Genomic DNA, 43,967 nt, shown 5'->3' on the forward strand with positions numbered 1-43,967 from the left:
CTGGGTGTTGGAGCGTGGGGGGGGGGGCCGGGGGCGGCCCCCCCCCGGGCGGGGGCGGGGGGCCCCCCCCCCCCCCGGCGGGGGCCCCCCCCGGGGGGGGGGGCCCCCCCGCGGCCGGGACCGGCTGGTTGTATGTCCTGCCCGCCCTGGTGATGTACGCGGTGTTCGTCCTGCGCCCGCTCGTCCTGACGCTCCAGTACTCGCTCTACGACTGGAACGGCATCGGGGTGGCCCGCTGGGTGGGCCTGGACAACTACCTCACCGTGTTCACCGACAGCGACCTGCTGAAAATCATCGGCAACGCGATCGTCCTGATCGTCTTCTTCAGCTTCATCCCCGTCGCGCTGGGGCTGTTGGTGGCGAGCATGGTCCGCCGGATCACCACCGGCGTGTTCGGCACCGTCGTCCGGACCATCCTGTTCCTGCCGCAGGTCATCCCCCTGGTGGCGGCGGGCATCGCGTGGAGCTGGCTGCTCTCGTCGAACGGTCTGGTCAACCAGGCGCTGCGTGCGGTCGGACTGGGTGGCGTCGCCCGCGCCTGGCTCGGCGACTTCGACACGGCGCTGCCAGCCGTCGGCGTCATCGGGGCCTGGGTCCTGCTCGGCCTCTGCACGATCCTGCTGGTCACCGGCATGAGCAAGATCGACCCGGCGCTGTACGAGGCGGCCCGCCTCGACGGTGCCGGTCCGGTCCGTGAGTTCCTCGCCGTGACCCTGCCCAGCCTGCGTCAGGAGATCGGCGTCTGCCTCACCGTGACGATCATCGCGGCGCTGGCGAGCTTCGACATCGTCTACATCTCCACCAGCGGCGGCCCCGGTCTCCAGACCACGGTGCCGGGCCTGGAGATCTACCGGCTGGCCTTCTCGCAGCGGCAGGTGGGGCTCGCCTCGGCGCTCGCTGTCGTACTCATGCTGCTCGTGCTGGTGTGTGTGCTGCCGATCCAGCGCCTGAGCCGAGGGGACAAGCAGTGAACTTGAGCCGTCGCGAACAGTTGACCGGCCGTGTCTTCCTGATCGCCCTGATCGTCGTCACCCTGCTGCCGTTCGTGAGCATGCTCTCGGCGGCGTTGCAGCCCCGGGGCACAGTGCCCAGCGGGCTCGAGTGGCCGTCCGACCCGCAGTGGGGCAACTTCGCCGACGCCTTCACCGCCGCGAACATGGGCGCCCTGCTCCGCTCCAGCCTGCTCATCGTGGCCGGTGTCGTACCGGTGTCGGTGCTCATCGCGACCATGGCCGGCTTCGGGCTCGGTCAGCTGCGCGTCCCCGGTGGCCGGCTCGTCTTCGGTCTCTTCCTGCTGGGTCTGACCCTGCCGTTCGAGGCCGTGGTCACGCCGCTCTACTACCAGATGCAGGACCTCGGCCTGCTCAACACCCGCTGGGCCATCATCCTGCCGCTGATCGGGCTCTACATGCCGTTCGCGGTGTTCTGGATGCGGGCACACTTCACCAACGTGCCGGTCGAGTTGTCCGAGGCGGCCCGGGTGGACGGCAGCAGCACGTGGCAGTTGTTCTGGCGGGTCCAGGTGCCGCTCGCCCGGCCGGCGATCGCCTCGCTGACCATCCTGATGTTCCTCTGGACGTGGAACCAGTTCCTGCTCGCCATCGTCCTCGTGGACGACGCGACCAAACGCACCATGGCCGGGGCGCTCGGAGCGTTCCAGGGCCAGTGGGGCACCGATCTGGTGCTGCTGTGCGCCGGGTCGCTGCTGATCCTCACCCCGACCCTCATCGTGTTCCTGATCTTCCAGCGACAGTTCATCAAGGCCCTGATCCAAGGGTCAGTGAAGGGGTAGGCAGTGGTCACAGAGCCGCAGATCCACGGCGACGTCGACGATCGCTTCGGACGCGTCGCCGACGTCTTCCGCGACAACTTCACCTCCCGGGGAGAGGTCGGCGCCGCGGTCACCGTCTACGTGCGGGGCCGCAAGGTCGTCGACCTGTACGGCGGGGTGGCCGACACCCGTACCGGGCGGCCCTGGGACGCGCACACGCCGGTCGTCGTCTTCTCCTGCACCAAGGGGATCCTGGCGATCTGCGCCTACCTGCTGGCCCAGCAGGGCCGGCTCGACCTCGACGCTCCCGTGACGCGCTACTGGCCGGAGTTCGGACAGCACGGCAAGGCGGACATCCCGGTGCGCTGGCTGCTCACGCACCAGGCAGGTCTGCCCGCGGTGGACCGACCGCTGACCCTCGACGAGGTGCTGGCGTGGGATCCGGTCATCAAGGCGATCGAGGCGCAGGCCCCGCTGTGGGAGCCGGGCACGGCGCACGGGTACCACTCGATGACCTACGGCTGGCTGGTCGGAGAGGTGATCCACCGCATCACCGGCCAACTACCCGGCGCGTTCTTCGCCGACACCGTCGCGGGCCCGCTCGGCCTGCGTACCTGGCTGGGGCTCCCGGCCGCCGAGAGTGACACCGTCGCCTGGGGCGTGGCACCGCCTCCGGACCCGGACCCGTTCGTGGACCCGGTCGCCGAACGGGGCATCACCATGGGTGGCGCTTTCGCCTTTCCCGCCGACGCGGACGGCCTGGTCAGCTTCAACGACGACGCCATCCGGGCCGCCGGTGTTCCCGGCGCGGGCGCGGTGAGCACCGCCGAGGGCCTCGCGCGCCTCTACGCCGCCTGTGTGTCGGAACTCCAGGGTGGGCCGCTGCTCACGGCGGCGTCGGTGGACGACGCGGTGGTGGTTCGCTCGCGTGGTCAGCAGCGGCACGGCCCGCCGGACACCGGGCAGCGCTGGGGCACCGGCTTCCTGCTGCACTCGCCACCGGCCCGGCCCCTGCTGGGTGAGCTCAGCTTCGGCCACGACGGCGCGGGCGGCAACCTGGCCTTCGCCGACGCCGAGCATCAGGTGGGCTTCGGCTACGTGGTCAACCAGATGCGCGGGATGGGCGACGAGCGCGCCAATCTGCTCACCGCCGCCCTCCGAACCTGTCTCCAGGACTGACCCTCCCCGGGTTCCGCCCCCTGGGCGTCGCCTCGGTCGATCATGAAGTTGTTGCCACCGTCCACGGCGTGGACGGTGGCAACAACTTCATGATCACCGGGGTGGGGCAGCCGGATCGCGGCGAGGGCATCGCCCGGCCCCGGCCCCGGCCTCAGGGCTTGGACTGGCCTAGCAGCCAGCGCAGGATGCTGGCGTCCTCGTAGGTCGGCCCGAACGCCGCGTGGTAGTCCGGTACCGAGAACGCGGCGTCGGCGTACTCGGTGTAGCGCACCAGATCGGCGGTCTGCTCGGGCGTCTTGCCCCGGGCGGCGTACGCCTGCCGCAGCAGGGCCGTGGAGTTGCGCGCGCCCGAGACGTTGAGTAGGTGGTCGTGCTCGCCGTGCGTGACCCACACCGGCACCTCGGCCGCCGCGATGGCGGTCGCCTGGGTGGCGTTGACCGGGAAACCGCCGGTCACCAACCCGCCGGCGAACAGGTCGGGACGCTTGGCGAACGCCTCCCAGAGCAACTGCGAGCCGTACGACACAGTGGTCGCGTACACCCGACGGGTGTCCACCGCGAACTGGCCGACGAACTGGTCGAGCAGCTTGACCAGCAGGTCCGCCTCGGCGACTCCACCGACCCGCTGGTGCTGGGGCGCCAGGACGATGACGTCCTCGGCGGTGCCGGTCCACTGCGGTTGGAGCCACGCGGTCGCCGGGATGTCGGCGGCGAGTTGGACGCCGAGGTTGTCGCCGTCCCAGCCCATGCCGTGGCCGGGCAGGACGACCATCAGTGGGTACTTGCGGCCCGGCTGGTAGTTCTTCGGCAGGTGGTAGTGGTACGGCAACACCATTCCGCCGCTCAGGAACGAGCCGTAGGTGAACTCGTCGACCAGTTGGTTGACCGGCTTCTCGGTGACGGGACGGGATGCGCGCGGGGTGGCCCGGGCGAGCACCGGCCCCTTGCCGGCCCCGCGGCCGGGCTGGCCGTGCACGTCCTTGCGTTGCACGACCCGGGTCGGCAGCTCGGGATTGACCTTCACGGTGCAGAGGAAGGTCGGGCACTTGGAGACGATGACCGTCGAGCCGCCGGTGTCGACGGGGTTCAGTTCGACGATCACGTACCGGCCCGGCGCCGATCGGTGGTCGGCGCGGGTGCCGGGTGTTCCGTTGGTGTAGGTGTGGGTGACGGTCCGGTCGGCGAGCTTCGGCAGGTCCTCGATCGGGTTGAAGCGGAAGTTGTAGATGGTGTCGGTGACCGAGAACGTGCCGGTGTCGAGGGTGCGCGGGTTGACAGTGGCGGCGTACTCGATCGCCACCGCCGAGACCTTCTGGCCGTAGGTGTAGACGGTGGTGATCGGGGTGATGCTGCGGATTCCGTCAGTGCTGCCCGTGCCGCCGCCCGCGCTGCCGTATGCCGTGCCGGAGGCGCCGGCCAGGACGAGGGTGGCGGCGAGCGGGATCAGTCCTTTTCGCAGTCTCATGGGGGTCCTTTCTCGGGGGTGGTGCGCTCAGTCAGCGATCCCGCCGGGGGACCGGGAGTGGGACGGGTCGGAGCGAGTCGGTCGCTAAACTGATTTAGCAGAGCATCGATTGCGGACCCGGCGGTGTCAATACCGAACGCGCAACGAGCCGGGAACCCGCGCCGCCGGCGGCCCGGACCGCTCTGACCGCGCGGTCGACCCCTCCCGCGAGCACTGCAACAAACCTGCAAGCGTCAGCTATTGCCTTTCCGGAAACCGCTTTCCTACGATTGCGTTACATCGATGTTCCATTTGACGGTCGTGTGAGCGATGGCACCGGGCGCACTCCGCTCGCACGGCACAACCCTGCTTCTACCAGGGCGCGAGCGATCTCGATGAAATCTGTGCGATTGACTGCCATCAATCTGGAATGTTGTCCGTCGGCAGGTGTGGTCGCGATGTCCGTCGAGTCGAAACCTGGAACGAGACGAATGCGAAGGTGAGGCGACATGAGACGACCAGTCGTGTTGCGACGTCAGGCGGTGCTGGCCGCGGTGGCCGTGGTGATCGCGGTCGGGGTGGCCCTACCGACCCCGCAGGCTTCGGCGGCGGTCGGCAGCGCCACCGGCTACGCCACCCAGAACGGCGGGACCACCGGCGGCGCGGGCGGGCAGACGGTGCGGGCCACCACGGGCACGGCGATCCACGCTGCTCTGTGCGGTCGGCCCAGCAGCAGCACCCCGATCACCATCGAGGTGAGCGGGACCATCAATCACGGCAACACCAGCAAGGTGTCGGGGTCGAGCTGCAACACCGCGGCGGGCGTGATCGAGCTCAAGCAGATCAGCAACGTCACCATCATCGGGGTCGGCAGCGCCGTCTTCGACCAGCTCGGCATCCACATCCGCGACTCCAGCAACATCATCATCCAGAACGTGACGGTGCGGAACGTCAAGAAGTCGGGCTCGCCCACCTCCAACGGTGGGGACGCCATCGGCATGGAGAGCACGGTCCGCAACGTCTGGGTCGATCACGTCACCCTGGAGGCCTCGGGCGGGGAGTCCGAGGGGTACGACGGCCTCTTCGACATGAAGGACAACACCCAGTACGTGACGCTGTCGTACAGCGTCCTGCGCAACTCCGGTCGGGGCGGCCTCGTAGGGTCCAGCGAGAGCGACCTCTCGAACGGCTTCATCACGTACCACCACAACCTCTACGAGAACATCGACTCCCGCACGCCGCTGCTGCGTGGCGGGGTCGCCCACATCTACAACAACCACTACGTGAGCCTGCACGAGTCGGGGATCAACTCCCGGGCGGGGGCCAGGGCCAAGGTGGAGAACAACTACTTCCGCGACTCCAAGGACGTCCTGGGCACCTTCTACACCAACGAGCGCGGCTACTGGCAGGTCGCCGGCAACGTCTTCAACAACGTGACCTGGTCCAGCCCGGGCAGCGAGAACTACCCCGCCGGACCGAACCCGACCTCCAACACCACTGTCAGCATCCCGTATTCGTACCGTCTCGACGGGGCGAGCTGTGTGCCGGACGTCGTTCGTCAGACGGTCGGTGCCAACACGGGCCTGAAGGTGTCCGACGGCAGTTGCACGCCGCAGACCCCGCCGCCGACCACCCCGCCGCCGACCACGCCCCCGCCCACGACGCCGCCGCCCACCACGCCACCGCCCACCGGCGGGACCAACCTCAGCCTGGGCGCCGGCGCCGACGGCTCCAGCAAGGCCAGCGGAACCAGCTACGGCAATGTGCGTGACGGCAACCTGAGCACCTGGTGGTCGCCGGCCGGCTCGACCGGCACGATCTCGATCAAGTGGGGCTCCGCGACCCAGGTGTCCCGGGTGGTGATCCGCGAGCCGTCCGGTACCCAGGGCTCCATCGGGTCCTGGCAGCTGATCAACAACGACAACGGAGCCGTCCTGGCCTCCGGCAGTGGGGCGGGGTCGATCACCTTCCCGGCCACCGCGATGAGCAAGGTCAACTTCAAGATCAACAGTTCCAGCGGTACGCCACGGGTCGGTGAGTTCGAGACGTACGCCAGCTAGAACCTGTTTCAACACGGCGGTCGCCGTCGGTCACCTTCGCCGGGGGCGGATGCGGTGCTGAGCGGTATACCTCAGGGGTGTGAATCTGCCTCTGAGGTATACCGCTCCTCGGCGGATCGCCGTGGGCGAGGCGGCCGAGCGCGCCGTCACGAATCCGTGGACGGCAGAGTGTCCATGAAGGAGCTGACCGAGAAGACCGCTCGCCCGGGCCCGGCGGGGCCGTACCCGGGCGGACTGGACAGGCCGTGGGCGTCCATCGTCGCCCGGTAGGCCTCCAGCAGGCGGACGTGGTATTCGAGCGGGGCGCCCTGCGGGTTCGTCCGGCCCAGCGGTGTGGTGGGCTCCGGGCACCAGGTGGTGAAACGGGGCGTGATCCCCCGGGACATGAAGTAGTCGAGCCCCTCGGTGGTGGAGGCGATCGCCTCGTCGACGCTGGTGAAGCCGTGCGGGGCGGCCATCTCGACGCCCGCCACGAAGTTCGGGATCACGTTGCGCGGGCCGAACACCTCGGCCGAGTCGAGAATGCGCCGGTGCCACTCCTCCCGACCGACGTACCGCTCCTTGCCCGGGCAGTACAACTCGAACAGCCGCTTGTCCCACACCTCGTAGTTGGGGTGGTAGATGCGGATCCCGTAGTCGTGGAACCGCTGCACATCGGCTCGGGGGAGCGCCTGGGCCACCACCTTGCCGATCCACCGTCCCGGAAACCGCTCCTCGATCGCCTGCGCGTACTGGCCGTAGAAGTCGGCCTCGGCCAGCCCGTTGACCTGCGAGGTGATGCTGCCACCGGTCAGCGTGTACGCCTGCGACGCGCGATCGACGTCGTGTCGGTTGATGATCTCCAGGGCTTCAAGGACCTCGTCGACGGGCTTGACCCCGGTGTAGGGCCGGCCGGCCTGCTTGTGCTGCCGCCAGTTGTGGTTGATGTCGCAGTACTGGCACTCCTCCTTGGCGCCGAAGTACTGGCAGACCCGGAACGCGGTCAGGTAGATGAGATAGCCCCACTGGATCGTCGGGGCGACCTCCATCACCGACTTGCCGTTGGCGAGCGTGTGACGGTAGTACGCCGGCATGGGGGGCAGCCCGACATCGGCGATCGGCCGCCCGTCCAGGAACAGGCGCAGTCGACCGTCGCTGTCGGTGCCGACGCGGTACGGCGAGCTGGGGTTGGTGCGGACCGAGACGACGGTGCGACGCAGCTCGTACGGACCCCCGGTGAGCACGATCTCCTCCGGTGGCCGGCGCAGCGCCGCCGTCCCCAACTCGGGCAACGTCCGGTGATCGAAGGAGAAGATGAAGTACGACTTCGGCTTCACGTCGCCGTGCTCGTTGTCGGTCAGTGCCGCGTCGTCGAAGGCGAGCCCGCCCCGCAGCAGGTCCTCCTTGAGGACCGCCTCCCGCGGCACGTGTGGAAAACGGCTCATCAGATCTTCGACGAGGTCGGTGCGCGACGTCATGCGGTTCCTCCCGAACGCGGTACGCCGCACCGGGTGGCCGGTGCCACCCGGTGCCGGCTGATCAGCTCTGCTTGGTCTCCCAGAAGATCTTTGCGATCTCCTCGATCCTGCCGAGGAGCTGCTCGGCGACCGCCGGGTCCGCGGCGCCCTTCGCGCCGCCGGCACCTGCCAGCTTCGTCGCCTCGTTGAAGAGGCCATGCAGCTGGGGGTACCTCTCGAAGTGCGGCTGCTTGAAGTAGTCGGTCCACAACACCCAGAGGTGGTGCTTCACCAGCTCGGCGCGCTGCTCCTTGATGAGCAGCGCGCGGGTGCGAAACTCCGGGTCGTCGCTGGCCTGGTACTTCTCGGAGATCGCCTTGATGGACTCGGCCTCGATGCGGGCCTGCGCCGGGTCGTAGACGCCGCAGGGGAGGTCGCAGTGCGCGCTCGCGACGGTGCGTGGGCGGAGAAGGCGGGACAGGAACATCGGTTTCCCTTCGACGGTGGCGTTCGGCCGACGCACGTGCGGGCGCGGCGGCCCGGACGTGATCATCCAGGGACGCTAGAACCTCAACCGCACTTCATGTCAAGACCGGGTCGATGGCGGGCCCTGTTTCCGGATGAGCGTCAGCAGGGCGGCGTGCGTCCGCTCGTCCGCGGCCACCACGAGACCGTTCCCACCGGCGTGCAGGGGCTGGCCGTCGAGCCCGGTGACCACGCAGCCAGCCGCCTCGCAGAGCGCGATCCCGGCCGCGAAGTGGACGCTGTTGCGCAGGTCGTGGCGGTCCGTCACATACGCGGCGCGGCGGCCGGCGGCGACCCAGGCCACGGCCAGGCTGGTGGAGACCACCCGGGGCCGGAACTGTTCGACGAAGCCCTCGTCGGCGAGCAGGCGGGCGGCCAGGAAGACGTCCCGACTGGGAAAGGGCGGGTCGAGGTTCAGGTCGACAAGCGTCGACTCGGCCGACGGGACGAGTCGCTCGTCCGTCCCCGCGCCCCGGACGTACGCGGCGGTGCCGTCGGTCCAGAACACCTCATCAGCGAACGGGTCCACCGACGCCGCCACTGTGACGTCCGGCCCGACCCGCAGGGCGATGTTGACCGAGGCCAGCATGGTCCGCGCGGCGAAGTTCAACGTCCCGCACAGCGGGTCGACCAGCCAGGTGCGCCCGTTGTCGCCGGCACCCGTGCGCCCGCTCTCCTCGGCCACCACGGCGTCGTCCGGACGCGCCGCGCGCAGGACGTCGATGATGGCGTGCTCGGCCTCGACGTCGGCGGCGGTGGCGAAGTCGCCGGCGGTCTTCATGACGCGCGTCAGTTCTGAGCCGTACCGGGAGCCCACGACTGCGGCTCCAGCTTCGGCCGCCTCGATGGCCAGCGCCTGGTCTGTGATCGACATGCCCGAACCATAGGAGCCGAGTGCAATGTCACATGACAGCCCCGCGCTCGGGCCGTGGGTCACCGGGCAGGTCAGTCCGACAGTTCGATGATTGGTAGTTGACTGACGACCGCTGTCATGATCATGGGAGCGTCGCCGTCACACTGGTTGACCGAGACCGCGACCCACCGCCCCTCGGTCACCGTCGGCCCCCACACGGTCAGGTCGCCGTAGCAGTCCAGGTCACAGAGCGACTGGAACAGCACCGGCATGGGTTCACCGGCCTGGTCCCGAAACAGCGGCACCCGCATGGAGACAGTGCGGTGCGCGCCCCACCTCTGGGTCAACTCCGCTACGACGAGGGCCAGGTTCGCCTCGGCGGCCTCCTCTGCCTGGTTCCATTCGGCGCCGTACACACCCGTCAGGGCGTCGCTCTCCCAGAGCGGGGCGATCCGAAAACCCTCGCCCCGGGTGCCGGTCCACTCGCCGGTGACCGGCTCCCCCTCGCTGACCGGCACGCCGCCCGTGGGCAGGTCCGCGGCGAGCAGCGAGTCGATGTCGGACACCGTCCGACCCGTGTCGAACACCTCGCCGGCCCGGCCGGTCATCGGGCAACCCCTCTCACCGCTGTCGGCTTGAACCTCATCATGCCTACCACCTGTCTCAGTCGGAGTGCGGCCCTCGATCATCGCCCAGACCGCGATCGTCGGGGTGGGGCTGCCACTCGTTGCAGGCGGTGGGCCGCCGCCCGCCAGGCTGACCTGGTGGGCGGCGGTCACTGCCGCATCAGCAGGCGCAGTCCGGCGGCACGACGTAGAAGAAGACGCTCGTGCTGCTCGCCTGGTAGGTGGCGTTGCCGCTCCAGGAGAACTCGTACTGGAACTGCGGGTAGGTGCTGGCGTCCACTGTCGGTGGCGAGTCGCGGTAGGAGAAGGTCCCGTCCACGGCGGTGGTCACACTCGGCAGGTCGACGGAGGAGCCGTCCGAGCCGAACCGCCGCACTGTCAACCGCAGCTTGCCGCCGACCGACTCGGCGTTGCCATCGATGACCTTGCCCTCGACGACGGCCTGCTGGCCGTTGAGCAGGGTGCGGTCGGGCGAAGTGGCCTCGATGCCGGACAGCTGCTTCCGCACTGTGCCGGTGATCGTGCCGGTGGACCTGCGATGTGTGTCGTTGCCGTCCCACGTGACGGTGTAGGCCACCTGACCGGTCCTGCTCACCGTGTCGCCGAAGCCGAAACCGCAGGAGGCGTCGGTGGTGACGTCCGGCAGTCGCTTCGCCGCACCATCATTGATCCGTCGGCTCACGTGAACCACGGTCGGGCCCTGGCAGGCTCCGACGTCGTAGGTCACGGCACCGGTGACCCGGAACGGCAACCCGAGGTACGCCGGGTCCAGCACCTGCCCCGTGACGTGCGAATCCGGGGAGGACACGGTCACCTCATGGCTGGCGGACGGTGCCGCGTACACCGGGTCGCCGTCCCAGCTGACGGTGTAGACGTACCGGCCGCCCTGGGTGGGCGTGTCGAGGACGGTGAAGGCGCCCAGGCTGTCGGTGGTGACGCTGGGCAGTTGCTGGAGAGCACCGTCGAGGCGGTTGTTCCAGATCGTCCGGCTAACCACCAGCGTCTGTGGTTGCGCGGGGGCCTTGCCGTCGAGGCCAAGGGTGCCGGCGAGCGACAACTGTCTGCCGTCCCTGCCGTTCGCCGGCCCGTCGAAGGTGAGAGTTGCGGCCCGACCGGCGACCTGGACGGACACCGAGGCAGTGCTGCTCTGGTATTTCTCGGCCGGGAACCAGTAGGCGTCGTAGCGGAGGTGGCCGCTCACCGGAGGAGCGTCGGTGAGCGTGAAGGTGCCGTCGACCGCGGTGGTGGTGTGGAGCGTCGTCCAGGGCTCGTCCTGCACGACGCGGTTGACGAACAACTCCTGCGCCCCCGGCTCGGCGCCGTCCTCCAGGGTGAGCCGGCCGGTGATGGTGATCGGGTCGAGAGCGGTCGCTGAGGCGGGTGCGCTCAGCGAGATGGCCGACGTGGGAAGCGTCGGATCGTCGGCCATGGTGGCGGCGGCTGGCAGGGCCGAGTTGGCGGCGGCCGGCCCGCTCACGCCGAGTACGCCGGCGGCGACCAGGGTCACCGTGGCGGTCGCAACGGCAATCCGGCGCGGCAGTGCGGCACGGACCCGTGCGGAAACTGATCGGTACGGCATGATCCCCCCGTCTGGGCGACACCTCGTCGCCTCCGGGATCATGGCTGGCCCCTCCGACAGGAAACCACCCGACTCCGCCGACGGATCCGACATCCTCACATGTCGATAAACGCGACACCGCCACGGGCTTTTCCCGGACCTCCCTGCGACGGCCGGGGAAGGTCAAGAGACCGCTGTCCGCACCAGCTCGGTGAGCTTCTTCTCCACGGTCGAGCTCCACTGCTGCAACGCGTACGCCACCGGCCAGAAATCCCCGTCGTCGAGGTTGGCCGGGTCCTGGAAGCCCACTGTCGAGTACCGGTAGTTGAACTTGCCGGAGTCCTGGAAGAAGACGACGATCTTGCCGTCCTCGTTCGCGTAGGCGGGCATCCCGTACCAGGTCTTCGGCGTCAGACCCGGGGCGGCGGCGGTCACCGTCACGTGCACCCGCTCGGCGAGCGCGCGGTCCTCCGGCTCCATCTGCGCGATCCGGTCGAGGACCGCCTGCAGCCCGTCCGCCTTCTTGGCACCCTTCTTGCCCTCGGCGCGCAGCTCGTCGGCGCGCTCCTTCATCGCGGCCCGCTCCTCGGCGCTGAAGCCGGCGGACCCGGTCGTGGTGGTCTTCGCGGACATTCTCGGGCTTCCTCTCGTCGTCTGGCCCGGCGCGCTGCCGACTGCCTGGGGAAAGGCTAGGCCGGGTGGCGCTCGCGAGCTTCTCGATTCCTGATCGTTCGACGACGCCCTCCTGCCGATGCGGTGCCGCTGCGGGGTGACCTGGGCCTCTCGAAGGTGCTCACCAACCCGACCGGTGGCTAGGTTGCTCGGCGAGGGCGAGCGAGCGTTCCGGGGGGAATCAGACATGAGCACCACCGCCGACCAGATGGCGACGGCGTACTTCGACGCGATCGAACTCCTCTGCCGGGTGACGCCGAAGGGCTGGTACGCCGAGCGGGGCACCGCTCGCGCGGGGCTCACCCACGCCAGCGTTCCGGCGCTCAACGGGGTCCTCGAGACGGCCACCGAGCCGGATCTCGCGGCCATCGACGGGTTGGCGACCGAGGTCAGCCGGCAGACTCCGCACTGGTCGATCATCATTCGCGGTGCGGCGAGCGACGAGGTCGCCGAACTGGCGGCCCGGCACGGGCTGCGCGGACGCAGCGACCTCCCCCTGATGGCCTGCGCCACCGACGACATCGTGTTCCGGGCCGGCTCGACCCAGCAGGCGCTGGTCCGCCGGGTCGGATCCGCCGAGAGCGACAGGTACACCGACGCCCTCACCCGGAGCTTCGAGGCGCCCGACGGTGTCTTCGGCCCGCTGATGGGCGGCGCGGTGCTCGATAGCGACGCCATCACCGGGTATCTGGCCGAGGAGTCTGGCAGCCCTGTCGGCACCGGGCTCGGCATGCGCACATCCGGCGTGATCGGGGTGTTCAACGTCGCCGTCGTGCCGTCCGCCCGGGGCCGCGGCCTGGGCCGGGCGCTCACCGAGGCGGCGCTGCGCGACGGTGTCGCCGCCGGCGCGGACGCCGCGTACCTGCACGCCAGCCCGATGGGTCGACCGCTCTACGAGGCGATGGGCTTCGCGCTCGTCGAGACCTGGACCGTGTTCCAGGCAGCCTGACCGACGCGATCGGCCAGAAGCCAGAAGGAGGAAGACCGGTGACCTTCAGCGAGAACGTCCGCTCGGCTTTCCGGCGCGGCGAGACCGACGCCGTGGTGCGGATGAGCGAGGCCGAGATCGAGCGGGCCCAGGCGGCCGGCGACCTGGCGGGCGAGGTGGAGGCCCGGTACAGCCTCGCCCGGGTCGCCATTCGCGGCGGTGACCTGCCCGGTGGCGAGGCACGGGCCCGGGAGGCCCTCACGGTGGCGCTGCGCTCCGGCGACCGGGCGCTGGAGGAACGACCGAGGCACGTGCTGGCCGCCGTCGCGAGGATGTCCGGTGACCTGCTCCGCGCTCGGGACCTGTACCGGGAGAGCATCGCGCTCAACGAGGCGCTCGGCCGACCCAGGACTGTCAACTCCGAATTCCACAACCTCGCGTTCTGCGAGCTGGGGTTGGGCAACCTGGACGTGGCCCGGACGCTGTTCGCCGAGAACCGCGAGCGGGTGTTCCACAACGGCTGGGCCGACTTCGTGCCGTACGTCTGCGTCGCGGGCGCCGCGCTCGCGACCGCCGAGGGGGACCACTCCCGCACGGCCAGGATGATCGGTGTCGCCGATGCCGCGTTCGCGGCACTCGGCCAGGTGCCGGACCCGGACGACGCCGCGGACCTCGCCAGGATGCGCGCCGCCGCCACCGAGGCGCTGGGCACGGCCAACTTCGACCGGGAGTACGCCGTGGGCCGCCACCAGGAGCCGAGGGCGGCCTTCGGCGCCTAGGCGGCCTCGGGTGCGGTCGAGGTTCGGGCAGCGGTGATGATCCGTCCCCGCTCCGACTCGCCGAAGCGGTCGAGCATGGCGCGTACCTCGTCAACGCTCACGTTGGCGCCGAACAGCTCGCTGCCCGGTTCGAGTCGTACCCCCTCGGCCAGCGGGCCGGCGACGACCGGGTCGAAGCCGAGCGCGTCCACCAGGGCCGCGACGTCGGTGAGGTCGGCGTCCTCGTCGCCGGCGATCGCGATGGCCTTGCGGCCGGTCGCCCCCGCCGGCCGGGCCTCGTCCTCCAGGTCGTGATAGCCCATGTGGTTGAACGCCTTGACGACGCGTGAGCCGGACAGGAACGCCTGGACGGTCTCGCTCGACGAGGTCCGCGGGTTGGTGAGGTCGTCTCGGATGCCGTCGATCTCCCACCAGTAGTTCATGGCATCGACGACGAGCTTGCCGCGTAACGCCTCGGCGGGGACGCTGCGGTACTTGCCCAGGGGCAGGGCGAGGATGACGACGTCGGCGTCGGCCGCCGCGTCGACCGCCGTGGTGGCCTCAGCCCCCGGGGCGAGGACCTCGACGGTGAGGGCGATCTTCGCCGGGTCGCCGGAGCCGGCCACCCGTACCCGGTAGCCGGCGGCGACGGCGAGCCGGGCGAGCACAGTGCCCACCTTGCCGGCCCCGAGGATGCCGAGGGTCGTGGGCCGGCTCCGGTCGTTGTCGAACATGGTCGTCCTCTCGCTTGGGAAGTGCTGATCAGGCCAGCAGTTCGCGGACCATGGGGATCACCTTCGAGCCGTAGAGTTCCACCGCGCGCATCCGGGCGCTGGCCGGTTGCGCGCCGGCCGAGTAGATGAGGTCGAACCGCCCGACGCCGAGGCTCCGGATGGCACGGGCCATCCGGCGGGCCACCGTCTCCGGTGAGCCGATGTAGAGGGAGCCGTTCTCCACCTCGGAGTCGAACTCCTGACGGCGGATCGGGGGCCAGCCCCGCAGTTTGCCGATCCGGTCCCGCATGATCCGGTAGTGCGGCCAGTAGATCTCCTTGGCCTGCTCGTCGGTGTCGGCGATGAAGCCCGGCGAGTGCATGCCGACCGGGTGCGCTGTGGTGCCGAGCTGATCGGCGGCCCGGCGGTACAGGTCGATGTAGGGCGCGAAGCGCTCGGGGGCGCCGCCGATGATGGCGAGCATCAGCGGCAGCCCGTACTGGGCGGTGCGGACGACCGACTGCGGCGAGCCACCCACACCGACCCAGGTGTCCAGGTGACCCGACTCGGTCTTCGGGAACACGTCGGCGTTCTCAAGCGGGGCACGCAGGGTGCCGCTCCAGGTGACCGGCTTCTCGTCGAGCAACTTGACGAACAGTTCGATCTTCTCCTCGAACAGCGTGTCGTAGTCGCGGAGGTCGTAGCCGAAGAGCGGGAACGACTCGGTGAACGAGCCGCGACCGAGGATGACCTCGGCTCGGCCGTTCGACAGCGCGTCCACTGTGGCGAAGCGCTGGAACACCCGTACCGGGTCGTCGGAACTCAGCACTGTCACGCCGGAGGCCAACCGGATCCGCGAGGTGCGGGTGGCGATTCCGGCCAGCACCGTCTCCGGTGTGGAGACCGAGTACTCGGGCCGGTGGTGCTCGCCCAGGGCGATGACGTCGACCCCGAGCTGGTCGGCGAGCACGGCCTCGTCGACGACCTGCCGGATCGCCGCCGCGTGGGAGACGAGTTTGCCGTTGTCGTCCTCCGGTACGTCGCCGAACGTGTCCAGGCCGAACAGCAGATCAGACATGGTTGGGCTCCTTAGCCAGCAGCTCCCGGACCCGCGGCGCGACCTCACTGCCCAGCAGTTGGATGGTGCGCGCCCGTGCCTCGCGGGGCAGGTGCATGATGTCGTACTTCAGGTCGAAGCGGCTCAGTCGCAGGTCGCGAGCGACAGTGGCGATCTTCTGCGCCACCGTCTCTGGCGAACCGACGAAGAGCGCCCCGTGGTCGATTTCCGCCTCGTAGCGCGCGCGGTCCGGTTTGTAGAAGCCGCGTTCGGCGGCCAGGGCCGCCACCACCGGCTGCCAGTACCGCCACCACGTCTCCACCGCCTCCTCGTCGGTGTCTGCGACAAGGCCGAGTGAGTGCTGCCCGATTGGCTGCAGGGTATGCCCGAATTGTTCGAGCGCTCTGGTGTAGAGGTCGACGTGACCGGCGAAGCGTTGGGGCCGCCCGCCGATGATTGCGAGCATGAGCGGTAGTCCGTGCCGGGCGGCGCGGATCACCGAGTTCGGGCTTCCCCCGACACCGATCCAGGTCGGGATGCCGCCCGGCTGCATCCGTGGGTGCAGCCGCTGTGCGGCCAGTGGGCTTCGTACCGTGCCGGACCAGGTGACCGGTTCGTCCTGTTGAAGCCGCAGGAAGAGGTCCAGCTTCTCCTCGAACAACCGCTCGTAGTCAGCCAGGTCGTACCCGAACAGCGGAAACGACTCGGTTGCGGATGCCCGCCCAAGGACGATCTGGGCGCGGCCGTCGGAGACGGCGTCCAGCGTGGAGAACTCGTGGTAGAGCCGTACCGGGTCGTTGGTGCTGAGCACGGTGACCGAGGTGCCGAGGCGAATTCGCTCGGTCGCCGTCGCGACCGCGGCCAGCAGCACCGGTGTCGCCGAGTCGTTGTGGCCCGCGCGGTAGTGCTCACCGACGCTGAACACGTCGAGTCCGGCTGACTCGGCGAGCCGTGCCTCGTCCACGAGTAGCCGTACGGTCTCGGCGTCGCTCAGGACCCGGTCGCCGTCGGTGGCCACCTCCCCGAACGAGTTGAGCCCCAGCTCGAAGTCTGCAGCTGCCATCGTCTCCTCCTCGGTGCATTCCGCCGGCGACCCACGGGAGCGGGCCTACCGGTTGACGTGTCAATGATGCTAACTTGGCGATTGACACGTCAATTCCCGGGAGAGTGAGATGACGGAGGCCACACCCGGCGGGCGGGGCGGACGCCAACTTCCGACCGCCGACGAGCTACGAATCTGGCGGGACTTCATCGAGACGACGGCGGCGCTCGGCTCCCGGCTCGAGTCCCGCCTACAGGGCGACTCCTCGCTCTCGACCGGGGACTACGCAGTGCTGCTCGCTCTCAGTGAGGCTGAGGGTGAGGCGATGCGGTCGTCCGAACTCGCCTCGCACATCGGGTGGGAGCGGAGCCGACTCTCCCACCACCTCGGGCGGATGGAGCGGCGCGGCCTCATCCGCCGCCAGGAGTGCGCCACGGTTCCCCGTGGGGCGGAGGTGCTGCTCACGAAGGCCGGCGGCGAGGCGTTCAGGGGAGCCACCTTTCCCCACCTGCGCGCCATCCGGGAGTTCTTCGTCGACGCCCTCACGCCGGAGCAGATCGTCGCGGCCGGCGAGATCGCCACGGCGCTGCGAGCGCGGCTCGACGCCCTGGGCAGGGGCTGATCACCGCACATCGATAACCGCGAGTGCCCAAACGATTGCCGAGAGCTACGCCCGGGTGGTCCAATCCTCCAGAAAGCCTGCTCCGCCGCCTGGGAGGTATGTCCATGAGCGAGGCCGCCACCGCAGAGGCCCGCCGCGTTCGACCGGGCCAACCCGGCCCCGGGCGTACGGAGTCGGTGCTGCCGGAGCTGCGGGAGATGTGGTGGGAGACGGGGGTCCGGGCGCGCGCGGAGGCCGGCGTCCTCGCCGTGTTCGCGGAGCTGCCCAGGCTCGTCTGGACAGCCATCTGTATCAGTTGGCGCGCGGACCGGCTCCGTACCGGTGTGGTGGCCGCGGCCACGGTCGGAGCGGGGGTGATGGCCGCGTTCGGCCTGCTGGCGACGCAGCGGGTCCTGGTGGAACTGTTCGCCGGCGGACCGACCGCGGACAAGGTGCGGGCCGCGCTGCCCGCGCTGGCCGTGCTGGCGGCGACGGTCGCGCTCCGCGCCGCGATGGGCATCGCCACCGGGTACGCGCAGAACGGCTTGACGCCTCGGGTGAGCCGTGAGGTGGAGCGGGGCCTGTTCGAGGTGTCCACGGCGGTCCGGTTGGAGGCGTTCGACGCCGACGCCTTCGCCGATGACATGGAACGCGCCTCACGAGGCACCGAGTCGACGATCGGGCTGGTGCAGGCGTCGATGAACCTGCTCGCCGGGCTGGCCGGGCTGCTCGCCGTGACGGCCGCCGTGATCGTCATCCACCCGCTGCTGGTGCTGGCGCTGCTGGTCGCCACGGTGCCCAACGCCTGGGCGTCGTTGCGGGCCGGGCATCTGCGCTACCAGACGTACAACGCCGGATCGGTACGCCGGCGTCGACTGTGGCTGCTGCACAAGTTGATGGCCGAACGGGCCTCGGCCCCGGAGCTGCGCTCCTACGGGCTGCGCCGGTTCCTGCTGGACCAGTACGACCGGGTGATGCAGGTGGAGACCGACATCCAACTCGCCCTCGCCCGGCGGGTCACCACGACCACCACTGTCGGAGCCGTCGTCGGCGGCCTCGCTACCGCGACCGTCTACGCTCTGCTCGGGTTGCTGCTCCTCGACGGGCAGATCCCATTCGCCGCCGCGGCGACCTGCGTCATCGCGGTGCAGTCCGCGCAGCGGTCCCTGGCCATCGCCACCTTCCAGGTCGACCACGTCTACACCCAGGGGCAGCACTTCGGCGACTACACAGGGTTCATGACCCGCGCCGACGTCTACCTGCCGACCAGCACCGGACCCGTTGCCGCAGCCGAGCCTGATCGGCTGCGGGAGTTGACAGTCAACGACGTGAGCCTGCGCTACCCCGATCGGGACGACCCCGCCGTCGACGGCGTCACGTTGACGATCACCGCGGGCCAGACTGTCGCGTTCGTCGGGGAGAACGGCTCGGGCAAGACGACCCTCGCCGCGATGATCGCCGGCCTCCGCGCCCCCACCGAGGGCAGTATCGAGTGGAACGGCCGCCCACTGTCGGACTGGGACGTCGCCGGGCTGCGCGCCCAGATCGCGGTGGTGACGCAGGAATACCACAAGTGGCCGTTCACAGCGGCCACGAACATCGCCCTCGGTGACGTCGACAGCGACGCCCGGCAGGATCGCATCGAGGCCGCCGCCAGCCGCGCCGTCGCCCACGACATGATCAACGAACTTCCGCACGGGTACGAGACACTGCTCGACCGGACCTTCGCGCGAGGCCAGGACCTCTCCGGCGGGCAGTGGCAGCGCATCACCGCGGCTCGCGGGTTCCTGCGCGACGCCGAACTGCTGATCATGGATGAGCCGTCCTCCGCGCTCGACCCCCGCGCCGAGGACGCCCTGTTCCAGACCATCCGCGACCGCAGAGGTCGGGCCACCACGATCCTCATCACGCACCGGCTCGCCAACGTCCGGCACGCCGACCGGATCTTCGTCCTGCACCACGGCCGGCTCGTCGAGGACGGCACACACGCCGACCTCGTCGCCACCGGCGGCCGGTACGCCGAACTGTTCGCCCTCCAGGCCGCCGGTTACGACGCGAACCTGGCCGAGGGCAACCAGCACACGTGAACCGTCCAGTCGGACCTTCTCCCGCTCATTCGCGGGAGGCTAGGCTTCGGCCATGTCAGGGTGGCGGGGCCGGACGGCGGACGTGGTCCTGGTGCCCGCCGTGGGTCTGGTCGCCGTCGTGGGCCTGGTGGTGCAGTCGCGCGGCATCGCCACCGTCGCCGAGTGGGCGGCGCTGCTGGTGGTGCTGCTCTCCACCGGCGCGCTGTACGTCCGCCGACGTCACCCGGTGCCGGTGGGCGTCGTGGCGCTGGCCGCCATCGGCGCGTACGGGGCGTTGCTGCACCGGCCCGGCCCCATCATGCTGGTGTTCGTCGTCGCGCTCTACACCGTCGTCGACGAGGGACATCTCGCGGTCGCCATCGGGCTCGGTCTCGCCTCGGTGATCGCCTTCGCCGTGGCGGACAGCTACAACCGCTCCCCGAACACCATGAACGGGGCGACGCTGCTGCACGCCGGTTGGCTCGTCGCGGTCATCGCCGGCGTGACCCGTAACCGCCGCGCCTACCTCGCCGAGGCGCAGGCCCGGGCGGTCGTCGCCGAGCAGCGGATGGAGGAGGAGGCCCGGCGACGGGCCACCGAGGAGCGGCTGCGCATCGCCCGGGAGCTGCACGACGTGCTCGGCCACCACCTGTCGTTGATCAACGTGCAGGCCAGCGCCGCGTTGCACCGACCCGATCCGGTGCGGTCCGAGCAGGCCCTCACCGCGATCAAGCAGACCAGCAAGGAGACGTTGAGTGAGTTGCGCGCGACGCTGGGCGCACTGCGGCAGGCCCCGGCGGTCATGCCCGCACCCGGTCTGAACCGCCTCGGTGATCTGATCAGGACGGCCGCTCGGCCGGAGTTGGAGATCCGCACCGAGCTGGCCGAGACGCGGTCGCTACCGCCGGAGGTCGATCTGGCGGTGTATCGGATCGTTCAGGAGGCGCTCACCAACGTGGCGCGTCACGCACGCGCCACCACCGCCGTGGTCCGGGTCCGGCCCGATCACGACGACGTGCTCGTGGAGGTCGAGGACGACGGCACCGGTCCGCCGGGTTCACCGGGCAGCGGGATCCTCGGAATGCGGGAGCGGGCCCTGGCACTCGGCGGTTCGTTGACCACTGGCGCCCAGCCGGACGGGGGCTTCCGGGTCCGCGCGCGGCTGCCGATGCGACAGGACCCGGCGCCGGTGGGGGAGCAGATGTGATCCGGCTGCTCCTGGTCGACGACCAGACCCTCGTACGCGCCGGCTTCCGGTCCATCCTCGACGGTGAGGACGGTCTCCAGGTGGTCGGCGAGGCCGCCGATGGATTCGAGGCGGTGCGGCTGGCCAAGCACCTGCGGCCGGATGTCGTCCTCATGGACATCCGGATGCCCGGGCTCGACGGCCTGGCCGCCACCGGTGAGATCGTCGCGCACTCCGATGCCCGCGTCATCATCCTGACCACGTTCGACCTGGACGATTACGTCTACGGCGCGCTGCGTGCCGGTGCCAGCGGTTTCCTGGTCAAGGACACCGAGCCAGCGGAGTTGATCCACGGAGTGCGGGTGGTGGCCCGGGGTGACGCGTTGATCGCTCCGTCGATCACCCGGCGGTTGATCGCCGAGTTCGCGGCCCGGGCCAGACATCCCGACCCCGGGCCGCGACTGAGCGTGCTCACCGAGCGGGAGCGTGAAGTGCTGACGCTGGTCGCCGCCGGCCTCTCCAACGACGAGATCGCGGCACGGTTGGTGCTGAGCCCGGCGACCGCCAAGACACATGTCAGCCGAATCATGACCAAGGCCCATGCCCGGGACCGAGCCCAGTTGGTGATCCTCGCCTACGAGTCCGGTCTGACCGTGCCGGGTTGGCTCGCTCGCTCCTGAGTCAGCCCGCCAGACGGCCGGTGCGGCGCGCGCGAACCAGGGCCAGCCCGCCGAGCACCACCGCGGCCAGTCCGACCGCGAGCGCCACATAGGCCCCGCCCAGCCCGTTGCCCGTGCCGATGCCACTGTCGGCGGTGGCCGCCACCAGCCCGCCGAGCGCCATACCGATCAGCCCCGTCGCCAGGGCCAGGACGGCTCCGAGGCTCCCCGAGCCGGTGCCGAGCCGACTGGCGGGGCGGGCCACTGCCAGTCCTCCGATGATCGTGCCGGCCAGCCCCAGCAGGGCGGCCACACTGGCCCCGAAACGCCCGGAACTCATGGAAAGAGCAGCGGCTGCGGTTGTCTGGGCGGACACGTGCGCGGCTGCCGGCACGGCCAGCTCGATCGCGGCGAGCGGGGCGGTTACGGCGGCGGCGAAGAGGTGACGGACGGACATGGTGGATCCCCTCGGTCGCATGGCGAATACAGGTGGCAGCCTAGGAAGCAACCAGCTGGTGAGTCGTCATGCCGGAGTTGCCGATGGGCCTACCACCCGGGATGTACGCGTCCGGCACCTCGTACCGCCGCAGTTGTCTCCCGGCCTGGCAGCGCATCACGACGTTGGGGAGTCGCCCTCCGATCTGGGCTCCAGCACCACCACTGTCGTCTCCGACGATCGCCGTGCCGCGTGGGCGTCGAAGTTCTTGTCGGCCGCGCGCCACAGTGGCCACAGGCGCGACCGTTCGTCGTCGGTGGCGACGCGACCGCGCACCAGCCGGCGCCCGTCGGCCAGCTCGACTGACGCGTCCGGATGGGCCTGGAGGTTGAGCCACCAGGCGGGGGCACCCTCGCCCCACCCGTTCATCGCCACGCCGACCAGGTTCGGGCCGTCCTCGAAGTACGCGAGAATGACGCTGCGCTGCTGGCCGGTGCGGCGACCGGTCGTGGTCAGGCGCAATGTGCCCCACCGGTGCTCGCGCGGTCGCCACAGCCCGACCCGGCTGCCGCTGACCCGGTACAGGCCCCGGTGCACCGACCAGGCCAGCCGGATGAACCACCGCGGCGGAAGCCACGGCGCCTTCGTCTCCTGACCGTCCGACATGACGACCTCCTCCACCGACCAACCCTGATGGCCCGGGTGGCTGCTTCACACTGTCGCGACCGCCACTGTGGACCGGGATCCTCAAGTCTTCCGGCGCGAGCGCGACTCGCGTCGGGGTGTCCATGATTCGACCGAGGATCGAACCGATCGGTGGAAGCCCCGCGTCGGGGCGGGCGGGTTACCGCTGCCAGGCGTCGATGGCGCGTACGCCGTCGCGGACGACCCGGTCCAGGATGGCGGGGTTACCGCTGGTGCCCTCCCACCCCTGGTCGTCGAAGACCGTCACCGCGCTGTCGACGCGGGCCACCGCGATCTGGCTGGACGCGGTGTCGCCGGTACGTTCGCCGTTCATGCTCGTCTCGGGCCACGTCCGGGTCAGCAGCAACGCCTCGTCGCCGACCCCGGGCAGCGCCTTACTCTTGACGGTGACGCGGTTTCCGGACTGGTCGTACGAGGGGCACGCCTGCACGGCGGTGCGGAGCCGGCTCAGGTAACCCGGGGCGCCGTCGCCGTCGAAGGTGAAGATGGTCTGGTGGATCATCCCCTGCGGCACGTTGCTGGAGGGCTCGCCGGCCTTCTGGTAGGTGACCGTCATCGCGGCGCTCGCGGTGACCTGCCGGCCGCCGGTGCCGAACTCGTTGCCGCACAGCTTCGGCAACGCCTCCGCGACGGGCGTCGTCCGTCGCGGGGACTTCCGCAGTTCGGCGGGCAACTCGACGAAGGCCGAGGTCGGGATCGTCACCTGGGTGCTCGCGCTCGGCGATGGCGGATCTGTCCGGGGCACTGACGTCGACGTGGTGACCGGTGCCGTGGTCGCCGGGGCAGAGCCGGGCGGATCCTCGGTGGCGGTGCAGGCAGCGGCGAGCGTGACAGCGCCGAGCAGCGGGAGCAGCGCGAGCGCGCGTCGCGTACGGGTCACCGGCAGTGGTGTGTACTGGCTCATCGTCACCCCTCGTCTTTCCCTGGGCAGTTCCCTGCCCGGTGTACAACGAAACGACCACGCCCCGGGCACCGACCGGACCACTGGAATCGAGGTGTCGTCGCGTCGGCCGGGCCGCTAGGCTGCCCCGCATGACCAGCGTGATCGCTCAGTGCACCGGACTGTCGTGTGACGTCCAGGCCGGTGCGGAGCGACGCCGGCGATCCGTCGCCCGCCCGCGCTGACCTGTTACCTGCGACCGGCGGATCGAGCCGCCGGTCGTTCGCTGGTCGTCCTCGGTCCGCCCGTATCTCCCCGTCAACGGCTCGCGTGGCAGCGCGGGTCCGAGCGAGATCGGCGTACTCATGGATCTTGAAAAGTTGTTGTCCGACCGGCTGGCACCGGCGTTCGCGGCGGTGGCCGGCGGCCCGGTCGATCCGCTCGTGCGGCGGTCTCCGCGTGCGGACTTCCAGTCCGACGCGGCGCTGGCGCTGGCCCGGCGGCTCGGTCGCCCGCCGCGCGACATCGCCGCGGCGGTGCTGGCGCACGCGGTGCTCGACGACGTCGGGGTGTCGGCGGAGGTCTCCGGGCCGGGCTTTCTCAACCTGACGGTTGCCGACCGGGCCCTGGCCGACCTGGTCGCCGGTCTGGCCGGTGACGCCCGGCTCGGCGTGCCGTCGACGGCGACGCCGCAGACAGTGGTGGTCGACTACTCGGCCCCCAACGTGGCGAAGGAGATGCACGTCGGGCATCTCCGCTCCACGGTCATCGGCGACGCGGCGGTGCGGTTGCTCGACTGGCTCGGGCACCGGGTGGTGCGGGTCAACCACCTGGGTGACTGGGGGACACCGTTCGGCATGCTGATCGAGCACCTGATCGACCTCGGCGAGGCCGAAGCCGCGCAGAACCTGTCGATGGGAGACCTGGACACCTTCTACCGGGCGGCCCGGGTGAAGTTCGACGCCGACGAGGCGTTCCAGGAACGGTCGCGGCTGCGGGTGGTCGCGTTGCAGCGCGGTGACGAGCGGACCCGCCGGTTGTGGCGGCTGCTGGTAACGCAGTCGGAGCGGTACTTCCTGACCGTGTACGACCTGCTCGACGTGACGTTGTCCGCTGCCGACTTCCGGGGCGAGAGCGCCTACAACGATCTGCTCGCGGGCGTCGTCGACGACCTGGACCGGTTGGGGCTGCTGCTGCCCAGCGGTGGGGCCGAGTGCGTCTTTCCGCAGGGGTTCACCGGCCGGGACGGCGAGCCGCTGCCGCTGATCGTGCGTAAAAGCGACGGTGGGTACGGCTATCCGGCCACCGACCTGGCCGCGCTGCGGCAGCGCGTCGGCGAACTGGGCGCCACCCGGCTGCTGTACGTCGTCGGCCTACCGCAGCGGCAGCACTTCGCGATGGTGTTCGCCGTCGCCGAGGCGGCCGGCTGGCTCTGCCCGCCGGCCCGGGCCGAGCACCTCGGCTTCGGGTCCATCCTCGGCGCCGACGGGCGGATGCTGCGCAGCCGGGCCGGTGAGTCGGTGAAGCTGGTCGGGCTGTTGGAGGAGGCGGTCGCTCGCGCCACCGAGCTGGCCCGGAGCAGGAACCCGGATCTGGACGCCGGGACCGCCGCCGAGATCGGCCGCGCGGTGGGCATCGGCGCCATCAAGTACGCCGACCTGTCCGTCGACCGGACCAAGGACTACGTCCTGGACTGGGAACGGATGTTGGCGATGGACGGCAACACCGCTCCCTACCTCCTGTACGCGTACGCCCGGATCCGGTCCGTGCTGCGGCGCGCCGGGACCGCCGTGCGGCTGGACGCGCCCATCGTGGTGGCGCAGCCGGCGGAGCGGGCGCTCGCGGTCGAGCTGCTCGGCTTCGCCGCTGTGGTCGGCGAGCTGGAGCGGAGTCTCGAGTTTCATCAGCTCGCCGGTTACCTGCACCGACTCGCGACAGCGTTCAACGCGTTCTATGAGCGCTGCCCGGTGTTGCGGGCCACGGATGAGCTGCGGGAGAGCCGGCTGCTGCTGGCCGGGTTGACCGCCCGGATCCTGCGGCAGGGGCTGCACCTGCTGGGCATCCGCACTGTGGAGCGGATGTGACGCGGCGGCCCGCGGGCCCGGTCAGCGGGCCCGCTTCGTCGCCCGCTTCCGGGGCGGCGTCAACAGGTCGGCGATCTGCGCGATCGCGGAGGGCACCAGGCGGTAGTACGCCCAGACCCCGCGCTTGTCGCGTTCGAGAAGGCCGGCCTCGGTGAGGATCCGAAGGTGATGACTCACCGTCGGCTGGGAGAGATTCAGCGCCGCGGTGAGGTCACTCACTGACGCCTCACCTTCCGGCGCGGACTGGATCAGGCTGAGCAACCGGAGTCGCGCCGGATCGGCGAAGGCCTTCAGCACCCCCGCTAGCCGCTCGGCATCGGCCCGCTTGATGGGATCGCCGGTGAGCGGCGAGATCGCAGGCATGGCAGTTTTCGCAGTTCCCACGCCTGCAATAGTGACACCAACACCATCAATAAACCGGCAGATCCGGCACCAGCCCTCGGATGGCGTCCGGATGGCGCGACGGAACCACCGAACGTGAGTCGAACGGCGACGTCCGTGGCGGCACGCGGGCCGTGTGGAGCTTCGGGAAGCTCCACACGGCCCTGGGCGTCAGCGGCGGGGTTTGGGTGCGATGCGGGGCAGGACGTACGGCGGCCCTGCGAAGATCAGGTCGGACTTCAACTCCTGGTACGCCCGCTTGGGCTGGTAGTTCTCGTCGTAGATGGTGGCCAGGCCCTCCGGCGGGTCGTTGAACGTGCCCGGCACCCACGAATGGTTGTCACTGAAACCCCAGACCGTGTACGACAGGCAGCTCCGGACGGCGAGGCACGCCTTCATCAGCACGCTGAAGTTGGCCGCCGACGCCTGTAGCCGGGGGTTGATCTCCTCGGAGTTGCCGGCCTGGACGCCCTCGGTCAGCTGGCTGCGGACGTCGACCTCGGTGAACGCGGTCGCGACGCCGAGCCCGCTGAACTTCTTCAGCGCGGCGGTCACCTGGAGGGTGTCGAAGTTGCCGTACTGGGTGCCCAGGTGGCCCTGGGCGCCGACACCGTCGATCGGGACGCCCTGGGCGCGCAGGCTCTTGGTCAGGTCGTAGACGAACTGGGTCTTGTCGTCGGCCGGGTTGCCCGAGCCGAACGCCTCGATGTTGTAGTCGTTGTAGAACAGCAGGGCCTTGGGGTCGGCGGCCCGCGCCCAGCGGAACGCGTCGGCGATGTAGCCGGGCCCGAGGTTCTGCGCCCAGAAGCCCTTGTAGTGCAGGGTCGACGGGGTGTCCCACGGGTCGCTGACGGCCTCGTTGACCACGTCCCACTGCCAGATCTTGCCCTTGTAGCGGTTTACGACTGTGGTGATGTGCTTGCGCAGCAGATCGCGCAACTCCTGCTTGCTGATGGAGCCGTCGGCGACGCCGCTGGTCAACCAGGCGGGCAGCTGGTTGTGCCAGACCAGCACGTGACCGCGCACGCTCTGCCTGTTGCGCTTGGCGAAGTCGACGAACTGGTCGGCCGGCCCCCAGTTGTAGGTGCCTCGGGTCGGCTCCAGGCTCTCCCACTTCATCACGTTCTCGGCGGTGACCGAGGTGAACTCGGAGGAGGCCAGTCTGCGGTACTGCGAGTCGCCGGCGTCGTTGAGTGCATCCATGCTCACCGCGGTGCCGACGTGCAGACCGTGGCGCAGGCCGAGGGTGCCGAGGCTCTGCGTCGTGGGGTCGTACGGTCGACTCGCGGTCGCCGGCACCGTGTTCAGCGTGGCGATGGTCGCGACGGCGACCAGGCCGACGGTCGACCACTGTCTCAACTTCATGTGCCTGCCCTTCCAGACGATCAATAGATAAATGTCGATCTAGGAGGTGAGGGTCCGGTCCTGCTCGGGTGGAGACGCGAGATGGCTGGGTGACTCCGGTAGTTCCGGCCGGGAACCGGAAACTTGCTCGAAACGTTAAGCCGATCTATGTCTGGGCGTCAACGCTGAAAACTTCCGGAAATTCATCACATGACCTGCCCGGCGGTGAGTGGCCGGCCGGCGAAACTTTCGGCGACCGGAGGCCGGAGGTCGGCGACCGGTTCGGGTGGCGAGGTCGTTCGCGGCGCACGCCACCGGACACCGTCGACCCGGTGGCCGACGATGTCCGGTGGCGCTACCGAAGAGTGATCAGCGCAGACCGGCGAAGAGGTCGTCCTCGGGAATCGGCGCGTCCGTCCGGTCCCGCACCCGCAGGAAGGTCTCCACGCCCATCAGCTCGGTGAACCGCTCCTGGCCCAGTTGCAGGAAGAAGATGTTCTCGGTCTGACTGGCGTGCGTGGCCAGCGCGGCGAACTTCTGCGCGCCGTACTTGCTGGTGTCGACCCAGGTGGTGATCTCGTCGTCGGGCAGACCGAGCTGCGGCCCCGACTCCGCGTCCGGCTCGGCCCACTCGACGCCGAGCTCCTTCATGATCCGACCGAACTCCGCGAACGCCGTCTGCGGCACAGTGGTCCAGTAGACCTTCGCCGGAACGTCCGTCTGCTCGACAGCGGCCATGGTGATCCGATGCGCCTGGATGTGGTCCGGGTGGCCGTAGAAACCGTTCTCGTCGTACGTGACGATCACGTCCGGTCGATACTGCCGAATCAGCTCCGCGAGCCGGGCCGCCGCCTCCGCCACCGGCGTGATCCAGAACGCGCCGGGCTGGTCGTTCGTCGGCCAACCCATCATCCCCGAGTCGGCGTAGCCGAGGGTTTCCAGATGGGTGACGTTCAACGTCGCGCAGCTGGCCTCCAGCTCGGCCTGGCGCATCGCCACCACGGCGGCCGGGTCGTGCCCCTCCTCGCCCGGCTTGACCCCACCCGGGCCGTCTCCACATCGCCCGTCGGTGCAGGTCACGAGCACCGTCGTGACCCCTTCGGCGGCATAGCGGGCAAGGACGCCGCCGGTGCTCGTCGCCTCGTCGTCGGGGTGGGCGTGCACCGCCATCAGGGTCAGAGGTCGCTCAGCCATGCCATCACCCTACGGTCATCCGGCTACGGCCCCACGACCTCCACTCGGAACGAGGCGGTCCTCGTCACACCGACCACCGAGTACGACACGATGACGGTCTGCGCACCCGCGGTGCTTTGGTCGTACCCCGAGACCGTGTACCCGCCGCGCCCGTGCGCCAGCACCTCGTCCCGCACCCCGTCGGTGTAATCGGCCGTGACCACGAGACCCGTGTGGTCGAGGAGCTCGCCGACGGCGTACGTGATCCTGGTCGGTGGCGTCCGTACCGCGACGCTCGTCGGGTCGGCGCCCCGCAGCGCGGCATGTTCCGCCTGGGTGAGGGCGAAGACGGTCCCGTGGCGCAGCACGCCGTCCGCCAGGTCGTATGCGGGCTTCCGACTCCAGTCGACCGGCGTCCAGTCGCCCGACGCGAGGTCCGCGCTCCAGTACGGGTGCAACTGCTCCTCCAGGGGCTCACCGGAGGGCGATCCGGACCAGATCTGGTCGGCCCAGAGGTAGTAGCCCGGCCCGCGTACGTCACCCGGGTTCGCCCTGACCACCATCGGCGCTTCGGCGTAGGTGGTGTTCATCGTCCGGTGGGTGATGCAGCTCGCCACCAGTTCCCAGTCGTCCGGCGCAGCGAGAATGGCGGTCGACCGCTCCTGGTAGATGTCCTGCGAGCCGCACGACGGGACGTACGGTGTGACCCCGACGCCGGTGGCCGTCCGGTCGCAGACGAAGCGGTGGTAGGACCCGTCCGTGTCGTCCCGGATGACCACCGCGTCCAGCGCGCCGTGGTGGGGCCGGCCGCACATCACCTGCGCCGGGGTGAACGTCACAAAATCCCGCGTGGTGCTGTAGAGGATCTGGTTCCGGGTGAGCGGGAAGCGGCCACGCGGGTCGGTGCGATCCGGTGTGTAGTACGTGCCGGGGGCGTACATCGACGAGGTCCAGTAGACGACGTAGGCGCCGATCGACTCGTCCCAGATGGCCTCCGGGGCGAACGCCATGCCTGCCTCCTCCGGGGCCACCAGCACATGTCGCTGCTCGGACCAGGTCCGCAGGTCGGTGGACTCCCACACCTCGATGTGCCGGCTGGCGCCGCTCTGCGCCCAGTCCCAGCCCTGCCACCCGTACGCCCGACCGTCGACGTTCAGATCGGTGGCGACGAGGTAGAACCTGTCCCCCTCCGGGGAGCGGACGATGGACGGGTCGCGGACGGCGTGCATGCCCCTGCGGGACCGGAGCGCCGCCTGCCCGTCGTTGACGGCGGCCCAACCGGTCGGATCGTTTCCGATGCTCGCGGCGAGGTAGAGCTGTTGCCCCGCCTGGCTGTTGGATCGGGCAAAGTTGACCATGCCGTAGCGCGAGAACGGGGCCAGCGCGACCGCGGGGCGCTCCTCGGCCTGTGCCATCCGACCACCTTCCGCCGCCACTCGGCTCACCGGAGCGGCATCGTACCCAGTCCGGCATCCGTCGAGCGGTCCTTGTGTGAACGGCGTTCAGGCTCCGGGCAGGTCGCTAGATTCGGGCGTGATCGGCACATCCGAGCAGGTCCGGACGCGGGGAGAAGTCGATGGCAAAGGCCGCTGGCGGGTTCACCGACCTGCGACAGATCGAGGCCGGAGTCCTGAACGTCGGATACGTGGACGCCGGTCCGCCCGACGGGGACGCGGTGATCCTCCTGCACGGCTGGCCCTACGACATCCACAGCTTCGCCGACGTCGTGCCGCTGCTCACCGCGGCCGGCAAGCGGGTCGTCGTCCCCTACCTGCGGGGCTACGGCACGACCCGGTTCCGCTCCGACGACACGATGCGAAACGGCGAACCGGCGGCCATGGGGCAGGACCTCATCGCCCTGATGGACGCCCTGAACATCGAGACCGCGAAGCTCGCCGGGTTCGACTGGGGCGCGCGGACCGCCGATGTCGTCGCCGCGCTGTGGCCCGAACGCTGCCGGGGGCTGGTCTCGGTCAGTGGCTACCTGATCGCCAGCCAGGAGTCCGGTAAGGCGCCGCTGCCGCCGAAGGCGGAGTTGGCGTGGTGGTACCAGTACTACTTCGCCACCGAGCGAGGGCGGGAGGGTTACGACAAGAACCGGCGCGCCTTCAACAAGCTGATCTGGCACACCGCGTCCCCCCAGTGGACGTTCGACGACGCGACGTACGACCGCAGCGCGGCGTCGTTCGACAACCCCGACCACGTCGACATCGTGATTCACAACTATCGGTGGCGGATGGCCCTCGCCGACGGCGAGGCACAGTACGACGACATCGAGAAGCGCCTGGCCACGCAACCGAAGATCACCGTGCCCAGTATTTCCATGGAAGGCGACGCCAACGGCGCGCCCCACGTCGAGCCCACCGTCTACGCCAAGCAGTTCACCGGTCAGTACGAGCACCGGACCGTCGGCGGCGGTGTCGGGCACAACCTGCCGCAGGAGGCGCCGCAGGCATTCGCTGACGCCGTGCTGGAGGTCTGAGCTGCTAGCGCGTCGGACGTTCCACCCGGACCGGGTCGCCGCGAACCAGCCTGTCGTGGACGCGCCACCGGGCGGTGGTGACGGCACGCCGCGCCGCCTCGTCGCCCTGCTCGATGCGGTGGCGCAGCAGGTCCAGGGCGATCCGACGGTTGAGGCTGAACTGCCGCTCCTCGTCCACGACGACCACCAGGCCCGAGGGGCGGTGCGTCGCGCGTACCGCGGTGCTGGCCTTGTTCCGGTGCTGACCCCCCGGCCCGCCGGTGCGGCAGGCGACGATGTCGACGTCCGCCTCGCGAAACGTCGTCGGCCGAGCGTCGCGTTCGGGCGGCTGGGCGGTGACGTACCAGTTCTTCCGGCCGACGCCCGAGCGGTACGGGCTGGGGGCCTGCCAGCACAGTGTCCCGGTCCACGAGGCCGCGAACGCCTCGGCGTCCACGCCGGAGATCCGGATCAGCACCGACCGGTGGGTGCCGGCGCGGTCACCGGGCACCGCCTCGACCTGCTGGATCGTCAGACCTCGGCGGACGCCCTCGTCGCGCAGCCGGTGCAGCAGTTGACTCAGTGCCCAGGCGCACTCCTGCGGCCCACGTCCGGCCGACAACAGCAGGAACGCGGTCATGAGCGGCCTCGCCGGCCGCGGTGGCCCCGCCGCTGCGGGCGTGCGGCGGACCCGAGGTCGGGCGTCTTGTAGGTGACCACTGGCGTCGTGCTGACCACCGGGGTGGCCAGCCGGTGTTCGACCAGGTCGGCGATCACCTGCTCGATGCGCTTGTACGCCGTGGGCGCCTCCTCGAAGAGCAGTTGCCGGTCACCGCACACCACCAGCGAACCTACCGGGGTACGGCGTAGCTCCTCGACCGTGTGCTTGGCCCGGCCCCGCCGCAGGGCGTCGGCGCGCGACATTTTGCGGCCGGCGCCGTGGGCCACCGAATGGTTGGCCTCCGGCCCTGCGTGCGCGGCCACCAGATAGGACGCCGTTCCCCGGGTACCGGCGATCAGGACGTCGCGACCGTCACCCGGTGCCGCGCCCTTGCGGTGCAGGTAGACCCCGTCCCGGACCTCGACCAGGTTGTGGCACTCATCGACGATCGGCGCGGTGGGCTCGGCCCCCAACGCGTGCGCCACCCGGGCGGCCAGCACCCGGCGGTTGAGCGAACCCCAGCGCACGGCGTCGTCGTGCCTGCCCAGGTAGGCGGCGGGGTCGGGGGCCGCCCCGGCGCCGTGGACCTCGGTGTGCTCCCGCAGGATCCGCTCGCCCAGACCACGGGACCCGCTGTGCACGATCAGCACGAGATCGCCGGCGTCGAGCCCGAGCCGGCCCGCGTGCCGCACGTCCAGGACGGTGTCGACGCGGGCCAACTCCACGAAGTGGTTGCCCCGGCCCACCGTCCCGAGGCCGTCGAAATGGCCGGCTGGAACGTCACAGTCGACGGCGGCCCAGGCGGGGTCGTCGGCGTCGCGTACCGGGTCGAGCGCCTGGTCGAGGTCGGGGAACCGGGCGGCGAGCCGTTCCGGTACGGCCCGCTTGAGCGTGATCGGAAACACGGCGATGCCGCAGCCGATGTCGGAGCCGACCAGGAACGGGTAGAGCACTGTCGACGCCATGGCCGCGCCGATGGGCGCACCCTTGCCGGGGTGCAGGTCCGGCATCGCGGCGACGTGCCGCATGCCGTCCAGGGCGGCGACCTGCTGGCACTGTGCGAGCGCATCGGACTCGATCCAGCTCGCGGGAGAGGCGAACACCGTGACGGTGGCCGGGGCGGACGGGGGCAGGGGCTCCCGAGGGAGGTGGTGCTGGGACAAGGAGGCTCATCTCTGGCTGCCAACGTGAAAGGCGGACGGCGTCACGGCCCCCGGGAGGCATCACCGGTGGCGCGGAGCAGGGGGTGGAGTCCGTCAGTACGTCATGGACGTCACTCTGGTCGAGGCGCGCCAGGCACGACAACTGATTTTTCTTCACGACGTACGCTGCCGCGATGAGCGCACCGCGTCGCATCCTGGTCTACGGGGTGTACGGCTCCGGCAAGTCCACCCTCGCGGCGCGATTGGCCGAACACCTCGGACTGCACTGGTATCCGGTGGACGACCTGCTCTGGCAACCGGGCTGGGTCGAGGTGCCGGTCGCCCAGCAACGCAGCCGGATCGAGGAGATCTGCCGACGGGACCGCTGGATCATCGACGGGGCGTACCACGGTTGGCGGGACGTCCCGATGGCCCGCGCCGATCTGGTCGTCGGCCTCGACTATCCACGGTGGCTGTCGTTCGGGCGGTTGCTCCGCCGCACCGTCCGCCGGGTGGTCACCGGCGAGGTGATCTGCAACGGCAACCGCGAGTCGCTGAGCAGTGTGCTGTCCCCGGACTCGATCCTGGTGTGGCACGTCACCGCGTTCGGCCGGGCCCGACGGCGGATGCGGGCCTGGCAGGCCGACCCGTCCGCGCCACCCGTGGTGTTGCTGCGCTCCCCGGCGGAGCTGGAGGTCTGGCTGGCCGGGCTGCCCCGCCGTTGAGCGGCGCGGTCGGCGGCGGTGTCAGGCCGGCCTGAGCGCGCGGCCGAGGACGCAGGGGGAGGAGGGGCTGTTGCTGGTGGCCGGGAAGCGGAACCTGCGCAGCTGCTGCACCTCGAAGCCGGCCGCGCCGATGGCGGCGACGGTGTCGCGGTTGGTGTGGCAGCCGGCGAACAGCTTCGGCCACAGCGTGGCATCGAGGAGTCGTTGGGCCCGGTGCAGACCACTGGCCCCTTCGGCGGCGACGTGCTCGAAGAACCGCACCTCGCCTCCGGGGTGCAGCACCCGGCTGATCTCGGCCAACGCGCTCGCCTGATCGGGCACCGTGCACAACACCAACGCGACCACCGCCGCGTCGAACTCGCCCTTTCCGGCGGGCAGCGCCTCGGCCAGACCGTCGACGACGGTCACCGGGACCGGCGCGGTCGACGCGGCGCGCTCGGCAGCGGCCCGCAGACGCCGCTCCGGTTCGACAGCGAGGACCTCTGTCACCCCCGGCGGGTAGTGGGCGAACATCAGCCCGTTGCCCGCACCGATCTCGATCACCCGACCGGACAGGCCGGCGACCAGCTCCCGCCGGAACGCCGCAGTGCCGGCGCGGTCCATGGCGACGCTGAGTCGCTCGTAGACCCGGGCGAACACCGGGTGGGACACCGTGGCCACGTCGACCTCCTGATCTCCGTCGAACTGTTCTCCGGCGATTGTCCTGCATCCGCGCACGCTTTCCGTCTTACTGGTTGGCAGCACGATCCAACCCAGTGCAGACAGGACGTGGTACGACCATGAAGATCGTCGTCATCGGGGGCAGCGGCCTCATCGGTTCCAAGCTCGTGGAGCGCCTCGGCGCCCAGGGCCACGAGGCGGTGCCGGCATCGCCGAAGACGGGCGTCAACACCCTGACCGGCGAAGGGGTGGCCGACGCGCTCACCGGCGCCGAGGTCGTCGTCGACGTGTCGAACTCGCCGTCGTTCGAGAGCGCCGCCGTACTGGAATTCTTCGAGACCTCGACCCGGACGCTCCTCGCCGCCGCGTCCGACGCCGGGGTGAACCACTACGTGGCGCTCTCCATCGTGGGGTGCGACCGGATCCCGGACAGCGGGTACATGCGCGCGAAGGTTGCCCAGGAGAAGCTCATCGTCGCGTCCGGCCTCCCGTACTCGGTGGTGCACGCCACCCAGTTCTTCGAGTTCCTCAAGGGCATCATCGACACCGCCACGGACGGCGACACCGTGCACCTCGCGCCGGTGCTCATTCAGCCGATGGCCGCGGACGACGTCGCTGCCGCAGTCGCCGAGGTCGCGCTCGGTGCGCCGACGAACTCCGTGGTCGAGGTCGCCGGCCCGGAGCAGTTCCGCCTCGACGAGCTGGGCCGAACCCTCCTCGCCGACCAGCAGGACCGTCGTTCGGTGGTGGCCGACCCCGACGCCCGGTACTTCGGCGCCAAGCTGGGCGAGCGCTCGCTCGTCCCGGCCGACGGCACCCGCCTCGCCGGCACCGCTCTGGACGACTGGCGTACCCGGGCGGGCCGGGGAAACTGAGCCGGCCCGCTACCTCGACGGCCCGGGCGGGTCGCCCCGCCGATCGAGGCGCCGCACCAACTCCTGGACCGCCTGGGTGAACGGCTCGTCGGACTCGTCCGGCCAGTGCCCGTGGATGGGTGGGGCGACGCTGTCTCCGGGGGGCGCCACCACGTCGAGGGGATCACGCTGTCGGCGATCCACCCTGGTAGCCGGGTCGTCGGTGGTGGCCGGCGCGGGTGAGGTATTCGGGGAGAAGATCCAGCCGCCGATCGGGTCGGTGTCGCGCCACAGGTTCACCCAGCGCCACCCCACCCGGCGGCCGATCTCGTGCAGTGCCGCGTCGTCGACGTACGCGGGGAACAGCCGCGCGTAGAGGCGGCGCAGCGGGGATCCGTGGGTGAGCAGGGCGACCCGGTCGCCGATCTGCGGCGGCAGTCGGAGCACCGTGGCGGCCAGCAGAACCGAGCCGTGGCTGTGCCCGGTGAGCAGCACCGCGTCGCCGCGCTCGACGAGGAAGGTGATCCGGCGGGCCAGCTCCGGCACCGCCCGTTCGGAGTAGCAGGGCGGTGCGAACGGGTGGGCGGCCCGCGGCCAGAAGGTACCGAGGTCCCAGAGGACGCCGATGTGCCGGCGGTACGGCTCGGTCCGGTACGCGAAGATGCCGCCGATGATCAGCCCGAGAATGATCGCCGCGATCACCCAGCCACCGAATGCGATGGCGAACGTGATCGCCCCCGCCGGCAACCCGATGTTCCGCTCGATGACGTCGCTCGGGACCTGCCCGAGCAGGCCGATGGTGGTGGTGGCCGTACCGAGTCCGGCGAGGCACCCGTAGAGCACTGCCAGTGGCACCAGCTTCTCGGTGAAGCGAGCCCGGGCTATCGCGTCCCGGACCTGCCGCAGCCGGGGTCCTGCCTCGGCCGGCGGGTCCGGGAAGTCGCGCGCGACTATCGCCGCCGCGGCCCGGCGACGACTCCGGCGGGAGATCAGGATGACGAGGACGGCGACGATCGCGGTGACCAGCACCGACCGGAAGAAGCCGTAGATCGCCCAGGTGTAGGCGCGGGGTGGGCCGGAGGCGATGCCCTCCCCGGTCGGTACGTCGCGGTCCAGGAAGTCCGCCACCCGGCCGACCAGTTCGGCGGAGTACGCGACCGCCATGCTGATCCCGGTGGCGGCGACCACGAGAGCGCCCAGCCCGAACAGCGGGGTGGCGCCGTGCTCCCCGCGCCGGTGCCAGAGCAGCACCACGCCCAGGGCAACCAACAGCGTCGTCTGCGCCACGAACAGACCGGCCATGGTCGGGTCGTAGCCGGGGAGCCCGCGCTCCTGCGGCCACGGCTGCGAGCTGGTCGGCACGTGTGCCACGACGACCACGGTCAGGACGATGGCAGTGCTCCGGAGGGTGCGGGTGACCCGGTCGAGCCGCTTGTCGCCGGGGGCCCTGTCCATCAGCGGGGGTGTGCAGAGCAGCCCCACGCAGGCCGTCAGGAGCACGCCCGTGACCGCCGTCAGCGCGATAGTGGCCAGCGAGGTGTCACCGGCGCCTCGGGCCAGCAGCAGGACGAGGTCCAGCGTCGCGAACGCGGCGGCGACATGGATGGCCCGCAGCCGACCTACGAGCGGTTCGGCGTCCCACTGGCCGACGGTGCCGAGCCGAGACGCGGAGCTGCCCTGATCCGGTGCTCGAAACGCCTCGAAGGTCCGCCCCGGACGGCAGCTCACCCGCCAGATCAGGCCGATCGCGGCAACCGGGACCAGCGCGAGCACCGCCAGTTGCAGTCCGACCGGGCGTCCACCCAACCAGGACAACCAGCTCCGTCCGGCCCGGCAGTCCGGCGAGGCCAGGCACTTCCAGCCGACGAGGTCCAGGGCGACGCCGGCGATGGCGAGCACGTACAACACGGTGAGGGTGAGCGCCAACAGCCGGCACAGGGACTTGACCGTAGCCTCGGCACGTGGGTTCGCCGGGCGCATCCAGATCGCGACGTTGACAAGCATGAAGGGGAGCAGGAAGACCACCGCCAGGGTGCGGGCCACGGTCCCGGAGGGCAGGTCACCCCAGCGGTACGCCTCGAGCGTCACCCCGTGCGCGCCGGTGCTCTCCGAGTACCGGGGACGTGGCCGGTAGAACCCGCCACTGCGGTCACCGGCGACCTGCGCGGTCTGTTGCAGGTCCAGCACCTGCGCGGCGCTCGCGCCGGAGACTCCGTGGACCCGCAGCTCCACGACGTCACCGGAGTCGTCCATCCCACTCAACCGCGTTGATCCATCCGGCGTCCCCCCGAGGCGTCTCGCAGCCCTTGTCCGTGATCCGGCGTCGACGCCACGCGCCGGGTCGCCGGTGACGGCAGAGCCGCGTCTACCCGATCCGGACGCCCTCAATCTCCGCCGGTGGGGTGCTACCGCCCCGGCAGGGCCCGACCGGCGGTCACCGTCGGTTCGGGTACGTCGGTCCGGCCGGTGTTCGCCAACTCGGTGCGGTAGGCGCGCGGCGATAGGCCGGTGGTGCGCTTGAAGGCCACGCTCAGCGCGCTCTCCGAGCCGTACCCGACGGCCTGGGCGATGGTGGCGACGGTGTCGGAGCTGCGCCGGATGCGGTCGGCCGCGAGCTCTATCCGCCACCCGGTCAGGTACTCCAGCGGGCCCACCCCGACGATCTTCTTGAAGCGGGCCGCCAGCGTCGACCGGGAGACGGTCGCCGCCCGGGCGACCTCGTCCACCGTCCACGGGTGCGCCGGTCGCTCGTGCATCGCGCGTAGCGCGGGAGCGACCACCGGGTCGGTGAGACCGGCCAGCCACCCGGAGCCGGGCCGCTCGTCACGGGCCAGGTGCAGCCGAAGGATCCGGATCAGCAGGACGAGCGCCAGATGCTCGGCGACGAGGTGGGAGCCGAGTCGCGTGGATCGCAGTTCCCCGTCGATCTCGCCGAGGGCCCACTGGACGGTCCCGGCCTCCGGGGTGTCGGCGGGCACGTGGATGACCGGTGGAAGGTTGTCCAGCAGAAGGCTGCGTGCCCGCCCGCCAAGGGTGAAAGCGCCGCCGATGAGGAACACGTCGTCACCGTCGCCGGCGTGCGCCACACCGTCGGTGGCGGCGGCGAAAATGGGATGCGCGGGCTGGACCGGCACCTCAGGGTCGCTGAAGAGGGTGTAGGCCGCCGGTCGGGTCAGCAGAAAACAATCGCCCGTACCGAGGTCGATCGGCTCGGCGTGGCCGTCGACCCGCAGCGAACATCGGCCCCGCCGGACGGCGTTGAACTTGACCCCGGCCGGGGGGTCGAAACCGACGGCCCAGCGTCCGCCTCCGACCAGACCGGCGGAGACGTGGCTCGTCGCGCCGAGCAGGACCAGGACGTCCTCCAGCGGATCCATCCCCACCTCTTCTGGACGCTCACGAAAGTATGACGGACTCCAGGCTATAGGCAGTCCGACCCGGGCGTTCGTAGCCTGGGTTTCATGACAGCGAACCCACGCCTCACCACCCCGTTCAACGCCCGCACCACGGCCGCCGAGGTCCTCCACGGTGTCGACCTCGCCGGACGCCGGATGATCGTCACCGGGGGCGCGTCCGGCATCGGTGTGGAGACGGTGCGCGCGTTGGCCGGGGCCGGCGCCGAGGTCACCATCGCGACCCGGAATCCTCGGGCGGCCGACCGGCTCGCCGAGGAGTTCGCCACCGATGCCACGGTGGGCACGGTCCGGTCGTCCGCCCTCGACCTTTCCGACCTGGCCTCGGTCGACGCCTTCGTCGCGGCCTGGCAGGGCCCGCTCGACGTGCTGGTGGCCAATGCCGGAATCATGGCGCTCCCGACCCGCCAGCTGACCGCCGTGGGCTGGGAACTCCAGCTCGCGACGAACCACCTCGGCCACTTCGCGCTGGCCCGGGGCCTGCACGACAATCTGCGGGCCGCCGAGGCGGCCCGGGTCGTGATGGTCAGCTCCGGTGCGCACCTTGCCGCGCCGTTCGACTTCGACGACCCGCAGTTCGAGCAGCGCCCGTACGACCCATGGTCGGCCTACGGTCAGTCGAAGACCGCGGAGGTCCTGCTCGCGGTGGGAATCACCCGCCAGTGGGCGAGGGAAGGAATCACCGCGAACGCCCTCAACCCCGGGTACATCTTCACCAACCTCCAGCGCCACATCGACGACGACACGATGCGGGCGATGGGCGCGATGGACGAGGCGGGCAACCTCATCGAGGCGGAGTACTACAAGAGGCCCGACCAGGGCGCGTCGACCACAGTGCTGCTCGCCGGCTCACCCCTGCTCGACGGGGTCGGCGGTCGGTACTTCGACGACAACCAGGAGGCCGAGGTCGTTCCCGGTGGGCCCGACGCCACCGGCGGAGTCGCCGCCCACGCGTTGGACCCGGCCGCGGCCGACCGGCTCTGGGCGTACGCCGAGAAGACGCTCACCTCGCGCTGAGGGCGGCCGGGCCGTGCCGGCCGAGGATTGAGCCGGTCGTGGCGGGGTAGGTGCCGCCATGGTCGCTGCCGGTCGGCGCGGAGCGGACGCGGGCCCCTCGACCGTCGTCCGGCTCCTGGACCGCGTGGGGGCCGCCTTACGCGAGCGGGTCCGCCGGGTACGGACCATCGGCGGCCTCGCCCTGCAGGCCGGCCTGGCCGCTGGGCTGTCCTGGTTCGTGGCGCACTCGCTGCTGCAGGTGTCGCAGCCGGTCTTCGCGCCGATCTCCGCCGTCTCGACGCTCGCCGCATCGGTCGGCCAGCGGCTGCGTCGCACCGTCGAGCTGATCATCGGGGTCACCGTCGGCGTGCTGATCGGCGACCTGCTCCTTGTGGTGATCGGCACCGGTTGGTGGCAGCTCGCCCTGATCGTCGTGCTCGCGATCGTCGTCGCGCTCTTCCTCGCGGGTAGCGCGGCGGTGGTGATCCAGGCGGGGGCGACGGCGGTGCTCATCGCCACGCTCAGCCCGGCCGTCCGGGATCTGGAGATCCCCCGGTTCGTGGATGCGCTCGTCGGGGGAGGGGTGGCGCTGCTGGTCACCGCCGTGTTGCTGCCGTTGAACCCGCTGCGGGTGCTCAACCGGGCCGCGCGGCCGGCGTTGGACCTCCTCGCGACCCAGCTCGACGCCACCGCCGAGGCGCTGACCGAGCGGGATGCCGCTCGGGCCCGTACCGCCCGGGGTGAGCTGCGGCAGAGCGCGGGCCGGTTGAAGGCGTTCGTCGAGGCGACCCAGGGCGCCCGGGAGGCGAGCACCCTGTCGCCGGTGTACTGGCATCAACGGCGCGGACCGGTGGGCCGCTACGCGCAGGCCGCGGAGCCGATCGACCGGGCGATGCGCAACAGCGGCACCCTGATCCGACGGTCGGTGACGCTCATCGAGGACGGCGAACCGGTACCGGAGTCGTTGCCGACGGCGGTGGCGGACCTCGCCGAGGCGGTCCGCCTGCTGAAGCGGCAGTTCGCCGCCGGCACCGAGCCGAACCGGGCCCGCGAGCAGGCGCTGCGGGCGGTCCGGACGGCCGGGCACGCCTACCGAAACGGTGTCGGCTTCTCCGGCGCGGTGGTGGTGGCACAGGTCCGGACGACCGTCAGTGACCTCCTGGTCGCCTCCGGGTTGCGCCAGGAGGACGCGAATCACCTGGTCCGGAGGCTTTTCGGCGACCTCTGAGACTTGGCTGACCCCCGGCGGGGCCAGTTGGTGGCATCTTGCTGAGCCATGACTGTTGCACTCTGAGCCAAAGTGGTGCCATGATGGCGCCATGGAGCTGAGGTCATACGTCGAGAACCTGCGTAACGAGTTCGCCGTGGCCGCGGAGGGCGTGGACCCGGAGGCCCGGGCGTTGGCCGAACGACTCTTCGCGCAGTTGGAGGCGGCCACCCGTCTCACGCTGCTCGAAGCGCTGTCCGACGCGGCCGACGAGATCACCCGCGACCTCGCACCGGGCTCGGTGCACGTTCGGCTGCGCGGGCGCGAGCCCGACTTCGTGGTGGCACCCGCCAACCTGCCGGTCGAGGCGGCGAGCGAGGCGAGCGGCCCGCCGCCGCTGTCGGTGCCGGTGTCCGCGCCCGAGGGTGACGAGGGCGGCACCTCACGGATCAACCTGCGGCTGCCCGACCATTTGAAGGCCAGCGTCGAGGAGGCCGCCGGGCGCGCCGGGCTCTCCGTCAACGCCTGGTTGGTGCGCGCCGTCGCCGGTGCCATCGGTGGGGGCGAGGCGGAGCGTCGTCCGCCCCGCCGTCCGGAGCCACGCTCCGGCCAGCACTTCACCGGCTGGGCCCGCTAACCCCCCACTTACCCCACCTCATCACGCCGCTGACCAGCGGCGACCTTCGCCGACCACCTTTCGGGAGACCACCATGCCTGTTTTCGACACGCCAGAAGCGATTCTCGCCCGGATCGAGATCCCGGTCGGGGACGTGTGGATCGCGGCCAGCGACCGCACCGACACGGTGGTGACCGTGCGGCCCCGCGACCCGTCGAGCAAGGCCGACCTGAGCGCCGCGGAGCAGACCACTGTCGAGTACGCCGCCGGACAGCTGGTGGTCAGGGTGCCGAAGAGCTGGCGTCGCTACGGGTTCGGTGCTGGACCGTCGGTCGACGTCCTGATCGAGCTGCCGACCGGATCGGGCGTACAGGCCGAGTCGTCGTGGGCGGCGTTCCGCTGCGAGGGTCGGCTCGGCGAGTGCCGCATCAAGACCGGTGGCAACATCCGGCTCGACGAGACCGGGCAGCTGGACATCGACTCCAGTCACGGCGAGGTCGCGGCCGAGCGCGTCCTCGGCTCCGCCCGGGTGAAGGTGTCGTCCGGCAAGGTGCGTCTCGGGGTCGTCGACGGTAGCGCCGAGATCAAGAACTCCTCCGGTGACTGCTGGATCGGTAGCGGTGGCGGCGCCGTCCGGATCAACACGGCCTACGGCGACGTCACAGTGGACACCGCACTGGCCTCGGTGACGGCCCGTACCGCCTACGGCAACCTCCGGCTGGGCGAGGTCGTCCGGGGGGTTGTCGAGTTGCAGACCTCCTACGGCGCCATCGAGGTCGGCATCCGTCGCGGGACGGCCGCGTGGCTGGACGTCAGTTCCAAGCACGGCCGTGTGCACAACGCGCTGGAGTCGACCGACAGCCCGGCGCAGACCGACGAGACGGTCGAGGTCCGGGCGAACACCTCCTTCGGCGACATCATGATCCGCCGCGCCTGACCCACCGACCCGCCGACCACAGATGAGGAGACCATGACCAGTTCCATGAACCCCGCGATCGTCGCCACCGACCTGCGTAAGTCCTACGGCGACAAGGTCGTGCTGAACGGCATCGACCTGATGATCACCGAGGGCACCATCTTCGCGTTGCTCGGTCCGAACGGCGCCGGCAAGACCACCACCGTGCAGATCCTCTCCACCCTGATCGACGCCGACGGCGGTAACGCCCGTGTCTTCGGCCACGACCTGACCCGGGAACCCGACGCGGTACGCGCGCTGATCGGCGTCACCGGCCAGTTCTCCGCCGTCGACAACCTGCTCACCGGTCGGGAGAACCTGACCCTGATGGCCGACCTGTGCCACCTGGACAGGGCCGCCGGCCGGCGGCGGATCGCCGACCTGCTCGACCAGTTCGACCTGACCGAGGCGGCGGGCAAGCCGGCGTCCACGTACTCCGGCGGCATGCGCCGCCGGCTCGACCTCGCGATGACCCTGGTCGGCGAGCCCCGCGTCATCTTCCTCGACGAGCCGACCACCGGCCTCGACCCGCGCAGCCGCCGGGCCATGTGGCACATCATCCGCGCACTCGCCGCCGAGGGCGTGACCATCCTGCTCACCACGCAGTACCTGGAGGAGGCCGACCAGCTCGCCGACCGGGTGGCGTTCCTCGACCACGGCCGGCTGATCGCGGAGGGCACGCCGCGCGAGCTCAAGCGGCTCATCCCGGGCGGCCACGTCGTGTTGCAGTTCGCCGACCAGGAGGGGCTCGACTCGGCGGCCCGGACGTTCGAGGCCGCCACCCGCGACGACGCGGCGCTCACCCTCCAGGTGCCGAGTGACGGAGGGGTCGGGTCGCTGCGATCCCTGCTCGACCAGCTCGACCACGCCTCGATCAGCGTGGCGGGGCTCTCCGTGCACACCCCCGACCTCGACGACGTCTTCCTCACCCTCACCGGGCAGCCCGACACCCGGGCCAGCCGACCCGACAACGAAAGGGCTCCCGCGCGATGAGCACCCTCTCCCTCGCCGTCCGCGACTCGAGCACCATGCTGCGGCGAAACCTGCTGCACATGCGGCGGTACCCGTCGATGACGTTCCTGCTCATGGGCATCCCGATCGTCATCCTGCTGCTCTTCGTCTACGTCTTCGGCGGCACGCTCGGCGCCGGTCTCGGCCCGTCCGGCGGCCGCTCCCAGTACGCCAACTACGTCACCCCCGGCATCCTGCTCATCACAGTGGTCAGCGCAGCGCAGGGCACCGCCATCTCGGTCGCGATGGACATGACCGAGGGGATCATCGCCCGGTTCCGCACGATGTCGATCTTCCGACCGTCAGTCCTGACGGGTCACGTACTGGGCAGCCTGGTGCAGACCATGCTCAGCCTTGCGGCCGTCACCGTCGTGGCGCTGCTGGTCGGGTTCCGGCCCAACGCGAACGCGGTCGAGTGGCTCGCGGCGGTCGGCGTACTCGCCATGATCACCTTTGCGCTGACCTGGCTGTCCGTCGCCCTCGGCCTGGTCAGTGACAGTGTCGAGACGGCGAGCAACCTGCCCATGCCGCTGATCCTCCTGCCGTTCCTCGGCAGCGGGTTCGTCCCCACCGACTCCATGCCGACCGCCGTGCGGCTGTTCGCGGACTACCAGCCCTTCACGCCCGTCATGGAGACCCTTCGCGGCCTGCTCCTGGGCACCGGGATCGGCGCCAACGGGATCATCGCGGTCGTCTGGTGCGCCGTCATCACAGTGGGTGGCTTCCTGTGGGCCAAGGCCCTGTACAACCGCAACCGGACGGCCTGATCCGACCGGCGCGTCCCGGTGCCACCGCAGCGGAGAGCCGGCGGCTCGGCCCACAGGGTCGGGCCGCCGGCTCGTGGCGTCGCGCGACCGGCGGCGCGAGTGTGAGGTTGGGCGGCGGGCCGGCGGGTCGGCGGCGCGAGTGGGGTCGGGCGACGGGTCGGCGGGTCGGCGGGTCAGCGGCGCGAGTGTGGGGTCGGGCGACGGGTCGGCGGCGCGAGTGCGTGCTCGACCCGGCGTTCGGAAGCACGCCGCCCCGCCCCTGCCACCCCGCCCCGCCCCTGCCACCCCGCCCCGCCCCTGCCACCCCGCCCCGCCCCTGCCACCCCGCCCCGCCCCTGCCACCCCGCCCCGCCCCTGCCACC

At 70.5% G+C, this 43,967-nt stretch carries 42 protein-coding genes; 20 read left to right on the forward strand and 22 right to left on the reverse strand.

Annotated elements, in window-relative coordinates:
- Positions 1-128 precede the first annotated feature (128 nt).
- Genes ACFYPG_RS18130 through ACFYPG_RS18140 form a run of 3 tightly spaced genes read left to right on the forward strand, consistent with a single transcriptional unit; the run spans position 129 to position 2,950 of the window.
- Positions 129-971, forward strand: a complete 843-nt coding sequence (locus tag ACFYPG_RS18130; protein WP_387352930.1) for a carbohydrate ABC transporter permease — start codon at positions 129-131, stop codon at positions 969-971.
- Positions 968-1,792 carry a carbohydrate ABC transporter permease gene (locus ACFYPG_RS18135; protein ID WP_124860646.1) on the forward strand — a complete coding sequence of 275 codons (825 nt, stop codon included), beginning with the start codon at positions 968-970 and terminating at the stop codon, positions 1,790-1,792. The genes ACFYPG_RS18130 and ACFYPG_RS18135 overlap by 4 nt, the downstream gene beginning before the upstream one ends.
- Before the next feature lie 3 nt (positions 1,793-1,795).
- Positions 1,796-2,950: a serine hydrolase domain-containing protein gene (locus tag ACFYPG_RS18140; protein ID WP_355006916.1), complete on the forward strand. Its 1,155-nt coding sequence runs from the start codon at positions 1,796-1,798 to the stop codon at positions 2,948-2,950.
- Positions 2,951-3,101: 151 nt separating this feature from the next.
- Here the strand turns inward: ACFYPG_RS18140 and ACFYPG_RS18145 are convergent, their stop codons facing one another.
- A complete protein-coding gene (locus tag ACFYPG_RS18145; RefSeq protein ID WP_387352933.1) occupies positions 3,102-4,415 on the reverse strand; it encodes a hypothetical protein in 1,314 nt (437 codons plus the stop codon).
- Between the two features lie 488 nt (positions 4,416-4,903).
- Here ACFYPG_RS18145 and ACFYPG_RS18150 point away from each other — a divergent pair, with 488 nt between their 5' ends.
- Positions 4,904-6,454: a polysaccharide lyase family 1 protein gene (locus ACFYPG_RS18150; RefSeq protein ID WP_387352934.1), complete on the forward strand. Its 1,551-nt coding sequence runs from the start codon at positions 4,904-4,906 to the stop codon at positions 6,452-6,454.
- Between the two features lie 146 nt (positions 6,455-6,600).
- Here the strand turns inward: ACFYPG_RS18150 and ACFYPG_RS18155 are convergent, their stop codons facing one another.
- The 6 genes from ACFYPG_RS18155 to ACFYPG_RS18180 form a co-directional block, all read right to left on the reverse strand.
- Positions 6,601-7,911 carry a radical SAM protein gene (locus ACFYPG_RS18155; protein ID WP_355006913.1) on the reverse strand — a complete coding sequence of 437 codons (1,311 nt, stop codon included), beginning with the start codon at positions 7,909-7,911 and terminating at the stop codon, positions 6,601-6,603.
- 61 nt (positions 7,912-7,972) lie between these two features.
- Positions 7,973-8,377, reverse strand: a complete 405-nt coding sequence (gene sodN / locus ACFYPG_RS18160; RefSeq protein ID WP_355007081.1) for a superoxide dismutase, Ni — start codon at positions 8,375-8,377, stop codon at positions 7,973-7,975.
- 99 nt (positions 8,378-8,476) lie between these two features.
- The gene (locus ACFYPG_RS18165) at positions 8,477-9,289 is read right to left on the reverse strand and encodes an inositol monophosphatase family protein (protein WP_387352936.1); all 813 of its coding nucleotides are present in this window, start codon (positions 9,287-9,289) and stop codon (positions 8,477-8,479) included.
- A 71-nt stretch (positions 9,290-9,360) separates the two neighbouring features.
- Positions 9,361-9,876: a hypothetical protein gene (locus ACFYPG_RS18170; protein ID WP_355006911.1), complete on the reverse strand. Its 516-nt coding sequence runs from the start codon at positions 9,874-9,876 to the stop codon at positions 9,361-9,363.
- Positions 9,877-10,054: 178 nt separating this feature from the next.
- Positions 10,055-11,473, reverse strand: a complete 1,419-nt coding sequence (locus tag ACFYPG_RS18175; protein WP_387352938.1) for a hypothetical protein — start codon at positions 11,471-11,473, stop codon at positions 10,055-10,057.
- Positions 11,474-11,635: 162 nt separating this feature from the next.
- Positions 11,636-12,085, reverse strand: coding sequence for an iron chaperone (locus ACFYPG_RS18180; RefSeq protein WP_387352940.1), 450 nt, complete (start codon positions 12,083-12,085; stop codon positions 11,636-11,638).
- 226 nt (positions 12,086-12,311) lie between these two features.
- On the opposite strand from ACFYPG_RS18180, the gene ACFYPG_RS18185 reads away from it, so the two are divergent.
- Both ACFYPG_RS18185 and ACFYPG_RS18190 read left to right on the forward strand, forming a co-directional pair.
- Entirely contained in the window at positions 12,312-13,073 is a 762-nt protein-coding gene (locus tag ACFYPG_RS18185) for a GNAT family N-acetyltransferase (protein ID WP_387352942.1), read from the forward strand.
- A gap of 38 nt (positions 13,074-13,111) precedes the next feature.
- Positions 13,112-13,831, forward strand: a complete 720-nt coding sequence (locus tag ACFYPG_RS18190; protein WP_355006908.1) for a tetratricopeptide repeat protein — start codon at positions 13,112-13,114, stop codon at positions 13,829-13,831.
- On the opposite strand, the gene ACFYPG_RS18195 is transcribed toward ACFYPG_RS18190, so the two are convergent.
- Genes ACFYPG_RS18195 through ACFYPG_RS18205 form a run of 3 tightly spaced genes read right to left on the reverse strand, consistent with a single transcriptional unit; the run spans position 13,828 to position 16,643 of the window.
- Positions 13,828-14,544, reverse strand: coding sequence for an NADPH-dependent F420 reductase (locus ACFYPG_RS18195; protein WP_387352944.1), 717 nt, complete (start codon positions 14,542-14,544; stop codon positions 13,828-13,830). The two genes, ACFYPG_RS18190 and ACFYPG_RS18195, sit on opposite strands and share 4 nt — an antisense overlap.
- A 28-nt stretch (positions 14,545-14,572) precedes the next feature.
- On the reverse strand, positions 14,573-15,601 hold the full coding sequence (locus tag ACFYPG_RS18200) for an LLM class flavin-dependent oxidoreductase (protein WP_238686411.1): 1,029 nt from the start codon (positions 15,599-15,601) through the stop codon (positions 14,573-14,575).
- The gene (locus ACFYPG_RS18205) at positions 15,594-16,643 is read right to left on the reverse strand and encodes an LLM class flavin-dependent oxidoreductase (RefSeq protein WP_355006906.1); all 1,050 of its coding nucleotides are present in this window, start codon (positions 16,641-16,643) and stop codon (positions 15,594-15,596) included. Before ACFYPG_RS18205 ends, ACFYPG_RS18200 begins: the two co-directional genes overlap by 8 nt.
- Before the next feature lie 109 nt (positions 16,644-16,752).
- Between ACFYPG_RS18205 and ACFYPG_RS18210 the strand changes: the two genes are divergently transcribed.
- From ACFYPG_RS18210 to ACFYPG_RS18225, 4 genes are all read left to right on the forward strand, one after another.
- The gene (locus ACFYPG_RS18210) at positions 16,753-17,244 is read left to right on the forward strand and encodes a MarR family transcriptional regulator (protein ID WP_355006905.1); all 492 of its coding nucleotides are present in this window, start codon (positions 16,753-16,755) and stop codon (positions 17,242-17,244) included.
- A gap of 197 nt (positions 17,245-17,441) precedes the next feature.
- Entirely contained in the window at positions 17,442-19,310 is a 1,869-nt protein-coding gene (locus ACFYPG_RS18215; RefSeq protein ID WP_387353436.1) for an ABC transporter ATP-binding protein, read from the forward strand.
- A 52-nt stretch (positions 19,311-19,362) separates the two neighbouring features.
- Positions 19,363-20,496: a sensor histidine kinase gene (locus ACFYPG_RS18220; protein ID WP_387352946.1), complete on the forward strand. Its 1,134-nt coding sequence runs from the start codon at positions 19,363-19,365 to the stop codon at positions 20,494-20,496.
- Positions 20,493-21,155 carry a response regulator transcription factor gene (locus tag ACFYPG_RS18225; protein WP_355006903.1) on the forward strand — a complete coding sequence of 221 codons (663 nt, stop codon included), beginning with the start codon at positions 20,493-20,495 and terminating at the stop codon, positions 21,153-21,155. Before ACFYPG_RS18220 ends, ACFYPG_RS18225 begins: the two co-directional genes overlap by 4 nt.
- 1 nt (position 21,156) lies before the next feature.
- Here ACFYPG_RS18225 and ACFYPG_RS18230 read toward each other — a convergent pair whose 3' ends face one another.
- From ACFYPG_RS18230 to ACFYPG_RS18240, 3 genes are all read right to left on the reverse strand, one after another.
- A complete protein-coding gene (locus ACFYPG_RS18230) occupies positions 21,157-21,591 on the reverse strand; it encodes a DUF6223 family protein (protein ID WP_355006902.1) in 435 nt (144 codons plus the stop codon).
- A gap of 156 nt (positions 21,592-21,747) precedes the next feature.
- Positions 21,748-22,236: a nitroreductase/quinone reductase family protein gene (locus ACFYPG_RS18235; protein ID WP_387352949.1), complete on the reverse strand. Its 489-nt coding sequence runs from the start codon at positions 22,234-22,236 to the stop codon at positions 21,748-21,750.
- A 178-nt stretch (positions 22,237-22,414) separates the two neighbouring features.
- The gene (locus ACFYPG_RS18240; RefSeq protein WP_387352951.1) at positions 22,415-23,179 is read right to left on the reverse strand and encodes a hypothetical protein; all 765 of its coding nucleotides are present in this window, start codon (positions 23,177-23,179) and stop codon (positions 22,415-22,417) included.
- A gap of 341 nt (positions 23,180-23,520) precedes the next feature.
- Here ACFYPG_RS18240 and argS point away from each other — a divergent pair, with 341 nt between their 5' ends.
- Complete coding sequence (gene argS / locus ACFYPG_RS18245) at positions 23,521-25,239, forward strand: arginine--tRNA ligase (RefSeq protein WP_387352953.1); 1,719 nt, start codon at positions 23,521-23,523, stop codon at positions 25,237-25,239.
- A gap of 21 nt (positions 25,240-25,260) precedes the next feature.
- Here argS and ACFYPG_RS18250 read toward each other — a convergent pair whose 3' ends face one another.
- From ACFYPG_RS18250 to ACFYPG_RS18265, 4 genes are all read right to left on the reverse strand, one after another.
- Positions 25,261-25,602 carry a helix-turn-helix transcriptional regulator gene (locus tag ACFYPG_RS18250; RefSeq protein ID WP_238686609.1) on the reverse strand — a complete coding sequence of 114 codons (342 nt, stop codon included), beginning with the start codon at positions 25,600-25,602 and terminating at the stop codon, positions 25,261-25,263.
- A 189-nt stretch (positions 25,603-25,791) separates the two neighbouring features.
- The gene (locus ACFYPG_RS18255; protein WP_387352955.1) at positions 25,792-26,985 is read right to left on the reverse strand and encodes an endo-1,4-beta-xylanase; all 1,194 of its coding nucleotides are present in this window, start codon (positions 26,983-26,985) and stop codon (positions 25,792-25,794) included.
- A gap of 348 nt (positions 26,986-27,333) precedes the next feature.
- Positions 27,334-28,158: a PIG-L family deacetylase gene (locus ACFYPG_RS18260; RefSeq protein ID WP_387352957.1), complete on the reverse strand. Its 825-nt coding sequence runs from the start codon at positions 28,156-28,158 to the stop codon at positions 27,334-27,336.
- A gap of 23 nt (positions 28,159-28,181) precedes the next feature.
- A complete protein-coding gene (locus tag ACFYPG_RS18265; RefSeq protein ID WP_387352959.1) occupies positions 28,182-29,552 on the reverse strand; it encodes a bacterial Ig-like domain-containing protein in 1,371 nt (456 codons plus the stop codon).
- Positions 29,553-29,713: 161 nt separating this feature from the next.
- On the opposite strand from ACFYPG_RS18265, the gene ACFYPG_RS18270 reads away from it, so the two are divergent.
- Positions 29,714-30,619 (forward strand): alpha/beta fold hydrolase, encoded by a 906-nt coding sequence (locus tag ACFYPG_RS18270; protein WP_387352960.1) that lies wholly within the window; start codon positions 29,714-29,716, stop codon positions 30,617-30,619.
- 4 nt (positions 30,620-30,623) lie between these two features.
- On the opposite strand, the gene prfH is transcribed toward ACFYPG_RS18270, so the two are convergent.
- Complete coding sequence (gene prfH, locus ACFYPG_RS18275) at positions 30,624-31,238, reverse strand: peptide chain release factor H (RefSeq protein WP_387352961.1); 615 nt, start codon at positions 31,236-31,238, stop codon at positions 30,624-30,626.
- Positions 31,235-32,422: an RNA ligase RtcB family protein gene (locus tag ACFYPG_RS18280; RefSeq protein WP_387352963.1), complete on the reverse strand. Its 1,188-nt coding sequence runs from the start codon at positions 32,420-32,422 to the stop codon at positions 31,235-31,237. The genes prfH and ACFYPG_RS18280 overlap by 4 nt, the downstream gene beginning before the upstream one ends.
- Positions 32,423-32,595: 173 nt before the next feature.
- Between ACFYPG_RS18280 and ACFYPG_RS18285 the strand changes: the two genes are divergently transcribed.
- Complete coding sequence (locus ACFYPG_RS18285) at positions 32,596-33,126, forward strand: adenylate kinase (protein WP_355006892.1); 531 nt, start codon at positions 32,596-32,598, stop codon at positions 33,124-33,126.
- A 21-nt stretch (positions 33,127-33,147) separates the two neighbouring features.
- Here ACFYPG_RS18285 and ACFYPG_RS18290 read toward each other — a convergent pair whose 3' ends face one another.
- Positions 33,148-33,786 carry a class I SAM-dependent methyltransferase gene (locus tag ACFYPG_RS18290; RefSeq protein WP_387352965.1) on the reverse strand — a complete coding sequence of 213 codons (639 nt, stop codon included), beginning with the start codon at positions 33,784-33,786 and terminating at the stop codon, positions 33,148-33,150.
- A 95-nt stretch (positions 33,787-33,881) separates the two neighbouring features.
- On the opposite strand from ACFYPG_RS18290, the gene ACFYPG_RS18295 reads away from it, so the two are divergent.
- Positions 33,882-34,661, forward strand: a complete 780-nt coding sequence (locus ACFYPG_RS18295) for an SDR family oxidoreductase (RefSeq protein ID WP_387352967.1) — start codon at positions 33,882-33,884, stop codon at positions 34,659-34,661.
- Positions 34,662-34,670: 9 nt separating this feature from the next.
- On the opposite strand, the gene ACFYPG_RS18300 is transcribed toward ACFYPG_RS18295, so the two are convergent.
- On the reverse strand, positions 34,671-36,893 hold the full coding sequence (locus tag ACFYPG_RS18300) for a hypothetical protein (protein WP_387352968.1): 2,223 nt from the start codon (positions 36,891-36,893) through the stop codon (positions 34,671-34,673).
- Between the two features lie 152 nt (positions 36,894-37,045).
- Positions 37,046-38,017, reverse strand: coding sequence for an AraC family transcriptional regulator (locus ACFYPG_RS18305; RefSeq protein ID WP_387352969.1), 972 nt, complete (start codon positions 38,015-38,017; stop codon positions 37,046-37,048).
- 84 nt (positions 38,018-38,101) lie between these two features.
- On the opposite strand from ACFYPG_RS18305, the gene ACFYPG_RS18310 reads away from it, so the two are divergent.
- The 6 genes from ACFYPG_RS18310 (at position 38,102) to ACFYPG_RS18335 (ending at position 43,605) form a co-directional block, all read left to right on the forward strand.
- A complete protein-coding gene (locus tag ACFYPG_RS18310; protein ID WP_387352971.1) occupies positions 38,102-39,070 on the forward strand; it encodes an SDR family NAD(P)-dependent oxidoreductase in 969 nt (322 codons plus the stop codon).
- A 58-nt stretch (positions 39,071-39,128) separates the two neighbouring features.
- Positions 39,129-40,277 carry an FUSC family protein gene (locus tag ACFYPG_RS18315; RefSeq protein WP_387352973.1) on the forward strand — a complete coding sequence of 383 codons (1,149 nt, stop codon included), beginning with the start codon at positions 39,129-39,131 and terminating at the stop codon, positions 40,275-40,277.
- Positions 40,278-40,368: 91 nt separating this feature from the next.
- Positions 40,369-40,893, forward strand: coding sequence for a hypothetical protein (locus tag ACFYPG_RS18320; protein WP_355006885.1), 525 nt, complete (start codon positions 40,369-40,371; stop codon positions 40,891-40,893).
- A 73-nt stretch (positions 40,894-40,966) separates the two neighbouring features.
- On the forward strand, positions 40,967-41,809 hold the full coding sequence (locus ACFYPG_RS18325; protein ID WP_387352975.1) for a DUF4097 domain-containing protein: 843 nt from the start codon (positions 40,967-40,969) through the stop codon (positions 41,807-41,809).
- 33 nt (positions 41,810-41,842) lie between these two features.
- Positions 41,843-42,820 carry an ATP-binding cassette domain-containing protein gene (locus ACFYPG_RS18330; RefSeq protein WP_387352977.1) on the forward strand — a complete coding sequence of 326 codons (978 nt, stop codon included), beginning with the start codon at positions 41,843-41,845 and terminating at the stop codon, positions 42,818-42,820.
- Positions 42,817-43,605: an ABC transporter permease gene (locus tag ACFYPG_RS18335; RefSeq protein WP_355006882.1), complete on the forward strand. Its 789-nt coding sequence runs from the start codon at positions 42,817-42,819 to the stop codon at positions 43,603-43,605. The genes ACFYPG_RS18330 and ACFYPG_RS18335 overlap by 4 nt, the downstream gene beginning before the upstream one ends.
- Positions 43,606-43,967: the final 362 nt, after the last annotated feature.

The sequence above is a fragment of the Micromonospora sp. NPDC005553 genome (genome assembly GCF_042871765.1).
Lineage (GTDB): Bacteria > Actinomycetota > Actinomycetes > Mycobacteriales > Micromonosporaceae > Micromonospora.

Bases quoted from the DNA above. Each gene is read 5' to 3' on its own strand.
- ACFYPG_RS18145 (WP_387352933.1), bottom strand. From the start codon at position 4,415: ATGAGACTGCGAAAAGGACTGATCCCGCTCGCCGCCACCCTCGTCCTG.
- ACFYPG_RS18150 (WP_387352934.1), top strand. From the start codon at position 4,904: ATGAGACGACCAGTCGTGTTGCGACGTCAGGCGGTGCTGGCCGCGGTG.
- ACFYPG_RS18155 (WP_355006913.1), bottom strand. From the start codon at position 7,911: ATGACGTCGCGCACCGACCTCGTCGAAGATCTGATGAGCCGTTTTCCA.
- sodN (WP_355007081.1), bottom strand. From the start codon at position 8,377: ATGTTCCTGTCCCGCCTTCTCCGCCCACGCACCGTCGCGAGCGCGCAC.
- ACFYPG_RS18165 (WP_387352936.1), bottom strand. From the start codon at position 9,289: ATGTCGATCACAGACCAGGCGCTGGCCATCGAGGCGGCCGAAGCTGGA.
- ACFYPG_RS18170 (WP_355006911.1), bottom strand. From the start codon at position 9,876: ATGACCGGCCGGGCCGGCGAGGTGTTCGACACGGGTCGGACGGTGTCC.
- ACFYPG_RS18175 (WP_387352938.1), bottom strand. From the start codon at position 11,473: ATGCCGTACCGATCAGTTTCCGCACGGGTCCGTGCCGCACTGCCGCGC.
- ACFYPG_RS18180 (WP_387352940.1), bottom strand. From the start codon at position 12,085: ATGTCCGCGAAGACCACCACGACCGGGTCCGCCGGCTTCAGCGCCGAG.
- ACFYPG_RS18185 (WP_387352942.1), top strand. From the start codon at position 12,312: ATGAGCACCACCGCCGACCAGATGGCGACGGCGTACTTCGACGCGATC.
- ACFYPG_RS18195 (WP_387352944.1), bottom strand. From the start codon at position 14,544: ATGTTCGACAACGACCGGAGCCGGCCCACGACCCTCGGCATCCTCGGG.
- ACFYPG_RS18200 (WP_238686411.1), bottom strand. From the start codon at position 15,601: ATGTCTGATCTGCTGTTCGGCCTGGACACGTTCGGCGACGTACCGGAG.
- ACFYPG_RS18205 (WP_355006906.1), bottom strand. From the start codon at position 16,643: ATGGCAGCTGCAGACTTCGAGCTGGGGCTCAACTCGTTCGGGGAGGTG.
- ACFYPG_RS18210 (WP_355006905.1), top strand. From the start codon at position 16,753: ATGACGGAGGCCACACCCGGCGGGCGGGGCGGACGCCAACTTCCGACC.
- ACFYPG_RS18215 (WP_387353436.1), top strand. From the start codon at position 17,442: ATGTGGTGGGAGACGGGGGTCCGGGCGCGCGCGGAGGCCGGCGTCCTC.
- ACFYPG_RS18220 (WP_387352946.1), top strand. From the start codon at position 19,363: ATGTCAGGGTGGCGGGGCCGGACGGCGGACGTGGTCCTGGTGCCCGCC.
- ACFYPG_RS18230 (WP_355006902.1), bottom strand. From the start codon at position 21,591: ATGTCCGTCCGTCACCTCTTCGCCGCCGCCGTAACCGCCCCGCTCGCC.
- ACFYPG_RS18235 (WP_387352949.1), bottom strand. From the start codon at position 22,236: ATGTCGGACGGTCAGGAGACGAAGGCGCCGTGGCTTCCGCCGCGGTGG.
- ACFYPG_RS18240 (WP_387352951.1), bottom strand. From the start codon at position 23,179: ATGAGCCAGTACACACCACTGCCGGTGACCCGTACGCGACGCGCGCTC.
- argS (WP_387352953.1), top strand. From the start codon at position 23,521: ATGGATCTTGAAAAGTTGTTGTCCGACCGGCTGGCACCGGCGTTCGCG.
- ACFYPG_RS18250 (WP_238686609.1), bottom strand. From the start codon at position 25,602: ATGCCTGCGATCTCGCCGCTCACCGGCGATCCCATCAAGCGGGCCGAT.
- ACFYPG_RS18255 (WP_387352955.1), bottom strand. From the start codon at position 26,985: ATGAAGTTGAGACAGTGGTCGACCGTCGGCCTGGTCGCCGTCGCGACC.
- ACFYPG_RS18260 (WP_387352957.1), bottom strand. From the start codon at position 28,158: ATGGCTGAGCGACCTCTGACCCTGATGGCGGTGCACGCCCACCCCGAC.
- ACFYPG_RS18265 (WP_387352959.1), bottom strand. From the start codon at position 29,552: ATGGCACAGGCCGAGGAGCGCCCCGCGGTCGCGCTGGCCCCGTTCTCG.
- ACFYPG_RS18270 (WP_387352960.1), top strand. From the start codon at position 29,714: ATGGCAAAGGCCGCTGGCGGGTTCACCGACCTGCGACAGATCGAGGCC.
- prfH (WP_387352961.1), bottom strand. From the start codon at position 31,238: ATGACCGCGTTCCTGCTGTTGTCGGCCGGACGTGGGCCGCAGGAGTGC.
- ACFYPG_RS18285 (WP_355006892.1), top strand. From the start codon at position 32,596: ATGAGCGCACCGCGTCGCATCCTGGTCTACGGGGTGTACGGCTCCGGC.
- ACFYPG_RS18300 (WP_387352968.1), bottom strand. From the start codon at position 36,893: ATGGACGACTCCGGTGACGTCGTGGAGCTGCGGGTCCACGGAGTCTCC.
- ACFYPG_RS18305 (WP_387352969.1), bottom strand. From the start codon at position 38,017: ATGGATCCGCTGGAGGACGTCCTGGTCCTGCTCGGCGCGACGAGCCAC.
- ACFYPG_RS18310 (WP_387352971.1), top strand. From the start codon at position 38,102: ATGACAGCGAACCCACGCCTCACCACCCCGTTCAACGCCCGCACCACG.
- ACFYPG_RS18315 (WP_387352973.1), top strand. From the start codon at position 39,129: ATGGTCGCTGCCGGTCGGCGCGGAGCGGACGCGGGCCCCTCGACCGTC.
- ACFYPG_RS18320 (WP_355006885.1), top strand. From the start codon at position 40,369: ATGGAGCTGAGGTCATACGTCGAGAACCTGCGTAACGAGTTCGCCGTG.
- ACFYPG_RS18325 (WP_387352975.1), top strand. From the start codon at position 40,967: ATGCCTGTTTTCGACACGCCAGAAGCGATTCTCGCCCGGATCGAGATC.
- ACFYPG_RS18330 (WP_387352977.1), top strand. From the start codon at position 41,843: ATGACCAGTTCCATGAACCCCGCGATCGTCGCCACCGACCTGCGTAAG.
- ACFYPG_RS18335 (WP_355006882.1), top strand. From the start codon at position 42,817: ATGAGCACCCTCTCCCTCGCCGTCCGCGACTCGAGCACCATGCTGCGG.